Genomic DNA, 56,553 nt, shown 5'->3' on the forward strand with positions numbered 1-56,553 from the left:
AAACAAGACTGCTTGCGTCCACTATGTGGTTCCCAAACAACAAACCCGTTGCTTGAGAACACAACTGAATAACAACACCACAGTTCCCTAACAGGAACAGTTGTAACCAGACTTCCCACCCCCCGGCACACGCCGGGCAGGGCCGGGTAACAGGGTTACGGCGGTCATAGCGTGGGGGAAACGCCCGGTCCCATTCCGAACCCGGAAGCTAAGACCCACAGCGCCGATGGTACTGCACCCGGGAGGGTGTGGGAGAGTAGGTCACCGCCGGACAACCATTAAGGTCGAGAACCCCCCAACACACACGTGTCGGGGGGTTCTCCCATTTAAACCACACCCCACCACCACCCCCCACCACACAGCGACAACATCCGAACCAATCCCGCAACAACTGCGAGAGCCTCCTGGGTGTGAAGATTCCCACGACTGCCTGCCAGCGGAGCTTTCTGTCATGGATGGTTTGGCGACTCGCCTAGAATTGATTGAGATGTACGGACTTCGAAGCGCTTGATTTCGGGTTGCGTAGGAAAACGAAACACGGATAAGAGCGGCTGCGATTGCGCCAGGCCGGCTCGCAACAGGAGGACTCCACATGGCTGAGCACAATGGCGGCAACCGCGGCGGCAAGGACCGCGGTCCCTTCCGCGGACCGAACAACTCAGGCGGAGATCCCCGCGGATTCCGGTCCCGGGAAAACCGGGAAGGTGGCGAAGGCCCCCGACGCACGCCTGGCTCCGGAGAGCGTAAGCCTTATGGTGACCGGGAGAACAAGCCTTATGGTGATCGTCCGCGCCGCGAAGGCGAGGGTGAGCGCCGTAGCTTCGGCGCCGGCGAGCGTAAGCCCTTCGGCGATCGGCCCAGCCGTGAGGGCGATGGCGAACGCCGCGGTTTTGGTGGGGGAGACCGTAAGCCGCCGTTCAGTGGTGGGGTGCGTAAGCCCTTCGGTGACCGGGACCGCAAGCCGTATGGTGACCGGGAGAACAAGCCTTATGGTGACCGTCCGCGCCGTGAAGGTGATGGCGAACGCCGCAGTTTTGGTGGGGGAGACCGTAAGCCGCCGTTCAGTGGTGGGGAGCGTAAGCCCTTCGGTGACCGTGACCGCAAGCCGTATGGTGACCGCGAAAACAAGCCTTTTGGTGACCGTCCGCGTCGTGAAGGTGATGGCGAACGCCGCAGTTTTGGTGGGGGAGACCGTAAGCCGCCGTTCAGTGGTGGGGAGCGTAAGCCCTTCGGTGACCGTGACCGCAAGCCGTATGGTGACCGCGAAAACAAGCCCTATGGTGACCGTCCGCGCCGTGACGGAGACGGCGAACGCCGCAGCTTTGGCGACCGCGACAACCGCAAGCCTTTCGGCGACCGCCAGGACCGGGCACCCCGTAGCTTCGACCGCGGCGACTCCGGCCCGCGGCAGTTCGGCCGGGACCGTGCAGAGGACCGCCCCGTGCGCGTTCCCAATGCCCGCGACCTGCGCAGCGCCAACCGCCCGGACCGTGAGCGGTCGCCTGAAATCGACGAGGATGTCACGGGCAAAGAGCTGGACCGCGCCACCCAGCACCAGATCAAGACCCTCGAACCGAAAAGCGCCGAGTGGGTGGCCCGTCACCTGGTGATGGCCGGACGCCTCATTGACGACGAACCGGAACTTGCCTTCCAGCACGCCCTGGCGGCCAGCCGCCGTGGCGGCCGCCTCGCTGCAGTCCGTGAAGCTGTGGGTCTGACCGCTTACGCCGCGGGCCACTATGGGGAGGCCCTGCGCGAATTCCGCACCTATCGCCGGATCAGCGGCTCCAACGTCCACCTTCCCGTGATGGCTGACTGCGAACGCGGCCTGGGCCGCCCGGACCGAGCCCTCGATGTGGTCCGTTCCGAGGAAGCAAAGGACCTCGACGCTCCGGGCAAGGCCGAGCTCGCCATCGTGGCTGCAGGAGCCCGGACGGACCTCGGCCAGCTCGATGCCGCCGTTGCAGAACTGGAAATTCCCCAGCTGGACATCAACCGGGCCTTCTCCTACAGCCCGCGCCTTTTCCGTGCTTACGCCGACGCTTTGTCTGCCGTGGGCCGCGCGGAGGAGGCAGCCAAGTGGCAGAAACAGGCTGTCGTGGCAGAAAATGCCCTGGGCCTGGGCGTCGACGAGGAGCCGGACATCGTGGACCTCGGCTGGGACGAGGAGGAAGAAGCCCGCGAGGAGGCCGAGCGCCGCCGCCTGATCGAGCGCGCAGCCCGTGGTCCGGAAACGGACACCCCTCGCGTGGCCGCAGCAGCGGAAGCCACTGAAGGCAGCACCGAATCGGCGAGCCATGCCGTGGACACTTCCGTTGACGACGCCGAATCGGACTACTTTGAGTCTGAGGATGCCGAGTCAAATGAGGACTCCATCGAGCAGGACGAACTCATCTCAACCCCCGACGAAACCGGCGAGGAAACGGACGAGGCAGCCGACGACGTAGCCGACATCGAGCCGGAGGGACCGGAAGGGCACGGCGGGGATGACATCGAGGCAGTGCGCGCCGAACGCCGGGAAGACTGATCCGAAGATGACGGCCGTTCCCCTCATTTCACTGTTTGACGCCCTTCTCGCCGATCTTGATGGCGTGGTCTACGCCGGTCCGCACGCCATCCCTGGTGCCGTGGATTCGCTCCAGCAACTCGAAGGCTTGGGCATTGGCCTCGGGTATGTCACCAACAATGCCTCCCGCACGCCGGCGCAGGTAGCCGCGCATCTCCGTGAGCTCGGTGCTCCCGCGGATGATCAGCAAGTGGTCAGTTCCTCGCAGGCTGCTGCCGAACTGCTGGCGTCGCTGTTGGCGCCGGGGGCCAGGGTCCTCATCACGGGCAGCCCGGCGCTTGCGCAGGAGATCGAACTTGTTGGCCTGACTCCGGTCAGCAGCCAGGACGATGACCCGGTGGCTGTGGTTCAGGGGTTCAACCCCGGGATCGGCTGGAAGGACCTGGCTGAAGCCTCCTATGTGGTCTCTGCCGGAGCCCTGTGGGTGGCCACGAACACGGACATGTCGATTCCGCAGGCACGCGGTATTGCGCCGGGGAACGGCACCTTGGTGGCAGCCGTCGCGGCTGCCACTGGCCAGACACCGCGCGTCGCGGGCAAGCCGGAGGCCCCGCTGTTCCACGCTGCTGCCAAAAGGCTTTCCGCTGACCGTCCGCTGGTAGTGGGCGACCGCCTTGACACGGACATCCTCGGCGGCAACAACGCCGGTTTCGCCACGGTAGCCGTGCTGACCGGCGTCGACACCAGGGAAACCATCCTGGCAGCACGCACCGCAGAACGCCCGGACTATGTCATCAACTCCCTCACGGACCTCCACTCGCCGTACCCGGCCGTGGACCACGCTGACGGAACGTACCGCTGTGGAACCTCAACCGCGCGGGTCAGCGGTGGCACCGTCCACGTCCGCGGGAGCGAGGACGACCTCGACTCCTGGCGCGCCGCCTGCCAAGCCTGGTGGGCCGCGGTCCCCGAAGCGGCAAGCCCCACTGCGCCCAAACTCGAGTGGCTCAGTCATTAGACTGGTCAAATGACTGAGCTGAACGAAACGCACAACCCGGTTGCAGCCCAGCCCACCCCCGCGTGGCCGGAGACAGCAGGCACCGAAACAGGCGATCCGTCCGTTGCTGCCGTCCTGGCGGCCCTGGAAGGTGTACCCGCGATGCCGGTGGCAGATCATGAGGCCGTCTACAGCGAACTCCACGACGCGCTGCTCGAAACGCTGAACGAAGAGCCTCCGGCCGGGAACGGGGCCTGAGCATGGCCAGACTCGACCAGGCACTGGTTGCGCGCGGCCTGGCACGGTCACGTACGCACGCTGCCTCCCTGATTTCCGAAGGCAAGGTCACTTCCGCGGGCCAGGTGCTGTCAAAGGCCTCACTCCAGGTGGAGGACAGCAAGGACCTCGCCGTTGAGCACACTGAGCAGGACAGCTACGTCAGCCGGGCCGGCCATAAACTGGCTGGCGCGCTGGACGCCTTCCCGGCCATAACCGTCGAGGGGAAGAGGTGCCTGGACGCCGGTGCGTCCACCGGCGGCTTCACCGATGTGCTGTTGAGGCGTGGCGCCGCGCACGTGGTGGCTGTCGACGTCGGACACGGCCAGCTGGTACCGCAGCTCCGGAGCGATCCCCGGGTAGAGGTGCATGAGGGGCTCAACGTCAGGTATATGGCGGCTGAGGACATCGGTGGGACAGTGGCCTTGACGGTCGCTGACCTGTCGTTCATTTCGCTGACCCTGGTGGTCCTGCCGCTGGCCCTGAGCACGGAGCCTGGCGGCGATCTGGTGCTGATGGTAAAACCACAGTTCGAAATCGGTAAGGACCGCCTGGGCCGCACCGGCGTGGTCAATTCCGAGCGCGAACGCCGGATGGCGGTCGAAAAAGTCGCCAATGCGGCGCTCGACGCCGGCGTGGACCTGTGCGGCCTGGCGGCGAGTCCCTTGCCGGGCCAGGACGGAAACGTTGAATACTTCCTGTGGATAAAGCGCAGGATGACCCAAGACTTGCCTAAGATCGAAGAGCGCGACGCAGCCATAGCTGGGTTGCTTGGACGTCTTTGGCCGAACCACTAGAAAGCGGAACCTGATGAGCAGGCGCGTATTGGTCCTTGCCCACACTGGCCGCGAGGAGTCATTGAAGGCCGCCTGGGAAGCCTGCGCCCAGCTGCATGCCTCGGGCATTATCCCCGTGATGCAGGAGTCCGAACTGGGCGACATGGAGCGCTTCTTCGGGCACCTCACCCAGCCGGTGGAGGTCCTGCATGACCACGTGCAGCTCCCGGACGTTGAACTGGTGATGGTGCTGGGCGGCGACGGGACCATCCTGCGCGCGGCCGAGCTGGTGCGGGAAGTGGATGTGCCCCTGTTGGGCGTCAACCTCGGCCACGTGGGTTTCCTTGCCGAGAGCGAGCGGGCCGACCTCGCCCAGACAGTGGAATGGATCGCCCGCCGGGACTACACGGTGGAAGAGCGCATGACCATCGACGTCCAGGTGTGGGTCCGGGGCCAGAAGATCTGGCATACCTGGGCCCTGAACGAGGCTGCCATAGAAAAAGGCAACAGGGAACGGATGCTCGAGGTGGTCACCGAGGTTGACGAGCGCCCCCTGACGTCCTTCGGCTGCGACGGCGTGGTGCTGGCCACCCCTACCGGGTCCACCGCCTACGCCTTCTCAGCCGGCGGGCCCGTAGTTTGGCCGGAGGTCGAGGCCCTCCTGATTGTCCCCATCAGCGCCCACGCCCTTTTCGCCAAGCCCCTGGTGGTGTCACCGCGGTCGCGGCTGGCAGTGGAGGTCCTCAACCGGACGGATGCCATGGGAGTGCTGTGGTGTGACGGCCGGCGCTCGGTGGACCTGCCGCCGGGAGCCCGGGTGGAAGTGACCAAATCTGCTACGCCCGTCCGTCTGGCCAGGACGCACCAGACGCCGTTCTCCGCCAGGCTGGTCCGGAAGTTCGAGCTCCCCATCCACGGCTGGCGGGGCCCGGTTCCGCAGGCGGAGGCCATTCACACGGGCCCGATTCCGATTGTCCGGACGCCCAGGCCGATGGCCCCGCTGCAGGTCACGCACGCAGACCACCCTGAAGATGAAACCGATCCGTCAACAGCAAAGTGAACCATGCTTGAAGAACTGAGAATCCGCGATCTCGGCGTCATCACTGACGCTACGCTGCCGCTGGGCCCCGGGCTGAGCGTGGTGACCGGCGAGACAGGCGCCGGTAAGACGATGGTGGTCACCGCCGTCGGCCTCCTTTTGGGTGCCAGGTCCGACGCCGGCGCGGTCCGCAGCGGGGCCAAGAGTGCCTCCGCGGAGGCAGTTCTCAAGCTCGACGCCGGACACGCGGCAGTGGTGCGGGCGCTTGAGGCCGGTGCCGAGGTGGAAGAGTTCGACGGCGGCGCTGAGCTGATCCTTGCCCGTCGCCTCGGTGCGGACGGACGCAGCCGGGCCTACCTCGGCGGACGGGCCGCCCCCGTGGGCGTCCTTGCGGAGATCGGCGAAAGCCTGGTGGTGGTCCATGGCCAGTCTGACCAGATCAGGCTGAAGGGGGCACTCGCGCAACGCGGTGCCCTGGACAAGTTCGCCGGCGACGCCTTGGCGGATCCGCTGGGCAAGTATCAGGCCCTCTACAGCCACTGGAAGGCCAGCCAGGCCGAACTGGACACGCTGCGCGGCGCCGCACGGGACCGGCTGCGGGAAGCGGAATCGCTGGAGATTGCCCTGGCCGAGATCGACGACGTCGACCCGCAGCCGGGGGAGGACGAGTCACTCAAGGCCGAGGCCGTGAAACTGGCCAATGTGGAAGAACTCAGGATTGCGGCGAACACCGCCCACCAGGCACTTATCGCGGAGGACTACGGCGACGAGGGTGACGCCACCACCTTGGTGGATGCCGCCAAGCGGACCTTGGAGCATGTGGCCGAGCATGACGCGGAACTCGGCGCGGCGGCCGCACGCCTGGCCGAGGTCGGTTTCCTGCTGAACGATATCGCCACGGAACTGGCAAGCTACCAGGCCGGCCTGGACTCAGAGGGGCCCGAACGGCTCGCGGAGATCGAGGACCGCCGGGCTGCGTTGGCCAAGCTGGTGCGCAAGTACGCCCCCAGCATCGACGAGGTCCTGGTGTGGGCTGAGAACGCACGTGTCCGGTTCGACGAACTGCAGGATGACTCAACCCGGATCGAGGCGCTGGACGCGGAGGTTGCCCGGACCGAGGCTGAGTTGAAGAAGCAAGCAGCGGCCATCACCAAAATCCGCGGCAAGGCCGCAAAGGACCTCTCGGCACGCGTCAGCGCCGAACTGAAGGCCCTTGCCATGGCCGACGCAACGCTGGTGATCACCATCGAGCCGGCAGCACACCTGCAGCCCCACGGTTCCGACGAGATCTCGTTCCTGCTCCAGCCCCATTCCGGTGCGCCTGCCCGTCCGCTGGGCAAAGGCGCCTCAGGCGGCGAACTCTCCCGCGTGATGCTGGCCATCGAGGTAGTGCTCGCCGCCGTGGATCCGGTGCCCACTTTTGTGTTCGACGAAGTGGACGCCGGCGTCGGCGGACGTGCCGCCGTCGAAATCGGCCGTCGGCTGGCCATGCTGGCGCAGCACGTGCAGGTCCTGGTGGTCACGCACCTGCCGCAGGTTGCCGCCTTCGCGGACCAGCACATTACGGTCACCAAGACATCGGTCCGGGGGTCCGACGGCGGCACGGCCACCGGGTTCACTTCCAGTGATGTGCGGCTGCTCGACGGCCCTGAAAGGGTCAAGGAGCTCGCACGGATGCTGGCAGGCCAGGAGGATTCCGAGTCCGCACAGGCCCACGCGCAGGAGCTGCTCGACGACGCGAAGCTGCTGCCCCAGCGGGCCTAGCTGCTTCGGGGCACGGCAGTCAGCCGGCGGATGGTGCGGGCCATCATGGCGTGCACCACCAAGGGATGCAGCAGGCGCACCGGCGCGAAGTACAGCCGTCCCCGCCAGCCTTTCAGGCGCACTGCCGTGGTGACCCGCAACAGCTTGGCGCCGGCGTCGTAGGCCACCCCGCAGCGGAAGTCCAGGTGGGTATCATCGGCGCTGATCAGCGCTTCTTCGCCGCAGACCTGCGCGACGGCAAACACGCCGGCTGGAGCCCTGCTGATTCCCACCAGGCCAACCACCGCCTGCCGCAAACCCATTAAGGCCGTGACCCAGCCCGGCATGGACCGCAGCGAGAACAGCTCTTCGGCCCAGAGGCGCGGTTCCGCGGGACCGCCGTCGGGATTGCCGTCCGGAACTGGGAGGACAATCACATCGGCGTAGTCAGGCTGGGGAATGGACTGCAGAGCCAGCGACCGGAAGACCGGGAAATTCCCCGCGTCCACGCCGCCAGCAGGGTCCGATGACTTGGTTTCAGGGTCCGGATACATGGTCACCCCTTGATCGTAAGGCCGTTCGCACTGCAGACTGGAGCATTTGGGGAACAGTTCCGGATCCGTGGAAGGTTCATTTGATGATAGGCTCGAATTCCGTGGTGCAGCGATCAAATTCCCGTGTAAATTCCCGGTTCCCGGGCTCGTCCAAGACGACCAAACACATCTTCGTAACCGGTGGTGTGGCGTCCTCGCTCGGTAAGGGGCTGACGGCTTCGAGCCTCGGCCACCTCCTGCGGGCACGCGGCCTGTCTGTAACTATGCAGAAGCTCGATCCGTACCTGAACGTTGATCCGGGCACGATGAACCCCTTCCAGCACGGCGAAGTCTTTGTGACCGACGACGGCGCCGAAACGGACCTCGACATCGGACACTACGAGCGCTTCCTGGACGAAAACCTGGAAGGTTCGGCGAACGTAACCACCGGGCAGATTTACTCCACGGTGATCGCGAAGGAACGCCGCGGCGAATACCTCGGCGACACCGTCCAGGTCATCCCGCACATCACCGACGAGATCAAACGCCGGATGCGCCTGCCCGCCGAGGGCAAGAACGCTCCGGACGTCATCATCACCGAGATCGGCGGAACCGTCGGCGACATCGAGTCCCAGCCGTTCCTCGAGTCGGCCCGCCAGGTCCGCCAGGACGTCGGCCGGGGCAACGTCTTTTTCCTGCACGTCTCCCTGGTTCCGTACATCGGCCCGTCCCAGGAGCTGAAAACCAAGCCGACGCAGCACTCCGTGGCCGCGCTGCGTTCCATCGGCATTCAGCCGGAAGCCATCGTGATCCGCTCGGACCGCGAAGTACCCGATGCCATGCGTGAGAAAATCGGCCGCATGTGCGACGTCGACATCGACGCCGTGGTGAACGCTGCCGACGCACCCAGCATCTACGACATCCCCAAGACGCTGCACTCCCAGGGCCTGGACTCCTACATCGTGCGTGCCCTGGACCTGCCGTTCAAGGACGTTGACTGGACCAGCTGGGACAAGCTGCTCGAGGCCGTCCACAACCCCAAGCACGAGGTTGAAATCGCGCTTGTGGGCAAGTACATCGACCTCCCGGATGCCTACCTGTCCGTCACGGAGGCCTTGCGCGCCGGCGGTTTCGCCAACGACACCAAAGTCAAGATCCGCTGGGTTCCGTCGGACGAATGCGAAACCCATGAGGGCGCGGTTGCTGCCTTGGATGGTGTGGACGCCATCTGTGTTCCGGGCGGCTTCGGCATCCGCGGCCTCGAAGGAAAGCTCGGGGCACTCAAGTTCGCCCGCGAAACGAAGCTGCCGGTGCTTGGCCTCTGCCTTGGCCTGCAGTGCATGGTGATCGAATACGCCCGGAACGTAGTTGGCTTGGAAGGCGCATCCTCGTCCGAGTTCGAGCCGGACTCCAAGTACCCGGTCATTGCCACGATGGAAGAGCAGCTGGACATCGTCGAAGGCAAGGGCGACCTCGGCGGCACCATGCGCCTGGGCCTTTACGAGGCAAAGCTCGACGCCGGCTCCGTCATCGCCGAAACCTACGGCAAGACCACAGTCAGCGAACGGCACCGCCACCGCTACGAGGTCAACAACAAGTACCGTGGCCAGATCGCCGAGAAGGGCCTGGTGTTCTCCGGAACATCACCGGACGGCAAGCTCGTGGAATACGTCGAGCTCCCGCGTGAGGTGCACCCGTACTACGTGGCAACGCAGGCCCACCCTGAGCTCAGCTCCCGGCCCACCCGGCCGCACCCGCTGTTCGCCGGGCTGGTCAAGGCTGCCCTGGACCACCAGGCCGGCAGCGAGTTCCTGGATGCAGGCCTGCCCGCAGAAGCTGCCCCGGAAGCCCCGGAGGCAGTAGCTGCCAAAAACGGTGCGCCGGCGGCCAAGCAGGCACGCACGGTAGCTGCTAAGTAAAACCGAATACGTAAAGGACGGCGCGATGCCCGGTACACCTGGAACCCCCCAAGCTGCACGGAAGGTTTCGGACGAACCGAGCCCGCGCCGTCTTTTGTCTACCGAGAAGGTCTACGAAGGCCGGATCTGGGATGTGGTCAGCGACAGCTTCCAGCTGAGCGACTCCGGCGACGCCCTCACCCGCGACTACATTGACCATCCAGGCGCGGTGGCGGTATTGCCCATGAACGAAGCGGGCGAGATCCTGCTCCTGAAGCAGTACCGTCACCCCGTGGGCATGGATCTTTGGGAGATTCCGGCCGGTTTGCTGGACGTCGAAGGCGAAGAATTCGTCGTGGGCGCCGCCCGCGAGCTCGCGGAAGAGGCGGACCTGGCCGCCGGCACCTGGAATGTCCTGGCGGATTTCTTCAATTCGCCGGGGTCCTCCAGCGAGGCAATCAGGATCTACCTTGCCCGCGACCTCACGGGTGTACCGCACCACGAGCGCCACGAGCGGATGGATGAGGAAGCGGAGATTGAATTCCACTGGATAGCCCTCGACGACGCCGTGGCAGCAGTCCTGGAAGGGAAACTGCACAACCCGTCCGCCGTCGTCGGAATCCTGGCTGCGGCCGCGGCGCGCGGTGACGGCTTTGCCCGGCTCCGCCCCGCCGATGCACCCTGGCCTGCCCACCCCAGCCAGCGTTGATGACGGCGAGTACCTCGGCGGAAGCACCGCCACCGCCGGCCGCGGAACAGCCACGGCAGCAAGTCCGGCCCCGAACGGCCATCGACCACGCCATAGCCGAGTACCTGCAGCATATGCGGGTTGAACGGGGCCTCGCGCTCAACACCCTGGCGGCCTACCGCCGCGACCTGACTCGCTACGCCGGCTACCTCGCCGGCGCGCGCTGCGAACTGCCCGGCCAGATCACGCGGCACCACGTCACCGGATTCGTCCAGGCACTGTCGGACGGTTCCGACGGCGGCACGGCCCTGGGCGTGAGGTCGGCGGCCCGAACGGTGGTTGCAGTCCGCGGCCTGCACAAATTCTGGGCCCTCGAAGGGCTCACGACGACGGATCCCGCCAGCGACGTCCACCCACCGATGCCGGGCAAGAGGCTGCCCAAAGCCATCAGCGTGGACGAGGTCACCCGGATCCTTGAGGCTTCGGGGGCCGATACGCCCACGGGACTGAGGGACCGCGCCTTGCTCGAATTCCTCTATTCCACCGGGGCAAGGATCAGCGAAGCCGTCGGCCTGGACGTAGACGACATCTCGCTGGACGACGCGGAGGCCGGCCCCGCGATCGTACGGCTGTTCGGCAAGGGGTCCAAGGAGCGGCTGGTACCGCTGGGCTCCTACGGTGCCCGGGCACTGGATGCCTACCTTGTGCGTGGCCGGCCGCTCCTGGCGGGCAAGGGCAAGGGGACGCCGGCGCTGTTCCTCAACGCCCGTGGCGGACGCATCAGCCGCCAAAGCGCCTGGACCATCCTCAAGGCCGCAGCCGAAAAAGCCAACATCACCAGGGACGTCTCACCGCACACTCTGCGGCATTCCTTCGCCACCCACCTTCTGGAAGGCGGCGCGGACGTCCGGGTGGTCCAGGAACTGCTGGGGCATGCCTCCGTGACAACCACGCAGGTGTACACCCTGGTCACAGCGGATACCCTGCGTGAAATCTACGCCGCGGCACATCCGCGGGCCCTGGGTTAGGACATGAAGCCGGCGGCCGTCGCACTCTGCTTCCTGCTGCGGGACACCCCCCACGGCGCTGAAGTCATGCTGGGCGTCAAAAAGACCGGCTTTGGCTCCGGGAAGGTGGTGGGTCCCGGCGGGCATGTGGAAGCCGGGGAGACCGACGCCATAGCAGCCTGCCGCGAGATCCACGAGGAAGCGGGGATTACCGTCCGGCCTGAAGACCTGCAGGACGCCGGCGTTGTGCAGTTTGTTTTTCCCGCCCGGCCCGAATGGAACATGTCCGCGCGGATGTTCACAGCCCGCCGCTGGGAGGGCGAGCCCCGCGAAAGCGACGAGATCGCCCCGGCGTGGTTCAGTACACGGGCACTGCCTGTGGAGCGGATGTGGCAGGACGCCGACCATTGGCTGCCTGTGGTGCTGGAAGGGCGCAAGGTGAACGTCGTTGTGACCCTGGCTACGGACAACGAAACAGTGGCCTCGTCAGAAAGCCTGTTGCCCTAACCGCTGTAACCATTCCTGCCAAGCCGGAAACTATAGGGTTAGCCTGCAAGCCAGGAAACTACATCACCAGGGGGGATCGTGCTTTCACAGCGCGAGCTGGCGTTCATCGCCTTATACAAGGACAGCTATCCAAGGATCCACAAATACGTCCTTCGGAGAGTCGACGATCCTGAGCTGGCCCAGGAACTCGCAGCGGATGTCTTCCGTATCGCCTGGGAGAAATGGGACGGCGCCGCCAGCACGGAAATCCCTTGGCTCTTTGCCGTCGCCCGGAACCTTATCGGCAATGCCTACCGGGGCCGTGACCGGCAGAAAGCACTGACGGAGAAGATCACCGCCACTGCAGGCGGTGACCCGGGGGACCAGGGCGAGCACACGGCTGTGGAGAATGCCCTGGCCGTCCTTCGGGACAAGGACCGGGACATTCTCCAGCTGGCGTACTGGGACGACCTGACAATCGCCGAAATTGCCCAGGTCCTTGACTGTTCACAATCCGCCGCCAAGGTGCGGCTGCACCGGGCGAGGGAAGCCTTCCGGAGGCTCATGCCGGCCACTTGCGAATCGCTCGAACAGAAAGTCGGTGCGTAGCCATGGATCCGATCAAAAACCTGGTTTCCGGGGCAGACCCCATCCGTCACTACCCCGCAGTTCCCGACGGCGAGGAGGCCCTGCGAGGGATGTTCGCCCGCGCAGAGGGGTTCACGGACCGCGTCTCGCCGGACATCCCCACGCTCGCTGAACGGAGGCAACGGCGTGCCAGGATCGCCGGGCTCCTGGCAATCGCCGCGGCAGCAGTAACGGCAGGCGTCCTGGTCACCGTGAACCTCGGCCCGCTCACGGCCGCCCCGGCGCCGGCGACCACCGTCACCCCCACCGCGAATCCCACGCCAGCCACGCCGAAACCAACACCGACTCCCACTGGATCGGCATCCTCAACAGGAGCGGCCGTAGTACCACCGCCTGCCCGGCCGGCGTGGACTTCCTACACCGATTCAACCGGCCAGGCCACGTTCGACATCCGTCCGGACTGGGCGGTGGTGGAGTCCCCGCACATGATTGCAGGCATGCCGTTCAACACTCTCGAGGTCCGGAACGCAGACAACCAGACCATCAGCCGGCTTGACCTGGTCTATGACCGGACAGCAGGTCCCTGCGGCGCCGCTGCGTCGTTCACCGCGCTCGATTCCGAGCCTGTGCAGATTCCGCAGCAGCCCAAAGACCTCCAGCAGCGTGGCCAGCCACGGTTCTCCTTCACCATCGTTGAGGGGGCGAAAATATACGGCTCCATGGCACTGTCCGGATCCCTGGAAACTGTCCGGACTCCGTGCAGCTACAGCAACGGCATTGGGGGCCCGGAGGGAGTGCCCCCGGTCTATTTCGGAGATACCGAGAGGCTTACTCCGGATGGCGACAGGGCCCTGGAGTTCACTTCCGTAGCAGAAGCCAACGCCTACATGCAGTCCCAGGATTACGCGGATAAAAAGCGCATGCTGACATCCCTCTCCCTCAAAGCCTCCGACGTCGTTACGTCGCAGCGCTTTACCAGCGAGGCCGCAGGGGCATCGTTCGCCCTGCCCACCGGCTGGGCGGCCAAGGACGTGCCCGCCGGGACACCGGATTACCCCGCCTCTGCGATCGAAGTCTCAGACGAGGCCGGCAAGACCGTGGCCACGTTCTACCACGGTGCAGGGGGAGGCCTCGGGGGTGCCTGTGGTCCTGAAAAGTACATAGCCACCGAGCTGGACTCCGCCCAGTACATGCCTTTGTGGGATGCCGGCGGCAACGTCCGCTTCTCCTACCGGGTCCTTGACCAGACGTCCGTTGGCGCCGGCTTCAGCTACCAGGTGGGGCTCGTGGATGAGGCCAGCGGCCAGCTGAAGGATAGCTGCCTGATGTACTCCGTGGTCAACGGTGCTCCCCGAGGCACCCTGTCCTTCGCGGACAGGGCGGCCAAAGCAGCCGGCGAACCGGTGTTCCAGACGCTGGTCGAGGCTAAGGCCTACATGGGCACCGCGGAGTACCGGAAGCTCAAGGAGATGATCCTGAGCCTCACGCTGTCCCAGTAGGGTTCCGCTCACCGATTCAGCAGAGTACGACGGCGGCGCGGTCACCCTCGAAGGTGACCGCGCCGCCGTCGTACTCGCCTGGTTGCACTTACGGCAGGTGCCGTTCCTCGACTCCGTTGTATTCGCTCAACGGACGGATCAGCGAGTTCGAGTCCAGCTGTTCCATGATGTGCGCGGTCCAGCCGGTGATGCGGCTGGCGACGAACAGGGGAGTGAAGGTGGCCGTGTCAAAACCCATGAGGTGATAGGTGGGGCCGGTGGGGTAGTCGAGGTTGGGTTTGATGCCTTTGGCCTCGTCCATCGCGGTTTCCAGCCCGTTGTAGAGGCCCAGGAGTTCAGGGCGGCCGTAGTGGGCGATCATTTTGTCCAGGGCGGCTTTCATGGTGGGTACCCGGGAGTCGCCGTGCTTGTAGACGCGGTGGCCGAAGCCCATGACTTTCTTCTTCTGGGCCAGGGCGTCCTCCATCCAGGTCTTTGCCCGGGCGGCGGCATCCTCCAGGGATTCCTCGGGCCGGATGCCGATCTCGTCGAAGGTGTGCATCACGGCCTCGTTAGCGCCGCCGTGGAGCGCGCCCTTGAGCGCGCCGATGGCGCCGGTGACGGCTGAATGCAGGTCCGAGAGGGTGGACGTGATGACCCGTGCGGTGAAGGTGGAAGCGTTGAAGGAGTGCTCGGCGTACAGGATCATGGAGACGTTGAAGGCGTCGACGACCTCGGGGACCTGCTCTTCCCCGAAGGTCATCCAGAGGAAGTTGGCGGAGTAGTCCAGGTCATCGCGGGGCTCGACGGGTTCCTGGCCGTGGCGGCGGCGTTGGTCGTAGGCGACCACCGCGGGCATCGCGGCGAACAGGTCGATGGCCTTGTCCATGTTGGCCTGGCGCGAGGAATCCTCGGCCAGTTCGTGGCGGGCGCCCATGACCGATGCGGCCGTCCGGCAGACGTCCATCGGGTGGGAGTTGGTGGGCAGTGCGTCGATAACCTGCTTGACCACAGGATCAAGGGGCCGTCCGGCCCGTTCCCGGGCGGTGAAGGCGGCTAGCTCCTCCGGGGTGGGCAACTCGCCGTTCCAGAGGAGATAGGCAACCTCCTCGAAACTGCAGCGGGCGGCGAGTTCCTGGACCGGATAGCCCCGGTACAGCAGTGAGTTGGTGTCGGGGTTGACCTTGGACACCGCGGTGTAGTCCACCACGACGCCGGCGAGGCCCTTTTTGATCTCATTTTCAGCCATGCTGAAACTCCTTCGTTCCTTGTGCCAGTGTGCCGGCCGAAGCCGGAAGCCTTGGATGGTTGCGGGTCAGCGGGTACCTGGAATCTTGAAATTGAAGACTCCGGTGTCAAACCGGTTGTAGGCCTCGTAATCCACGAGGTCGTACAGCCGCGCACGGGTCAGCATGCTCTCTACCTGGGCCTCCTGGGTGCCGTCGGACCTGATCGATTCCAGCGTACGCTCCGCGGCGCCCATGGCACTACGGAGGAGGGTCACGGGATAGATGACCATGTTGACGCCGACGCCCTGGAGCTGGTCCACGGTGAAGAGGTCGCTTTTGCCGAACTCGGTCATGTTGGCCAGGATGGGCACGTCCACGGCGTCGCGGATGGCCTGGAACTCGGTGAGGTCTTTCATGGCTTCGGGGAAGATGGCGTCCGCTCCGGCGTCCACGAGTGCTTTGGCACGGTCCTGGGCTGCCTGGAGCCCGTCCACTGCGCGGATGTCGGTGCGGGCCATGATCAGGAAGTTCGGGTCCCTGCGGGCGTCGGCGGCGGCGCGGATGCGTTTGGTGGCGGTGTCCAGGTCCACCACGTTTTTCCCGTCGAGGTGGCCGCAGCGTTTGGGGTTGAACTGGTCCTCGATGTGCAGTCCGGCGAGGCCGGCGTTTTCGATTTCCTGGACGGTGCGGGCCACGTTCATGGGCTCACCGAACCCTGTGTCCGCGTCGACGATGGCTGGCAGGTCGGTCATCCGGGCGATCTGCCCGGCCCGGGTGGCCACTTCGGTGAGCGTGGTCAGGCCGATATCGGGCAGGCCGAGGTCATTGGCGAGGACCGCGCCGGAAATGTAGACCCCGGCGAAGCCCTTCTCCTCGATCAGCCGGGCCGAGAGCGGGTTGAACGCGCCGGGGAACTGCTGAACCGTGCCGGAGGCGAGGAGTTCGCGGAACCGGATGCGCTTCTGCTCGGGGGTGACGGTGGAGTACAGCATCTAGAACAGTCCTTTAGGCGCGGCGTCGAAGTCGATTACGCCGGGGGCGGCGGTGATGTTCAGCTGGTCCAGTTCCCCGGGGGTGAGTTCGGGGAGGCGTTCGACGGCGGCGAGGAACCTCTCGATCTCCGCCTCCTCCACGAGTCCGGCGGCAAGGGTGCGGAACTTGTTGATGTACTGTGCCCGGGCGAATGGCCGGGCGCCCAACGGATGGGCGTCGGCCACGGCGATCTCGTCCCGGATGACGGTGCCGTCGGTGAGCGTGATCTCCACGGACCCGCCGAAGGCCTTCTCGTTGATGTCCAGGGAGTGGTAGCGGCGGGTCCATTCGGGGTCTTCCTCGGTGGTGACCTTGTGCCAGAGCTCCACGGTGTCCGGCCGGGCGGCACGCTCGGGGGAGTAGGAGTCCACGTGGTGCCAGGACCCATCCTGCAGCGCGACGGTGAAGATGTACGGGATGGAGTGGTCCAGCGTTTCCCGTGATGCGGTGGGGGAGTATTTCTGCGGGTCGTTCGCGCCGGAGCCGATCACGTAGTGCGTGTGGTGGCTGGTCCTGATCAGCACGGATGCCACGTTCGCCGGGTCGGTGGCTTCGGGGTGCTCGCGGTTCAGCTTGCGGGCGAGGTCGATCCACGCCTGGGCCTGGTACTCGGCGGAATGTTCCTTGGTGTAGGTGTCCAGGATCGCGCGCTTGGCCTCCCCGGGTGTGGGGAGCGGCACCATGTACGAGGCGTCCGGACCGTCCAGCATCCACGCGATCACACCGTCTTCACCCTCATAAATGGGCACGGGGGAAGTCTGCCCGCGCATGGACCGGTCCACCGCTTCGACCGCCATCTTTCCCGCAAAGGCCGGGGCGTGGGCCTTCCACGTGGAAATCTCACCCTTGCGGGACTGCCGGGTCGCGGTGGTGGTGTGCAGGGCCTGGCCCACCGACTGGAAAATGGTCTCGACGTCGAGCCCCAGCAGGGTGCCGATGCCAGCGGCCGCGGACGGGCCGAGGTGGGCCACGTGGTCGATCTTGTGCTTGTGCAGGCAGATGGCCTTGACCAGGTTCACCTGGATCTCATACCCGGTGGCGATGGCCCGGACCAGGTCCGCCCCGCTGGAACCCACATGCTGGGCAACAGCCAGGATCGGCGGAATATTGTCGCCCGGGTGGGAGTAATCGGCGGCCAGGAACGTGTCATGGTAATCGAGTTCGCGGACGGCGACGCCGTTGGCCCATGCAGCCCACTCGGGGGACACGCGCTCGCCGATGCCGAAAACCTTCGCGCCCTTCCCGCCGGTGCTTGGGCCGTGCGTCAGGGCCTGGGCACGGGCCGCCACAATCGGGCCACGGTTCAACGAGGCGACGGCAACCGAAGCGTTGTCGATCACGCGGTTGATGATCATCTCAGTGACGTCATCAGTGACGCCGACAGGGTCCGCGGCAACTACGGCAATCTTGTGGGCCAACTGGTCCTCGCGGGCCAGGTTTTCCTCGCTCTTGTAGACGCGGACGTGGTTTTCCTTAACCATGAGGGCTCCTTTTACTGGGGTGTGTGGGTGGCTTTGATATGCGAAAGGCTGCGGTGCAGGTGGACTGTGGTGGCGGCGTGGGCCAGGCGCGGATTGCGATCGGCGATGGCCTCGGCGATGGCGGCGTGCTCGGTAGCCGCGGCAGCGAGACGGACGGCGTCGTCGGCGGCGAGCCTTCGCACGCGGACGAGGTGGACCCGAAGGCCCCGCATGGCCTGGGCAAGGTAGGTGTTTGAGACAGCGGAGTCGATAGCCGCGTCCAGGCGGGCCACCAGTGCGTAGTAGTCGTTGCGGGCGGGATCGTCACCGCTGATCAGGGCCGGCGCGTCCAGCAGTGCCCGGTGGAGCTGCGCAAAAACGTCCGGATTGCCGCGTTCGGCTGCCAGTTCCGCAGCCCTGCCTTCGAGGGTTTCGCGGAGCTCGAACAACTCATCGATGTCCTCCAGCGAGATACCGGTAACCACGACGCCGCGGCCTCCTGCCGCCGTCGTCAGCCCTTCGGCGGTGAGCCGGCCCAGCGCCTCCCGAAGGGGCGTGCGGGAGACGCCCAGGCGCTCGGACTGCTCCACTTCGGCGAGCAGGGTGCCCGGGAGTAGCCGCCACTGAACGATGTCATCGCGGAGTGCCGCATAGGCGCGGTCACTGGCGCGCATGCTCTGACCCTTCACTGGTTGCATGGCACCAGTGTATACATAGACGCCTCTATAAACGGGGAAACGTGCAAAATCTGTCGGTAAATAACCGCTATGTATACATTGTCGAGGTCTTGGCGGTTAGCGGCCGCTCCAACGGTATTCGTTTTCGGGCCGGCCCGGGGTGCCGTAGCGCGGTGCGCGGGAGGCCGTTCCGGCGTCCGCGAGGTATTCCAGGTAGCGCCGCGCGGTAACCCTGGACATGCCCAGTGCCTCCATCACCTCGGTGGCAGAGACGGCTTCGGACCGTCCCTTCATAAACTCTTGTACTGATTCAAGCGTGGAAATGGACAATCCCTTGGGCAGCGGCATCTCGGACGGGGCCCGGAGGCTGGCGAATGCCTGGTCAACGTCACTTTGTGAGGCCCCGGTTTTTTTGGAGCCCGGCTCGGGGCTGGCCAGCTGCTGCCGGAAGAGCCGGTAGCTGGCGAGCTTGTCTGCAAAAGTGGCGTACGTAAACGGTTTGATCAGGTATTGCACTACCCCGATTGCTACGGCGCTCCGGACGATGGCGAGTTCCCGGACAGCCGTAATGGCGATGATGTCTGCCAGGATCCCTGCCGCACGCATCCGCCTGGCGATGTCCAGGCCATGGAGGTCCGGGAGGTTCATGTCCAACAGGACGAGTTCAACAGGGTCTCCCGAGGCGACGAACTCGGAGAGCAGCCGCAAGGCGGATTGGCCGTCGGGGGCGGTGCCGGCCAGGGTGAAGCCCTCCAGCCTGCCCACATAGGCCGCGTGCGCCGCGGAGGCCACCGGCTCGTCCTCAACAACGAGGACGCGGATATCGCTCACTGGAACTGCTCCTCTTTGTCGGTTCCGGCGGCAATGGCCGGAAGGAAGACATGGAACTGTGCCCCATCCGTGCCTGTGATGGTCATGGTACCGTCCAGCCGCTGCACCGCCTGCCGCACCAGGGCCAGGCCCACGCCGCGGCCGAAGGGGCCGGTCGCCTTGGTGCTGAAGCCATGCTTGAAGATATTGTCGACGGCGGCCGGGTCGATTCCCGGACCTGAATCCTTGACAGTGATATCCAGGCCCTCGACATCGGACTCCACTGTTAGCTCCACGCGCTTGGGGGAAGTGCCGTCCGCCGCGGCGTCGATCGCGTTGTCCAGCAGGTTGCCGAGAATGGTGACGAGGTCCTGGACCGCCAGTCCTGCCACCGAAGCGGACCCCATGGTGGTCAGGGTCAGTTTAACGCCGCGTTCGTTTGCTTCCGCGGCCTTTCCCATGATCAGCGCGCTCAGTACGGGCTCGTCCACGGAGCTGACCATCTCGTCGGTCAGCTGCTGGCTGAGCTCCAGGTCCTTGGTGGCGAACTCGAGTGCCTCGCGGGTTCGGCCCAGCTCCAGCAGGGAAACCATGGTGTGCAGCCGGTTGGCGTGTTCGTGGGTCTGTGCGCGGAGGGCGTCGGAGAGCGTCTTCATGGTTTCGAGTTCACTTCCGAGCGACTCGATCTCCGTCCGGTCCCGGATGGTGGCCACGGTCCCGTATACCGCGGGGCGGCGGGTTCCGGGGGAATCCGGTGCCTGGGCGGGGCCCTGATTCACCACCACAATCCGGGGGCCCGTCAGATGGATCTCGTCGTGGGCGGTGCGGCCGGATTCAAAGAGATCTTTCAGGCTCTCCGTGAGAGGGAGGTCCGAGAGGGCAGGAGGTCGGGACGGGTCATCCCCTGAACCATGGGGAACAAGTCCCAGCAGTTCGGCTGCCTGGTCGTTGTACATCACCACGCGGCCCCGGGTGTCGATCAGGATGAGGCCCTCGCGGACAGAATGGAGGACGGACTCGTAATAGGCAAACAGCTGGGCGAGCTGCTCCGGCCCCCATCCACGGGTCACGCGGCGCAGGTAGCGGCCCAGCAGCCAGGAAGCTAGGGACCCGCCCAGCAGCAGCGCCAGGCCCAAGGCCAGCAGTGCGGGCAACCGCCCGGACAGGGCAACGTCCACCGTCCGGACCGTGACCCCCGCGGCAACCAGTGCCTTGACGTTACCCGCCGCGTCCTTGACCGGAGCAATGGTGCGCACCGACGGCCCCAGCGTCCCGGCCGTCACCTCGGTGAACACTTCGCCTCGAAGCGCGGCATCGATCGAGCCGATGTAGGGCCGGCCGAGTTCCTCGTCCCGGGGATGCGTCCAGCGTGTCCGGTCAGTCGCCATGATGGTGACGAAGTCTGCCCCTGATCCGGCCATGACGTCGAGGGCATACGGCTGCAGCAACGCCGAGGGATCCGGGGTGTCCGCAGCCTCCAGGACCAGCGGGTTGGCCGCGATCGCGGCGGCCACTCCGGTCATTCTGCGTCCGGCCTCCTCGTAACTGCGGTCCCGGGCGTCAATATACGTGGCGGTTCCCCCGATACCGATGAACGCCAGCACAATGACCAGGTTCGCCACAAAGAGCCTGCGGGCGATACTCCAGCGGTGGATCATCAAGCACCTCCCATGACCAATATGAACGCAACGGTGAGCTAAGTCACGACCTGCCCAATGATGGATATCACACCGGACCGACGCGATGAGCCCAGAGAATGCGCCGCAGCGTCTACCAGATTATCCATAAGGAGACACATCATGGCTTCTCAACGAGGAGAGTCAGCAGCGCCTGCCAAGGCCGCCCGCAAGGGCCTGGACAAATCCCACTACCTCTACATTGCCGTCATTGCCGCCGTGATCCTGGGCGCCCTCGTCGGTCTGCTGTTCCCCGAAGTCGGCAAATCAGTGAAACCGCTCGGCGACGGCTTCATCAAGCTCATCAAGATGATGATCGCACCCATCATCTTCTGCACGATCGTCCTGGGCATCGGCTCCATCGCCAAGGCTGCCACCGTCGGCAAGGTGGGCGGCTTGGCCCTTGGCTACTTCGTCCTCATGTCCACCTTTGCGTTGGGTATCGGCCTTGTCGTTGGCAACCTGATCCACCCGGGTGAGGGTTTGAAGCTGGCGGCCTACGACCCCAACAAGAAGGCCGAAGTAGACAGCACGGTTGCTTTCCTCCTGGGTATCATTCCGGGCGACATCCCCGTCCTGCCCACACTCTTCGCCGCCATCCTCGTAGGCTTCGCCCTCCAGAAGATGGGCGCGCAGGGCGCTCCTGTCCTCAAAGCCATCGGCCACGGCCAGGTGGTTGTGTTCAGGATCCTGATCATGATCATGTGGCTTGCTCCGGTGGGCGCCTTCGGTGCCATCGCTGCTGTAGTCGGCGCCACTGGCTTCGCGGCAATCGTGAGCATGTTCACCCTCATGGCTGCCTTCTACATCACTTGCGCCCTCTTCATCGTGGTGATCCTCGGCGGCCTGCTCCAGGTAGTGACCGGCGTCAACATCTTCAAGCTGATGAAGTACCTGGCCCGCGAATACCTCCTGATCTTCTCCACCTCTTCCTCCGAAGCAGCCCTGCCGCGCCTGATCGCCAAGATGGAGCACCTGGGTGTCTCCAAGCCGGTGGTGGGTGTCACCGTCCCGACGGGCTACTCCTTCAACCTGGACGGCACCGCCATCTACCTGACAATGGCGTCGCTGTTCGTCGCCAACGCCATGGGAACCCCGCTGGATCTCGGCGCCCAGCTGTCGCTGCTGATCTTCATGATCATCGCCTCCAAGGGTGCAGCCGGTGTCACCGGTGCGGGCCTGGCCACGCTGGCCGCCGGACTGCAGGCCCACAAGCCGGAGCTTCTTGGCGGCGTCGGCATGATCGTCGGAATCGACCGCTTTATGTCCGAAGCCCGTGCCCTGACCAACTTCACGGGCAACGCTGTTGCCACCCTCCTGATCGGCACGTGGGTCAAAGAGATCGACAACGGGCAGGTTGGCCGCGTCCTCTCCGGCGAGGTTCCCTTCGACGAAGAGACCATGATCGCTGGCCATGGCGAGCCGGTGGAGCGCCCGGTTGAAGCCAAGCCGGTACCGGCCACAGTCTAGGTAACCGTCCCGGCGAAGGCCCGCTGGCCAAGCCGGAATACCATCCGCCAAGACGCCCGTACAGCTCCGGCTGTGCGGGCGTTTTGCGCGCGAGGAAGCCTAACCTTCGACCTCTACCAGAAGGTAAAGGCTCAGAATGCACGCAAAGTCAAGTTCCCTCGAATACCGTGTCGGGGCCTGTAGCCTTGGTGAAAAGCAGGAACGGCGCTGGACTTCCAGCGGCAGGTAAATCACCGTCATCGAAAGTGTGGATAGATACGTGAGCAGCGAACAGGGTTCGGCAACTCTGGAAGGCACGGAACTCGATCTGGAAGACGCCGTGATGGGTCCCACCGGGCGCCCCCACCGCGAATTTCCGGAACCCGCCCCGCTGTCCTCCCACGGTCCGGCGCGCGTGATCGCCATGGTCAACCAAAAAGGCGGCGTCGGCAAGACCACCTCCACCATCAACCTGGCAGCAGCCCTTGCTGAATATGGCCGCCGGGTGCTGTTGGTCGACTTTGATCCGCAGGGTGCCCTCTCAGCCGGCCTCGGCGTCAACCCGCACGAACTCGACCTCACTGTCTACAACGTCCTGATGGACCGCAAGGTCGATATCCGCGACGCCATCCACCAGACCGGCGTTGAAAACGTCGACCTGCTGCCCGCCAATATCGACCTCTCTGCCGCGGAAGTGCAGCTGGTCAACGAGGTTGCCCGCGAGCAGGTCCTGGACAGGGCCCTGAAGAAGGTCGAAGACGACTACGACGTCGTCCTCATCGACTGCCAGCCCTCGCTGGGCCTGCTGACGGTCAATGCCCTGACTGCCGCCCACGGCGTGATCATCCCGCTGATCTGCGAGTTCTTTGCCCTTCGCGCCGTTGCCCTCCTGGTGGAGACCATCGACAAAGTCCAGGACAGGCTCAATCCACGCCTCCAGGTGGACGGCGTCCTCGCCACGATGTATGACGCCCGCACGCTCCACAGCCGTGAAGTCATCACCCGCTTGGTGGAGGCCTTCGGAGACAAGGTGTTCGAAACCGTGATCAAGCGCTCCATCAAGTTCGCTGACGCCACCGTGGCCGCTGAGCCGATCACCAGCTACGCCGGCAACCACATCGGCGCGGATGCCTACCGCCGCTTGGCCAAAGAGCTGATTTCGCGCGGCGGCGCACCCTAGCCAGGCGGTGGCTGAGTCCAAGCCCGGCTTTGAGGTGCGGCTGGCCAACTTCACGGGTCCGTTCGACCTCCTGCTGGGCCTCATCGCCAAGCACCAGCTGGACATCACCGAGGTGGCCATTGCCACTGTCACCGATGAGTTCATCAAATACATCCGGAACCTGCAGAAGCTGGGGGAGGACTGGGCTCTGGACGAGGCCAGCGAGTTCCTCGTTATTGCGGCCACATTGTTGGACCTCAAGGCCGCCCGGCTCCTGCCCGCCGGCGAAGTCGAGGACGACGACGACATCGCCCTCCTCGAAGCCAGGGACCTCCTCTTTGCCCGCCTCCTGCAGTACAAGGCTTTCAAGCAGGTCGCGGGCCTGATCGGCGGGACCCTGGAAGAGGAGTCCCGGCGTTTTCCACGCCAGGTTGCCCTGGAGGAGCACTTCGCCGCCATGCTCCCCGAGCTGGTCTGGAAGCACACGCCCCAACAGTTCGCCCGGATGGCCGAAGCCGCGCTGGAACCCAAGGCTCCCAAACCCACTGAAGTTGGGCTGGGCCACCTGCATGGCAGCGCCGTTAGTGTGAAGGAGCAGGCAGAAATACTGGGCCTGCGCCTCCAGTTGGGGAATCCGTTGACCTTCCGTGCGCTGATCGCCGACGCCGAGTCCACGCTGGTGGTAGTGGCGCGTTTCCTGGCACTGCTGGAAATGTTCCGCGACAAGGCGGTGTCCTTCGACCAGCTGAGCCCGCTGGGCGACCTGACGGTGCACTGGACGGCAGACGGCCGGGACTGGTCCACCGAGAACCTGAGTGAAGAATACGAGGAGCAGCCGTGACCGAAGATGACTCTGCGTCCGCAGCAGATGAAGGCCTTGACGTCTGGAACCTCCCGGGCGGAGCGAAAGCCGCGGTCGAAGCTGTGCTGATGGTGCTGGACCAGCCGGCCACGGCCACCGAACTCGCCGCAGGCCTGAACCTGACTGTCGCCGTCGTCGAGCAGTTGCTGGCGGAACTGCAGCGTGAGTATAACGGCTATACTGTTAAAGCCCCGGACATGGACGTTGCCAGCGATGCTGGCTTCAGCGCCAGCCCCCGGGGTTTTGAATTGCGGAACATCGCCGGTGGCTGGCGGATCTACTCACGCACGGACTTCGCCGACATCGTCGGCCGGTTTGTGCTGGAGGGCCAGACTGCCAGGCTCACGCAGGCGGCGCTGGAAACTTTGGCCGTCATCGCCTACCGGCAGCCCGTTTCCCGGGCGAGGGTGTCTGCAATTCGGGGAGTAAACGTTGATTCGGTCGTGCGGACACTTACGCAGCGCGGGCTGGTCGAAGACGCCGGAAACGATCCGGAGTCAGGCGCCGTCCTGTACCGGACCACATCGTACTTCCTGGAGCGGATGGGAATAGGCTCCGTGGCTGAGTTGCCTCAGCTTTCACCCCATCTTCCGGGGCTTGAAGGCATCGAGGAGTTCTACGACGCCGGAAGAATGTAGGCGGGGCATCCTGCCTGCACACAAGAGTATTCATCAGGGCAGATTTATTCTGCACGGCTGGCTAGTGTTGTCCTTGGACAACGTGCCGGTCAAAATATCGAAGGACGGGTCATGACACAGGCGGGACGCCAGGGTTCACCACGTAACAGTTCAGGACGTAACAGTTCAGGACGTAATTCACCACAGGGCGCAGCGGGCGGCGGTTTCCGCGGCGCCGCCGGAAAGCGCAATGCCGGGTTCGGCGGCGGCGACCGCCCCCACAAGGCACCCAAGCCCCGCGAGGAACGCTTTGTCGATCCCGACGAGGCAGCCGCAGGCCAGCCCGCCCGCGGCGCATCCGACTGGAAGCCGGCCGCCCCCTCATCGCGGAAGCCCGCCGCCCGCAAACCGGGCGCCAAGAAGGCTCCCGGCACGCCCGGCGCGCTCAAGCCCAAACCACGCACGGGCAAGCCGGGGGCAGCGGCATCCCGCGCGTTCGGCAGTGAACGGTTCGGACAGAACCTTGGCCCCGTGCGCAAGCCTTCGCGCAAGCGCGGTCCCCGCGGCGACGTCCCGCAGTCTGAACTGCACGACGCCGATGGCATCCGCCTGCAAAAGGTCATGGCACAGGCCGGCGTCGCCTCACGACGGGTCTGCGAAGAGATGATCACTGAGGGCCGCGTCGAGGTCGATGGCCAGGTTGTCACCGAGCTGGGTGTCCGGGTGGACCCCAAGACCGCTGTCATCCACGTCGACGGACTCCGCATCCAGCTGGACGAAAACCTCGTCTACATGGTCTTCAACAAGCCCAAAGGCGTCGTGTCCACTATGGAAGACCCCGACGGCCGCCCCTGCATCAGCGATTTTGTGCGGAAGACCCACCAGGGCGAACGCCTGTTCCACGTCGGCCGGCTGGACGTCGCCACCGAAGGGCTGCTGCTGCTCACGAACGACGGCGAACTTGCCAACCGCCTGACGCACCCGTCCTACGAGGTTCCCAAGACCTACCTGGTGCAGGTCCGTGGACCGTTCCCCCAGGGAATCGGCGCCCAGCTACGGGAAGGCGTGGAACTCGAAGACGGCTTCGCCTCCGTTGACTCCTTCAAGCTGGTGGACTCCACCCCGGGCCACGTGCTGATCGAAGTTGTCCTGCACTCTGGCAAGAACCGGATTGTCCGGCGCTTGTTCGACGCCGTGGGCTTCCCCGTGCTGCGCCTGGTGCGCGTCAAAGTGGGTCCCATCGGCCTGGGCGACCAGCGACAGGGCAGCATCCGGAACCTGGGCAAGCAGGAAGTCGGCCACCTGCTGGCATCCGTAGGGCTCTGACGCATGTCCGCTTTTCGTACGTACGGCCGCGGACACCTGAACGGACCGGTCGTAGTGATCGGCACGGGGCTGCTCGGCGCCAGCATCGGGCTGGGGCTGCGTGGCCGCGCCGTGCCTGTGTACCTGTCTGACCCGTCGCCCACCAACCAGGCAGTCGCCGTCGATATCGGGGCGGGGCTGCCGCTGGCGGAACTTGAAGGCGCCGCACCGGAACTCGTGGTCGTGGCGGCGCCACCGGATGTGACCGCCGACGTCGTCGCGGGCGCATTGGCGCAGTACCCGGAATCCGTGGTGGTGGACATCGCCAGCGTTAAGGCTGACATTCTGGCTGACCTGCGCGCCCGTGGTGCGGACCTTTCCCGCTATGTTGGCAGCCACCCCATGGCCGGCCGGGAAAAGTCCGGGCCTGTTGCGGCCCGGGGAGAACTGTTTACGTCCATGCCCTGGGTGGTTTGTCCGTCGGATGAGTCCTCGGCTGAAGCCACGCGGGTGGCGCGGGCCCTGGCCTCGGACTTGGGCGCCGTGGTTTCCCAGTTCACGGCAGACGAACATGATGAGGCTGTGGCCCTCGTGTCGCACCTGCCGCAGGTGATGTCCTCGTTGCTGGCCAGCCGCCTGCAGGGAACGCCGCTGCACGCACTCTCGCTTGCAGGCAACGGCCTGCGGGACGTCACCCGGATCGCCGCGAGCGATCCCACATTGTGGGTGCAGATCCTGGGCGGCAACGCCCGGAAAGTGGTGGAGATCCTCTACGGTGTCCGCGAGGACCTGAACCGCCTCATTAGCACGCTGGAGGCGCCCGGCGCACCGGGCGCGCGGCTGGATCTCGCCCAGCTGATCAGCGAAGGCAACGCCGGCCAAGCACGCATTCCCGGTAAACACGGCGGCCCGCCGCAGGCCTACTCCTGGCTCACCGTCCTGGTGGACGACAAGCCGGGCCAGATCGCCCTTCTCCTCACCGAGATTGGCGAGATCGGCGTCAACGTGGAAGACCTCCGGCTGGACCATTCGTCAGGCCAGAATGTCGGCATGGTGGAGCTCTCCGTCCTGCCCAACAAACACGACCACCTGATCGAAGCACTCAACGACCGCGGATGGCGGGTACTGCAGTAATGACACAGGAACTCCTCGACACCCTGCCCGCCCTGCGCTTGGGACGGCCCCTCGTCGTGGCAATCGACGGCCCGTCAGGTTCCGGCAAGTCCAGCGTGAGCAAGGAAGTTGCGCGCCGGCTGCGGCTCGCCTATTTGGACACAGGGGCCATGTACCGGGCGCTGACGTGGTTCTGCGTGAACACCGGAGTCGACCTCAACGACGCCGCGGCCGTGGAGCAGGCTGCACGGGACCTCGTGTTGGAGCTAAGCACCAGTCCCCACGAGGACTACGTGCGGGTTGATGGGGTCGACGTTGCCGACGCCATCCGCGAACCTGCCATTTCCTCGGCCGTCAGTTCCGTGGCCACAACGCTGGGTGCGCGGACCGAGCTGATCCGCCGCCAGCGTGAGCTGATTGAAAAGCACCTCCGCCGGATGGTGGTGGAAGGTCGGGACATTACTACCGTCGTCGCGCCCGGGGCAGAAGTCCGGATGTTGCTGACCGCCAGCGAGGAAGCCAGGCTTCGCCGTCGCGGCATCCAGCTCGGTGGTACCCAGAACGCCGAGCAGCTCGCCGCCCAGGTAATCCACCGCGACGCCAAGGATTCCACGGTGGTGAATTTCACCCAGGCCGCCGACGGCGTGGTGACGCTCGATTCCTCGGACTTGGACTTCGAAGAAACCGTGGACGCCGCCCTCGTGATTGTCACCAAGGTCCTCAACCGTGACTGACGGCGGCGCGAAGCTCCCCGCCGGCTGGACCATGGCTTGGAGCCGGCCGGTTGGCTGGATCCTGGACCATGCGGTGTACCGCACGTCGGTGACCGGCCGGGACAATGTCCCTACCGGGGGACCAGTGATCTTTGCCGGCAACCACATCAGTTTCCTGGACGGGCCGGTGATGTTCGGTGCGTCGCCGCGGCCCATGCACATCCTGGTCAAGAAAGAGATGTTCAAAGGTTTCCTCGGCCGGGTCCTGCGGGCATCCGGCCAGCTTCCCGTGGACCGCTCCGGTGACCGTGCGGCGCTGTTGCTCTGCAAGGACGTGCTCGACGCCGGCCGTTGCGTCGGGATTCTGCCCGAAGGTACCCGGGGGAGCGGCCAGGCAACGGACATCAACAATGGCGTGGCATGGCTGGCGCTGAACTCGGGGGCGCCGGTAGTACCGGTGGCCATCCTGGGGACCAGGACCGGCGATGAACACCTGGACACTGTTCCCAGGCCGGGGCGGCGGTTCCATGTCAGCTTCGGCGGTGCCCTGACGCTAAGCCGCAATCCCGGTGAAACCGGGCGTGCTTCAATGGACAGGGCGGGAATGGAAATCCGCGCTGCGCTGGCAGGGCACGTCCAGGATGCAATCAGACTCAGTGGGCAGCCTTTGCCCCACGCGGACCAACCGCTTGAACCAGCAGTAGCCGGGACGCCGGCAGATGACCACTAAGGAAAGTGCAATGAGCGATACGACTCAAACCTCCGGCCACTTCGGCGCCGGCGAAGACGAATACACGCCCACCGGCACAGACCAGGTGGCCGAGCGGCTGGCTGCCCTGGACGACGAAGAAGCAGAGACGCGCGCAGCGTCCCTCCGTGCGGGCCTGGAAGACTACGAACTTGATGAGGACGACGCCGCCCTGCTCAGCGGCGGGTACGACGACGAGGACTTCGACGGTCCGGTCAAGCTGGACCCCGTCCTGGCCATTATCGGGCGCCCGAACGTGGGCAAGTCCACCCTGGTAAACCGCATCCTGGGCCGCCGCGAAGCCGTGGTGGAAGATACTCCGGGCGTTACCCGGGACCGGGTGATGTACTCGGCTCACTGGAACGGGCGCAACTTCACGCTCGTGGACACCGGCGGCTGGGAGCACGATGCCCGCGGCATCCACGCCCGCGTGGCCGAGCAGGCTGAGATGGCCGTCGAACTTGCCGACGCCGTGCTGTTCGTTGTTGACTCCGCCGTGGGCGCAACTGCCACGGATGAGGGTGTCATGAAGATGCTCCGCCGCAGCAAGAAACCCGTCATCATGGTGGCGAACAAGGTGGACGACTTTGCCCAGGAGGCCGACTCGGCCACACTGTGGGGCCTCGGCTTTGGCGAGCCGTACCCGGTCTCCGCCCTGCACGGACGCGGTGTCGCCGACCTCCTGGACCATGTCATGGACACCCTCCCGGAGTTCTCCACGATCGAAGGACTGGAGCGCTCGGGTGGCCCGCGCCGCATCGCGCTGATCGGACGCCCCAACGTGGGCAAGTCTTCCCTGCTGAACAAGCTGGCAGGCTCGGAGCGTGTGGTGGTGGACAACACCGCCGGCACAACGCGCGACCCCGTGGATGAGTTCATCGAACTCGGTGGCCGTACTTGGCGGTTCGTTGACACGGCCGGCATCCGGCGCCGCCAGCACATGGCCCAAGGCGCCGACTACTACGCTTCGCTGCGTACCCAGGCTGCCTTGGAGAAGGCGGAAGTCGCCGTCGTCCTGCTGGCCGTGGACGAAGTCCTCAGCGAACAGGACGTCAGGATCCTGCAGTTGGCCATCGAATCCGGCCGGGCGCTGGTCCTGGCGTTCAACAAGTGGGACCTGCTCGACGACGAACGCCGGACGTACCTGGAGCGCGAAATTGAACAGGACCTGGCCCACGTGGCCTGGGCGCCCCGGGTCAACATTTCCGCGCTGACGGGCTGGCACAAGGACCGCCTGGTCCCTGCTTTGGACCTTGCCTTGGAGAGCTGGGACAAGCGCATCCCCACCGGGCGCCTGAATGCCTTCCTCGGCGAACTCGTGGCGGCACACCCCCACCCCGTCCGTGGCGGAAAGCAGCCCCGCATCCTGTTCGGCACCCAGGCATCCAGCCGCCCGCCGAAGTTCGTCCTGTTCACCACCGGGTTCCTTGACCCCGGATACCGCCGCTTCATCACCCGCCGCCTGCGGGAGACGTTCGGCTTCGAAGGCACACCCATCGAGGTCAACATGCGCGTCCGCGAAAAGCGCGGCAAGAAGCGTTAATTGCGACACACCAGCTGATCCGATGCCGGAAAGTGTCACAGGCACCCTCTGGCATCGTGTAAGCTTTTCAAGGTGGTTCGGCCGGACTGCTGAGTTGAAATCCTGGCTAACATCAGGAGTAAACGCAGCGGAGAACGGCGGAACTAACGGGCTGTAGCGCAGCTTGGTAGCGCACTTGACTGGGGGTCAAGGGGTCGCAGGTTCAAATCCTGTCAGCCCGACCAAAAACGGAAGCACCCCGGAGAATTTCTCCGGGGTGCTTTTGCGTTTGCTGTTATTTCAGGAACTTTGAGGTCCGCCGGTCCGCCAGGACCTTTCCATTGGTCTGGCATGTGGGGCAGTACTGGAGCGAGGTGTCCGCGAACGAAACTTCCCGGACCGTGTCCCCGCATACCGGGCAGGACTCACCCGTCCGGGCGTGGACCCGCATGTGGCTCCGTTTGACGTCCTTCAGTTCGCTGGGCGGCTTGCCGCGGGCTTCGGTTAGTGCCGTGCCAAGGACACTGTGGATGGCGTCGTAGAGAACCCGGACCTGTCCCTGGTCGAGGGACTTGGAGATCGCAAAGGGCGATATTTTTGCGGCGTGCAGGATCTCGTCGCTGTAGGCGTTTCCGATCCCGGCGATGACACTCTGGCTCCGCAGCAGCCCCTTGATCTGTTGGGAACTGGAGCGGAGGATCCCGGCCAGCGTATCGGCGTCGAACTCCGCACTGAAGGGATCCGGGCCAAGCGCGGCGATTCCCGGCACATCCTGTGGCTCGCGCACCACATAGACTGCCAGGCTCTTCTTGGTGCCTGCTTCGGTGAGGTCCATTCCGTGCCGGCCATTGTCACCGGAAAAGGCCATCCGGACAGCGATGTGGCCTTTGCCCTTACGGAGTTCAGAGTTGCTCGGCGAGTCCGTGAACCGGACCCAGCCGGCCCGTGCGAGATGAAAAACCAGCGACAAGCCGCCGGCGTCGATGCAGATGAATTTACCGAAGCGGCGGACCCCCGTCACGGCCCGGCCGTACAACTCGGTATAAGGCGGATCCGCCGTCTTCAACACGGCGAAGGACACAACCTGGACCTGGTCCAGGACCGTACCGCGCAGATGGCCGTCCAGATAGTCAGCCAGGCCTGCAACCTCGGGAAGCTCGGGCATGCCCCCATCATGTCAGAATCCTCCTCGAACGCCCCGGGAGTTGTGCCTATACTTTCAGCGGCGGCTTGTTTTGCAGGCCCCGTTGACATTGGTGTTTGACTCGACGAAAGGCCCCAGATGAGCAACATTCCCGAAGACCTGTCCTACACCGCAGAGCACGAATGGGTGTCCGCGCCCAACGCCGATGGCGTGGTCCGCGTGGGCATCACCGACTTCGCCCAGGACGCCCTCGGAGACGTTGTCTACGCACAGATGCCCGAGGTGGGTACCAAGATCACCGCGAACGAGGTAGTGGGCGAAGTTGAGTCAACCAAGAGCGTGAGCGACATTTACGCCCCGGTCAGCGGTGAAGTCGTAGCCCGCAACGACTCGCTGGACACCGATTCTGCCCTGATCAACTCCGATCCCTACGGTGACGGCTGGCTCATTGAAGTCAAACTGGCTGAAGCTGACGCTGTGGAGTCGCTGCTCAGTGCATCGGAGTACGAACAACAGGTAGGCTGAAAGCTAACCGGTTCATCCGGTCCGGCCACACGACGTCTTCGCACGTCAATGGCCGGATCCGGCGTCCGGAACCGGGCCCGCGAAGCAGGCCCGGAGGGGACATGTTGACTGCAGGTGACGCTGCAGCGGAAGAGGAGGAAGCCATGGTTGGCCACAAGCAAAACCCTGCCGATGGGGATTACGGTACAGGCAAGGCTTCGGAGACCACCTCGATCCATCTCACGCCCGTCACCGAAGAACCCACCATTACCCCCAAGCTCTCAATGGACGAGCGCAGCTCCGTCGAGGCGCTGCCCGCCGGGTCGGCGCTGTTGATTGCCCACAGTGGCCCCAACGCCGGTGCCCGCTTCCTGCTGGACTCTGACGTCACCACCGCCGGGCGCCACCCTGACGCCGACATCTTCCTGGACGACGTCACCGTTTCCCGCCGCCATGTTGAGTTTCGTCGTACGCCGCGCAGCTTCGAAGTGGTGGACAAAGGCAGCCTCAACGGCACGTATGTCAACCACGATCGCGTGGACAGCGTTGAACTGAAGTCCGGAAGCGAAGTCCAGATCGGCAAATTCCGCCTCACCTTCTACCTGAGCCCTGCCCGCGCTGCAGGCCGCGTCTGATCCCGGGGCAGTTGCCTGTGGCAATGGCACAACCGGAACGCCGGGGACCGCAGGTCCTGAACATCGGGGAAGTTCTCGCCCAGCTCAGCGGGGAGTTTCCTGGAATGACTGCGTCGAAAATCAGGTTCCTGGAAGAGAAGGGACTTATCAATCCGCGCCGTACCCCGGCGGGGTACCGGCAGTACTCAGACGGCGACGTCGAACGCCTCCGGTTTGTTCTGGCACTTCAGCGGGACCAATATCTTCCCCTCAAAGTCATCAAGGACTACCTCGACGCGATCGACAGGGGAGAACGGCCGGAGAACCTTCCGCCCGGCGTCGTGGTTTCACCGCGGATCGTCTCAGATGAGCTGGCAGCCGAGCTGCAGAACCGTGGCCGGAAGCTCAGCGAGGAGCAGCTTCGGACCGAGTCCGGAGCCAGTGTCCCGCTGCTGCAGTCGCTGCTTAGCTTCGGGCTGATCAGCCACAGCAACGGCAAATTTGATGAGCACGCCCTGCAGGTGGCGCGCGCCTGCGTACAGCTGGAAAGCCACGGCCTGGAACCGCGGCACCTGCGGCCATTCCAAGCCGCGGCCGAACGTGAATTCGGGCTCGTGGAGCGTGCAGTGGCGCCCCTCGCATCGCGCAAGGACTCGGCGTCCCAGGCCCGTGCGGCCGAAGCGGCCCGCGAAATCAGCGACCTCTGCCTCACCCTGCACCGGGCCCTGGTGCAGGATCACATCTCACGCATGGACATCTGATGATCGAAGTCGAGATCGTAGGGGTTCGGATCGAACTTCCCTCCAACCAGCCGCTGGTGCTGCTTCGCGAGATCCACGGCGAACGCCACGTGCCCATCTGGATCGGCACGCCGGAGGCCAGTGCCATCGCCCTGGCCCAGCAGGGCGTGGTCCCACCCCGCCCCATGACGCACGACCTCCTCGTCGACGTCGTTGAATCCCTGGGCCACTCCGTAGTCAGCGTTAACATCGTGGCCGTCGAGGACAACATCTTCTACGGCCAGCTGCAGTTCGAGAACGGAACCACCGTCAGCTCACGTGCCTCAGATGCGCTGGCCATCGCGCTGCGGGCCAAGTGCCGGATCTGGTGTGCCGACTCCGTGATGGATGAGGCCGGGGTCCGCATCACCGAACACGATGAAGGCGAAGACACCGAGCCCGGGCCAACGGTAGATGAAGAACGTGAATTGCGCCGCTTCCGGGAGTTCCTGGACGACGTTGAACCGGAAGATTTCGACGGCTGACATCACGTTAAGGTTAAAGTTGAGGCTGAAAGTTTCGACACGCCCTGCCAAACAGCCGCACGTCTTTGACCTTGGGTCTTTGCAGGCCTAACGTCGAAGGTATCAAGTTCCCATTGCTTACGGCAGCCGCGCAAGTCACACTGTAAGGTGCGACCCCAGGAAATTACATGCATGGACTTCGTTCCGGTTCAGGCTGCCGCAGTTTTCCCCCGGGAGCTTATGACAAGGAGGATCCAGGTGAGTCCCAAAGGCGAAGCAGGCGAGCTGAAACAGCCCTCGACGGCTGGTGTTGCCGTGCCCGCGAGCGGTGCCCAGGGCCTTCTGTTTACCGAAGATCTGCCAGTTCTCGACGAAGACGCGGGTTACCGCGGACCGACTGCCTGCAAGGCGGCCGGAATCACCTATCGGCAGCTTGATTACTGGGCACGTACCGGCCTCGTGGAACCTGCCGTTCGAGGTGCTGCCGGCTCCGGTTCGCAGCGGTTATACGGTTTCCGGGACATCCTTGTCCTGAAGGTGGTTAAGCGGCTCCTCGATACCGGGGTCTCGTTGCAGCAGATCCGGACCGCGGTGGAACACCTGCGGGAACGGGGCGTGGAAGACCTCGCCCAGATCACGCTGATGAGCGACGGCGCCAGTGTCTATGAGTGCACGTCCGCCGATGAAGTCATCGATCTCGTCCAGGGTGGCCAGGGCGTGTTTGGCATTGCGGTCGGCCGAGTGTGGCGGGAGGTCGAAGGCAGCCTGGCGTCCCTCCCGAGCGAGCATGCGGCCGAACAGTCCTTTCCGGACGACGAACTCAGCAAGCGCCGTGCTGCCCGAAAAACCGGCTAAACCCTAGAACTTCAAAGGCCACCTTCCAAAGGAAGGTGGCCTTTTTCACGTCTTCCGCATTGCGGCGCCTAGCGCTGGCTGCGGCTCCGCAGCCCGTTGCCGACGGCGAGGAGGTTGGCCAGCAGGGTATCGAAGAGCGCGGCAGCCGATTTCGCCGAGTCACCCGGCCAGTGGTGCACGGGATGCGCCGCACCCTGGATCTGCTGCCAGTTCGCCTGTTCGGGGATGCGGGGGCTAAGCAGGAGTTCGCCGAACATCGATTCCATCTCAGCAAGCCGGTAGGTGTGCTCGGAGGAGCCGGTGCGCACCCGGTTGGCTACGATGCCGGCGGGTGAAAGGTTCGGGGCGAACTCCTGCCGGAACAGTTGGATGGCCCGCATGGTACGTTCGGTTCCCGCCACGGAGAACAGCCCCGGCTCGGCCACCAGCGCCACCTTGTCGCTGGCCGACCAGGCCATCCTGGTCAGGCCGTTGAGGGAAGGCGGGCAGTCGATCAGGACAAGCTCGTAGTGATCTGCGCCGGCCAGCACAGTTGAGAGCCGGCGGAGGTCGCGGCGGCCCAGGTCGGGGCGGTCGTAGATGCCGGTATATGCGGAGCCGACGGCGACATCCAGGACGGCAGGCCCGGAACCGTTTGAATGCGTCCGGGCCGTCCAACTGCTTCCCACCACGTTTTCCGCGAGTTTGGCCTTGCGCGGGCTCTTGAGCATTCGCCCGATGTCCAGCTGGTCGCCGGGCTGTACGCCCAGTGCCGTGGTCGCATCCGCGTGGGGATCGAGGTCCACCACCAATGTGGGGATGCCCGCGGCAAGCGCCGCAGACGCCAATCCTGTGGTGACGGAAGTCTTGCCGACTCCGCCCTTGAGGCTGCTGATGCTGACTACTTGCACTTGAGAGACCAAAACCTAACGCCGGCTGCCGTGTTGGGGGTAATGTTTGCTCCGGCAGTGCCGAAGCCGGACGGCTCCTGCCGCCCTACTCATCATATGTGGATGCGCCGGCGATTCCTGCTTTATCGGGCGTCGGCATGGCACCTCGGCATGATGGCAACAGCTGGGCCCGGCGATCCCGGTCAAAGCTCCCGGGACATGACGGTAAGTTCTGTGATGGTGGCCACAATGATTTGTATTTCTAAGCGCGGGTCTTAGACACTGTGACCACTTACCGATACACCCGCAATGATGCAGGAGAAGTATGTTTTCCAAGATTCTGGTGGCCAACCGCGGCGAAATCGCGATCAGGGCATTCCGCGCCGGCTACGAGCTGGGCGCCAAGACCGTTGCTGTTTTTCCGAACGAGGACCGTAACTCGATCCACCGCCAGAAGGCCGATGAGGCTTATCTGATCGGTGAGGAAGGCCATCCGGTCAGGGCTTACCTTGACGTGGCCGAAGTGGTCCGTGTGGCCAAGGAGTCCGGTGCTGACGCCATCTACCCTGGCTACGGATTCCTCTCCGAGAACCCGGACCTTGCCCGTGCCGCGAAGGAAGCGGGCATTACGTTCGTTGGTCCGCCGGCTGAAGTCCTGGAGCTCGCAGGCAACAAGGTTGCCGCCCTGGAAGCTGCCCGGAAGGCAGGCGTCCCGGTCCTGAAGTCCAGCCAGCCGTCGAAGGACCTCGATGAGCTCATCGCCGCGGCCGACGAGATCGGGTTCCCCATTTTCGCCAAGGCAGTAGCCGGCGGCGGCGGGCGCGGCATGCGCCGGGTGGACACGCGCGAAGCCCTTCCGGAAGCCCTGCAGTCCGCCATGCGCGAAGCGGATGCGGCGTTCGGTGATCCCACCATGTTCCTGGAGCAGGCCGTCCTGCGGCCGCGGCACATCGAGGTCCAGATCCTCGCCGATGCCGAAGGCAACGTCATGCACCTCTTTGAGCGTGACTGTTCCATCCAGCGCCGCCACCAGAAGGTTATTGAGATCGCCCCCGCGCCCAACCTTGACGAGGGGATCCGCCAGGCGCTGTACCGGGATGCGGTTAAGTTCGCCAAGGCACTGAACTACGTCAACGCCGGTACGGTCGAGTTCCTGGTCGATACCGTCGGTGAACGGGCCGGCCAGCACGTGTTCATTGAGATGAACCCACGCATCCAGGTGGAGCACACTGTTACCGAAGAAGTCACGGACGTGGACCTGGTGCAGGCACAGCTGCGGATCGCCTCCGGCGAAACGCTCGCGGACCTGGGACTCTCCCAGGAGACGGTCCAGCTCAAGGGCGCAGCCCTGCAGTGCCGCATCACCACCGAGGACCCTGCCAACGGGTTCCGGCCGGACGTCGGGAAGATCACCGGCTACCGCTCTGCCGGCGGCGCCGGTGTAAGGCTCGACGGCGGCACCGTGTACTCAGGTGCCGAAATCAGCCCGCACTTCGACTCCATGCTGGTGAAGCTCAGCTGCCGTGGCCGCGATTACCCTGCCGCCGTGGCCCGCGCCCGCCGTGCCCTTGCCGAGTTCCGAATCCGTGGCGTCTCCACCAACATTTCGTTCCTGCAGGCGGTCCTGGACGATCCCGACTTCATTGCCGGCAACGTGGCGACCAACTTCATCGACGAACGCCCCCAGCTCCTGAAAGCCCGGGTTTCCGCTGACCGCGGCACCAAGCTGCTGACCTGGCTGGCCGAGGTCACGGTGAACAAGCCGAACGGCGAGCTCACCGTCCACTCCAACCCCGCAGCCAAGCTGCCTTCGGTTGCAGGCACGCAACCTCAGCCGGGATCCCGCCAGCGGCTCCTGGAACTGGGCCCGGAGGGCTTCGCCAAGGCTCTTCGTGAGCAGACAGCGGTGGCTGTCACAGACACCACCTTCCGCGACGCCCACCAGTCCCTGCTCGCTACCAGGGTCCGGACCCGCGACCTGGTAGCTGCGGGCCCGGCCGTCACTGCCCTGCTCCCGGAATTGCTCTCCGTTGAGGCCTGGGGCGGCGCCACCTACGACGTCGCGCTGCGCTTCCTCGGCGAGGACCCGTGGGACCGCCTTGCCGCGCTCCGGAAGGCGCTGCCGAACGTCTGCCTGCAGATGCTGCTCCGTGGCCGGAACACCGTGGGCTACACCCCGTACCCCGAAGAGGTCACGGAGGCGTTTGTCAATGAGGCAGCCGCCACCGGCATCGACATCTTCCGGATTTTCGACGCCCTGAACGACGTCAACCAGATGGCCCCCGCAATCCGTGCAGTCCGGGCCACCGGCACCGCGGTCGCCGAGGTAGCCCTCTGCTACACGGGCGACCTCCTGAACCCGGATGAGAAGCTGTACACGCTCGAGTACTACCTCGAGCTGGCCCAGAGGATTGTGGACGCCGGCGCTCACATCCTTGCCATCAAGGACATGGCCGGCCTGCTCCGTCCAGCTGCCGCCGCGAAACTGGTGGCCGCACTCCGTGAGCGGTTCGACCTTCCGGTCCACCTGCACACCCACGACACCGCCGGAGGCCAGCTGGCAACCCTCCTGGCAGCCGTGGACGCGGGTGTGGATGCGGTAGACGTGGCATCCGCCTCGCTGGCCGGAACCACCAGCCAGCCCTCGGCGTCGGCCCTCGTGGCGGCGCTGGCGCACACCCCGCGTGACACCGGGCTGAGCCTGGCAGCCGTGAGCTCCCTGGAGCCCTACTGGGAGGCTGTGCGGCGCGTCTATGCGCCGTTCGAATCGGGCCTGCCGGGCCCCACCGGCCGGGTTTACCAGCACGAAATCCCGGGCGGCCAGCTCTCCAACCTCCGCCAGCAGGCCATGGCGCTGGGCCTGGGGGAGCGCTTCGAAGCCATCGAGGACATGTACACCGCGGCGGACCGCATCCTGGGCCGCCTGGTGAAGGTCACGCCCTCCTCGAAGGTCGTGGGCGACCTCGCGCTCCACCTCGTCGGACTCAACGCCGACCCCGCGGACTTTAACGAGAACCCGCAGAACTACGACATCCCCGACTCCGTCATCGGCTTCCTGTCCGGTGAACTCGGCGACCCGCCCGGAGGCTGGCCGGAACCGTTCCGGACCAAGGCCCTCCAGGGCCGCAGCATCAAGGTCCGCGACGTGGAGCTCAGCCCCGAGGACAGCGCCGCACTGCAGGGCGATTCCAAGACCCGCCAGCACACGTTGAACCGGCTGCTCTTCGACGGTCCCACCAAGGACTATCTCAAGAGCGTGGAAACGTATGGCAACATCTCTGTGCTGGACACCAGGGATTACCTCTATGGCCTGCAGCGCGGGCAGGAGCACGAGATCCAGCTGGAAAAGGGCGTTCGCCTGATCGCCTCGCTGGAAGCAGTGTCCGAGCCGGACGAAAAGGGCATGCGCACGGTCATGTGCACGCTCAACGGGCAGTCCCGTCCTGTCGTCGTCCGTGACCGTTCAGTGGTGAGCAACGTCAAAGCCGCCGAGAAGGCGGACCCGGCCCAGCCGGGCCACGTCGCCGCGCCGTTCGCCGGTGCGGTGACTGTCACCGTCAAGGCCGGCGATACGGTCAATGCCGGTGACACCGTTGCCACGATCGAAGCGATGAAGATGGAAGCCTCGATTACGACGCCGGTGGGCGGCAAGGTTTCACGCCTCGCCATCTCCACTGTTGAGCAGGTCCAGGGCGGGGATCTGCTCCTGGTGGTCGAGTAACTGCCAGGGCTGAAGTTCCGCAGCAACCGCATTAACTGAAAAGGTCCTCCCGGCTCACGCCGGGAGGACCTTTTCAGTTTCGGTCAGTTTCGCATCAGTGCCGGGGCGCGGCGTACATCTCTTCGATGACGGTTTCGAAGTCCTTCATAACCTGGGCCCGCTTGACCTTCATGGACGGGGTCAGGTGGCCCGACGCTTCGGTGAAGTCGGCGGCAACGATCCGGAAGGACTTGATGGCCTCAGCCTGGGAAACAGAGTTGTTCGCGTGGGTGATGAGGTCCTGCACAGCGGCCTTGACTACGGGATTGTCCGCTGCCTCCTCAAGCGTTGTGGTGGCCGGCAGCCCGTGGCGCTGCAGCCATCCCGGCAATGCCTCCTGGTCCAGAGTCACCAGGGCACCGATGAACGGCCGGTTGTCTCCCACCACCAAGACCTGGGAAACCAGGGCATCGGCGCGGATCTGGTCCTCCAACAGGGCGGGGATGACGTTCTTGCCGCCTGCGGTGACGATAATCTCCTTCTTACGGCCGGTGATCCAGACGAAGCCGTCTTCGTCGAGGCGGCCGATGTCGCCGGTGCGGAACCATCCGTCGGCAAAAGTCTCCGCCGTGAGGTCCTCCCGCTTGTAGTAGCCGCGCATCACGCAGACGCCCTTGGCCAGGATCTCGCCGTCCTCGGCAATCTTGACTGCGTTCCCCGGCAGCGGTTTGCCCACAGATCCGATCTTGATCAGCGAAGGTGTGTTGACCGAGATCGGGGCTGTGGTTTCGGTCAGGCCGTAGCCTTCGAGAACCTGCAGGCCGATGCCTTGGAAGAAGTGGCCCAGGCGCTCACCCAGCGGGCCGCCGCCAGATACTGCGTGGGCAACCTGGCCGCCCATGGCAGCCCGCAGTTTGCTGTACACCAGCTTGTCGAAGAGGGCATGCCGTAGCTTCAGGCCGAGGCCTACGCGCCCATTCTGGCGTGCCTTGGAGAAAGCTATGGCGGTGTCAGCGGCCTTGTGGAAGATGGCTCCCTTGCCGCCGTCCTCCGCTTTGGTCAGGGCTGAGTTGTAGACCTTTTCGAAGACACGGGGCACGGCGAGGATGAACGTGGGTTCGTAGCTCTGCAGGTCCGCGAGGAGCTTCTTGATGTCCGGCGTGTGGGCAACCGTGGTACCAGCTGCCATGGCAAGGACGGAGATAAAGCGCGCAAAAACGTGTGCCAAGGGCAGGAACATAATGGTCTTGGCGTTCTCATGGACGATCTCGCCGATGATCTCGAGGGCGTTCTCCGAGAGTTCGACGAAGTTCCCGTGGGTGAGTTCGCAGCCCTTGGGCCGGCCCGTGGTCCCTGACGTGTAGATAATCGTGGCGGTGTCGTCCAGATTGGCGGAACTGCGTCGGGTCTCGAGGTCGGCGTCGCTGACGTCCCGGCCTGCTTCACGGAGGGCGTCCAGGCCGTTGCCTTCGAGCTGCCAAACATGCTGCAGGGCTGTCAGCCCTTCCGAGGTGGCCGCTTGCCGGATGATGTCCTCGTGGTGGGCGGCTTCGCCGAACGCGGCCACCGCGCCGGAGTCGCCGAGGTTCCAGGCAACCTGTGACGGGGACGAGGTCTCGTAAATGGGGACCGACACACCACCGGCGAACCAAATGGCAAAGTCCACCAAAGCCCACTCGTAACGGGTGCGGGACATGATTCCAACCCTGTCCCCGGCGTTGACACCGCTGGCCATTAGGCCTTTGGCCAGCGCCTGGACGTCAGCCAGGAAATCCTTTGCGGACACATCCTGCCAGGCGCCTGCTGAGTCCAGCCGCGAGAAAAGCGATGGGTTGCTCGGCTTGGCTGCCTGTCGCAGCACAAGGTCTGTGATGTTGGTTTCAGGGGGGACAACAACCAGCGGCGGAACGCTGAATTCGCGCACTATAGCTCCTTTGATATCCGTAGGCCCGGACAGGGTATGTCTAACACTAGTACGCCTGTACCCGGCAGTGCAGTAATAAACCTACTGGCCAGTAACTTACGCGTCAACGCGAGGTGTTCCGCGGACCGTGCGGATACCCGGGAGGGCGTGTCCCTCGGCCTAGAATGAGGAACTATGTATGAACCGCCCCCCGGCGCCCAGGCCGGCCCCCTCCGACGCCCGGCACCCTGGAAGCGGCGGCCGCCCACGCTTCCAGCCCGGTCCCGGCCAGGGGCAACGTTCCGCGAGCACCTCCGGCTGGGCCGGAAGGGACTTGCCATCGGAATCGATATCGGCGGGACCAAGGTTGCTGCCGGCGTGGTGGATGCTGACGGCAGGATCCTGAGCGAAGCCCGGCGCTCAACCCCCGGCAGTGATCCCAGGGCTGTGGAGCGCGTCATCGTCGAACTTGTTGAAGAGCTGGGGGCGGGGCACCGTATCTGGTCGGTGGGGATCGGCGCGGCAGGATGGATGGACCTCGACGGCGGCACCGTCCTGTTCAGCCCCCACCTCGCCTGGCGCAACGAGCCGTTAAGGGAAAACCTCCAGCGACTCCTCCGCAGGCCGGTCCTGCTCACTAACGACGCCGATGCGGCGGCCTGGGCGGAATGGCGCTTTGGTGCCGGTCAGGGCGAGAGCAGGCTCGTCTGCATCACGCTGGGGACCGGCATCGGCGGCGCCATGGTGCTTGACGGACGGGTCGAGCGCGGACGTTTTGGCGTGGCAGGGGAGTTTGGCCACCAGATCATCATGCCCGGCGGCCACCGGTGCGAGTGCGGAAACCGCGGTTGCTGGGAACAGTATGCCTCCGGCAACGCCTTGGGGCGGGAAGCCCGGATTCTCGCGCAGGCAAATTCGCCCGTAGCACAGGAGCTGCTCGCGGCCGTTGACGGACACCCCGGGGCTATCACCGGGGCGATCGTCACGGACCTTGCCCTGGCCGGCGACGCCGCGTCCCGGGAACTGCTTGACGAAGTCGGTGAATGGCTGGGGCTGGGACTTGCCAACCTGGCAGCGGCCCTGGATCCCGGCCTGTTTGTTATTGGTGGCGGCCTATGCTCTGCCGGAGACCTCTTGGTGGAGCCAGCGAGGAAGGCGTTCGCCAGGAACCTCACCGGCCGGGGTTTCCGCCCGGCGGCCGGCATTGAGCTTGCCGCGCTGGGACCCAACGCGGGGCTGATTGGGGCGGCAGACCTGTCCCGGGTCAGCAGCCGGATGCGCAGCTGAGGGCCCCTAAACCCTAGACCCGGGCGCCGTCGTCGTTCTCATCCTTTTCCTGGGGGAGTTTCATGATCAGGTAGACCACCGCCAGGACAAACACTGCCACAATCCCCAGGATGGCCAGCAGCGGGGCAGAGCGCCAGAACATGGCGGAAAGGAGCAGCGCGACCGGTCCGCCCACCGCGCCCAGCCACGCGAGCATGGTCAGAGGGTCCGTCCCGGCGAGGCTGGGGGGTTCTTCCGGTACGAAGCTGCCGTCGTCGTCCTCCGCAGTGTAGTCCCGCGGGCCCTGCGCGGAGTCCTCACCGCTCTCCGGACTTCCAGGCGATGCGGCAGACAGCCGCTCTGCTGCCGACAGCTCGGCAGGGGCGGACGGTGCCAGCCCTAACGGGTCAAAATCCCGGAAGCTGGCCGAACCGCCAGGCTTTCCCGCGCCCTCCGTGCCGGAGGCTGGCCTTTCCGTGGAACCTTTTTCAGCCGCTTCATCAGGTGCAGCGGCTTCGACGGGCCGGATTGGCACATCGGGGCCTGCCGGAGAACCTTCCAGGCGTGCCACCAGATCCAGCCATACGGCGTCGTCCTGGTTGGCGCTCGGGTCCGGGGAACCGGAATCGGGCCTAGTCATGGGCGGTGCCCTCCTGGCTGGCAGCCACCTGGTGGTCTGGTGCTGCGTGAGTGGTGCCGGCCGGCGCCGACGCCGGGATGATCGAACGGATGAACTCCACAGAACCTTCGAAGATCTGTTCGGCGTCGTTGTCCAGGGTTGCCACGTGGTAGCTGTTCTCGAGGCGGGTCAGCTGCAACGGCGCGTGCGTGAGGCCACGGCGTAAAGCCGCGATGCTTGAGTCGGACACCACGTGGTCCACGCTGGAACGGAAAACACGCACTGGCGCGGTGACCCGGGGGAGCAGTCGGATGGTGTCCTTGAATAACTTGTTCAGTTCGTGGGCGGCAGCCACCGGGGTTCGGGGGTAGGCGCCCTCATCCATGCCGGGTTTCAGGATGTCGTTGGCGATGGCCGGCGTGCTCTTGAGCACCAGCTTCAGGATGCCGGCCAAGGGCGCACGTGGATCATCGATGACCAGTCCCGGGTTGACCAGGATGACCCCGGCAACGGGCCTCGTGGCCGCGACGCGCAATGCCAAGGCCCCACCCATGCTCAGGCCCGCAGAAAAAACGTGATCGCATTCTGCGTCCAGCTCCAGGTAAGCGTCGTCCAGGGCGCCGTGCCATTGGGGCCAGCGTGTCCGCGCCAGTTCCTGCCAGGTGGTGCCGTGCCCGGGCAGCAGCGGCATCCGCACGGCGAAGCCTGCCTCAGCCAGGGCCGCGGCCCAGGCCCGCAGCCCATGAGGGCTGCCGGTGAAGCCATGCGAGAGCACCACGCCGATGCGTGGTCCGTCACCGCGGAAGGCACTGCGGAACGGGCTGTGGTCCGGAAGCGCTGTCATGAAGTCTCCGACGTAATGGGGCGGGTGGCGTGCTCGAGGAAGAACGCTGTGGATTTGGCAAGAATTTCGGGGGCGTCGGCATCCAGGGTAGCCACATGGCTGCTGTTCGGCAGGTCAACTACTTCCACCAGATGTCCGCCCAGCCGGCGCCTCAGCATGGCCAGCGATGATGGCGGAACGACGGCATCCATTGTTGATTTGAATACCTGTACGGGCGCAGCTACCCGCGGAAGGCCCCGAATGGCGGCGCCGAAGAGTTTTTTCAGCTCGTGAACGGCGGCCAGGGGAGTCCGGGAATAGTCTCCGTCGTCTGTGACGGCGGCTGTGGACTGGTCCTCCTGGATAGGCAGCGTGGTCTGCTGGAAGTACTTCAGCACTCCGATGACCCGCACCCGGCGGTCATAGAAGCTCAGGCCGGGGTTGACCACGGAGACTCCTGCGACGGCGTGCCTGGAAGCAGTCAGGAGGGCGATGGCCCCGCCCATGGAGAGGCCTGCCACGAAGCAGGTGTCAGTGCGGGCGGCGAGGTCCACGTAAGCCGCTTCAAACGAGCGATGCCAGTCATGCCAGTTGCAGCGCGCCAGCTGCCTCCAGTCGGTCCCATGCCCTGGAAGAAGCGGCACGGAAACGGCGAAGCCCTGGGACGCGAGATGTTCAGCCCACGGCAGGACACTGAGGGGGCTCCCCGTGAAACCGTGGCAGATGGCGATTCCGGTCTTCGCATTTGGCCCGTGGCCGGGGTAGCTGAAAGCGGCAGGCCGGGGCGGGATGCTGCTTTCTGTCATGAGTCCATCGTGTCACTGTTCGGGACAAATCTCACTAGAGTAGGGTTGCAGTGGAATGCCGGCCCTGCCCGATTCAGTGCTAGCAGATTGAGTGCTGGCTGCCTTCCGGAGAGGTTAGTCACGTGTTCTATTGGGTTATGAAAAGGATCTTCCTGGGTCCGGTGCTGCGGCTCCTGTTCCGCCCTTGGGTCAAAGGCCTGGACAACGTTCCGGCGGAGGGCGCAGCCATCCTCGCCTCCAACCACCTGTCATTTTCCGATTCAATCTTTATGCCGCTCATGGTGCCCCGCCCGGTGATCTTCCTGGCCAAGTCCGAGTACTTCACCGGCACCGGACTCAAAGGCCGGCTCACGGCCCTGTTCTTCCGGCTGACCAACCAGCTCCCCATGGACAGGTCCGGCGGTGCCGCGTCGGCTGTTTCCCTCAACGCCGGCATGGACGTCCTGACCGGTGGCGGTCTGCTCGGGATCTACCCCGAAGGCACGCGCAGCCCGGACGCCCGCCTCTACAGGGGCAAGGTCGGTGTGGCAAAGCTTGCCCTGCAGGCCGGGGTTCCCGTTATTCCCGTGGCCATGATCGGGACGGACAAGGTTCAGCCCATCGGCAAGCGCCTGCCGCACATCCGCCGGATCGGTATGATCTTCGGCGAACCTCTGGACTTCAGCAGGTACCAGGGTCAAGCGGAAGACCGCGCGGTACAACGCAAAGTGACCGACGAGATCATGTTCGAGCTGATGCGGCTCTCGGGCCAGGAGTACGTGGACGAATACGCCGCGGTGGTGAAGCTGCAGCTCGCGGGCAAGCAGGCCGAGCCTGCGGCCAGCACCGACACCGGCCCCGCCGAAAAGCCTGATGCCGGCACTGGCGGCCCGTCTAATCCCGGTCAGCGGGACGACGACGGGACCCCTGCCGCGGGATGATGTGACGCCGGCCGCCCCCGCGCGTGACGGCCGGGTGTCCGGATGAGCCTCCGGGACACTAGTCTTAGAGGGTGACTGAGCTATCCGCAAAACCCGCCTTCTCGCTGTCCAGTACCGCCCAGAGCGGCGCCGCCAACTATCCGGGATTGGATGACTGGCGCGACCTCCCGATCTCCCAGCAGCCCAGCTGGCAGGACAAGGACGTATTCGACGCTTCGGTCAAGGAGCTGTCCGTGTTGCCGCCGCTGGTTTTCGCCGGCGAGGTGGACATCCTTCGCGAGCGGCTGGCAGCCGCGGCCCAGGGCAAAGCCTTCCTGCTTCAGGGCGGGGACTGCGCAGAGACCTTTGAAGCGGCCACGGCGGACAAGATCAGCGCCCGCGTCAAAACCATCCTCCAGATGGCCGTGGTACTCACCTACGGTGCAGCCATGCCCGTCATCAAGATGGGCCGGATGGCTGGCCAGTTCGCCAAGCCCCGCTCCTCGAATGATGAAACCCGCGACGGCGTGACGCTTCCCGCCTACCGCGGCGACATCGTCAACGGCTACGATTTCACGCCGGAGTCCCGCGGCCACGACGCATCCCGGATGCTGCGGGCCTACCACACCTCGGCATCCACCCTGAATCTCATCAGGGCCTTTACCCAGGGCGGGTTCGCGGACCTGCGTTCAGTGCATCAGTGGAACAAGGGCTTCACCGAAAACCCCGCCCATGCCCGCTACGAGTCCTTGGCCCGCGATATCGACCGTGCCATCAAGTTCATGGCCTCCTGCGGCGCCGACTTCGAAGCGCTCAAGCGCGTGGAGTTCTTCGCCAGCCACGAAGCCTTGCTCCTGGACTACGAGCGCGCGCTGACGCGCATCGACTCCCGCACAGGGTTCCCCTACGACACTTCGGCCCACTTCCTGTGGATCGGGGAGCGCACGCGCGAGCTGGATCACGCGCACATCGACTTCCTGTCCCGGGTGCGGAATCCGATCGGCGTGAAGCTCGGCCCCTCCACCACCGGCGATGATGCCTTGCGCCTTATCGACAAGCTGGACCCGGAGCGTGAGCCCGGACGGCTCACCTTCATCACGCGCATGGGTGCGAAGAACATCCGGGAGAAGCTCCCGGCCGTCGTCGAGAAAGTCACTGCGTCCGGCGCCCAGGTCCTGTGGGTAACCGATCCGATGCACGGCAACACCGTCACGTCGCCTAATGGCTACAAGACGCGCAACTTCGACGACGTCATTGACGAAGTCCGCGGATTCTTTGAAGTCCACCACGCCCTGGGCACGGTTCCGGGCGGCCTGCATGTTGAGATGACGGGTGACGACGTCGCCGAGTGCCTTGGCGGCGCCGATCCCATTGACCAGGAGGCGTTCCTGGACCGCTACGAGTCCGTCTGCGATCCGCGCCTGAACCACATGCAGTCGCTCGAAATGGCGTTCCTGGTCGCAGGGGCACTCGCCAAGCACTAGGCGCTCCACCCGCTTCAGCTGAAAAGGATGCCTCCCGGACTTTGCGTCACGGGAGGCATCCTTTTGCGTTTCCTGGAGCTGGGTGGCCGCGGATTCCAGGCGATGTTGCCACTGGGCGCAGCCGAACTGCGTGACGCTACACCACGGTCAGGGTGATGACGGAGCCCTCTGGAACCTCTTTATTAGCCGGATCCTGGTCCCGGACGGTTCCGAAGAAGCCGCCAAGGATGTTGTTGACTTTCACGTCGAAGCCGAGCTGACGCAGTGCCTGTTCGGCTTCCTTGGCCTGTTTGCCCACGTAACTGGGAACCTTCACCATCTTCGGACCGTCGGAGATGGTGAGCATGACTGTACCGCCGCGGGTGAGGGTGCCGTTGGGTGGCGACTGCGCGGCAACCGAACCTTTGGGCACGTTGCGGTCGTTGACCTTGTCCTTGGCGACGTCTGCCTTGAGGCCTGCCGCTTCGATGGCGTCAACGGCGTCGTCCTCATCCATCCCGACGACGGACGGAACCGGAATGGGCTCCGGTCCCTTGGAAACGGTCAAGGCCACTGGCGTTCCGTGCCGCGCCGGGGTCCCGGAGGCAGGGTCCTGGGCCAGGACCATGCCGGCAGCGATGCCTTCGTCGAATTTCTCGGTAACGGTGCCCAAGGCCATCTCTGCCTTGTTGAGCTCGGATTTGGCTTCGTCCAGTGTCATGCCGGTCAGTTTCGGCAGTTCAAACAGCTGGGGGCCCTTGGAGACAAACAATGCCACCGGCTGAAATTTCCGGGTCTCCGTTCCGGCTACAGGATCCGTTCCCACTACAAGGCCGGACGGAACGTCGTCGTCGAAGACGTCGCGGGTGCTGGACTGGAACCCTGCCTCATTCAGCAGCTGCTGCGCCTGTGCCACCGTTTTGTTGGCGACCGCCGGGATGGTCCCTGGCGACCCCGGACCCATGCCGAAGAACCAGCCGGCTCCGGTGGCTAAGAGCGCGGCGATGATCAGGATGACCACCCACAGGGCACCGCGACGCCTGGGGTTGCCGTCGCGCAGGGACCGGAGCGGGGTTGCCGCGGCCCGCGACCTGGCCTTCTCGGCGTCCCTCTCTGCCTTGCGCCGGGCGCGCTTGGTCAGGGGAGCCGGCGACGTATCCGGATAGGGGACATACGCGGCGGGAGGGAATGGGGCGGCGGGAACGACCGACGTGGCGTTGTCCCCAAACGAGGGGGGCGGAAACCGTGGCGGCCTTTCCGGAGGCGCAAGCGGTGACATCACTGTTGTGGGGTTGTTGGTACGGGCGATGACCTCAGTAGGGTTCTGGAGGCCGGCCTCCAGCGCCGCAGGCGGCTGCAGGTCCAGTTCGCGGTCGGTGAGGTTGGTCCGGATGTGGCGGAGTTCCTGGAGCAGGGCCATACCGTCCACGGGCCGGTTCTCGGGGTCGTTGGCAGTACACCACTGCACGAGCTCATCGACTTCCGCGGCAAGGCCCGGCACCAGCGCCGACGGCGGCCCCACAGTCCCGTTGACATGCTGGTACGCCACCTGGATGGGAACATCGCCGTCGAAAGGCTGCCGGCCGGTAAGCATTTCATACAGCATGATCCCGACAGAGTAGATGTCGCTCCGGGCATCGGCCTGCTTGCCCAGCACCAGTTCGGGGGAGAGATAGGCCACGGTGCCAATGAGTGCACCCGTACTGGTGGACGTGGTGACGGCCCGGGCGAGGCCGAAGTCGCCCACTTTGATCCTGCCGTCGTCGGCGATCAGGACGTTTTCGGGTTTGATGTCGCGGTGGATCATGCCGGCGGAGTGTGCCGCTCCGAGCCCCTCGACGACGGGGTCAATGAGTGCGAGGGCGAGCCTGGGTGGCAACGCGCCCTTGGACGTGATGACGTCCCGCAGCGTGTGGCCTTTGATGTACTCCATCACGAGGTAGGCCGTCTGGCCGTCATTGCCTTGGTCGAGGACACCAACCACATGCGAATGGGAAAGCCTGGCCGCTGCCTTTGCCTCGCGGCCCAACCTGCCGAGGAAGGTGTCGTCGCTGGCAAGGTGCGGGTGCAGTACTTTGAGGGCAACTTCGCGCTCAAGCCTGAGGTCTGTAGCAAGGTAGACGGTGGACATTCCGCCGCGCGCGAGCTTGGACTGGACGGCGTAGCGGTTGTCCACCAGCGTTCCAACAAGTCGGTCAGACACGTATTCCTGCACCCTACGATCCTAATCCCGCAATGAAACGGGCCCGAATCAACATGCGATCCGGACCCGTATCGTTATCCCGCCCGCCCTGGTCCCACCGGGACCGGGCTGGGCGTGGTGGTCTAGCCGAGGTTCTTTTCGTGCGCCTTGATCGCCTCCACGTAGGACTTGGTGTCGTCGTACATGCCGTACTTGCTCACTGAATACTGACCCTGGTAGTAGCCGGCGATTGCAGTGTCGCGGTCCTTGCTCGTGGCGATCAACTGGCGGATGATCGCCACACCAGCGGTGGCGTTGTCGTACGGATCGAGCAGGTTGAGTTTGCGCCCCACGAGGTCCGAGGCCCACTGGCCGGAGGATGGAATCACCTGCATGGTGCCGATGGCGTTCGCCGGTGAAACGGCACGCTGGTCGAAGCCGGATTCCTGGTAGGCAAAAGCCAAGGCCAGTGCCGGTTCCACACCCATACGCCGTGCAGTATCCGCAACGATGGCCCGCATCTGGTCACGGGAGGGCACAGGGGAGGCGTTGAGCAGGGCCTTGTTCTCGTTGGCCGAGCTGACGACCGCCGCGGGGTAGGTGAATCCAAGGAAAGAGCTGGGCACCAGGGGAGTGACGTTTGCGGCGGGTTCGCTTGAGGCGGGCTGTATGGCAGCGCCGGGGATGACCAGTTTGTTGCCGGGGTAAATGATGCTGGACAGGCTCAGCTGGTTGGCGGAAAGGACGTCCGAGAGCTTGACGCCATGCTTGGAGGCAATCGCGCTGAGGGTGTCGCCGGCCTTGACGGTGTAGGAGCCGCCAGGGGCGGCGGCAGGGGCCGGCGCCGCAGGGGCTGGTGCTGCGGGGGCGGAAGTCGGCTGCAGTGCAGTGGCAGGAGCTGCCGCAGGTGCGGTTCCGCCGTCGTTCACTTTGATCTTCTGGCCGGGGTAAATGATGGAACGCATATTCAAACCGTTCCAGCCGAAGATTTCCGACAATCCCACTCCGTGCCGGGAGGCAATGGCGCTGAGCGTGTCGCCCGCTTTGACTGTGTAGGTCGCTCCGGATGTGGTTGCGGCAGCCGGTGGAGTAGCCGCGGGGGCTGCAACGGGAGCATTGCCGGAGCCTGAAAGCTTGATCTTCTGCCCGGGATAGATGATGGTGTTCGGCTGGAGGTTGTTCAGCTTAAGGACTTCGTAGGTGTCCAGGCCGTGCCTGCCGGCGATGCTGCTGATAGTGTCGCCCCGCGCGATGGTGTATTCGGCGGGTACAGACGGCTGCGTCGGCCGGAAGGCGGACGGGATGGTCGTCGAAACCGAGCCGGCCGGAATAACGGTTGCGGTTGCAGCTGCTGCCTGGGCCTTCATGGCCGCTGCGAGCGTGGCAGGGATGGCCCGGACAGGGGCAACAGCTGCAGCCGGTTGGGCGAGGGCCAGTGACGACAGGACAACCGCAGGGAGCGCCGCCGTGGTAGCGGCAATCATGGGCAGGCTCGGCCTGGGTGGCTGCTGTGGCGAGCGGGACGTCGTCATGGAAGGAATCCTCTTCTCAACTGCGAGTGCGGTGGGTGTTGCCTGTGTTAATGCTGCTACTAGTGTTGCTTAAGTTATTGCTGTTACCAATGTGATCTATGTGAATCTCTCATGGATTGTCAATTAGCACAAGAATTCTTGAAAAGCTGCCAAGACTGATTTCGTGGAGTGTCGCCGCAAACCTCCCCTGCGGCAAAAGCGGCGACTAGGCGTCAGGGTGCCGGTCATGGCAACCTTGATCCGTGAGTAACGTAGAAAGCCTTGTTGGCGAGTGGCTGCCCCTGCCTGATGTCGCCCAGTTGTTGGACGTTTCAATTACGAAAGTCCACAGTCTCCTTGATGAGCGTGCTTTGGCCGCGCTGCGGGTTGGAGAACGGCGGATCCGGTGCGTCCCTGCGGAATTTATCCAGGACGGACACGTGGTGGACAGCCTGAAGGGCACCATTGTGGTGCTCTCAGATGCCGGCTATTCCGACGAGGACCTGATTGTCTGGCTTTTCACCGCAGACGAATCATTGCGTGGGCGGCCCATTGATGCGCTCCGCGAAGGCCGCAAAACGGAGATCCGGCGCCGCGCCCAAACCCTGGCCTGGTAACCGGAATTTTCAGGATGCGCGGCTGACGGTGGCCTCGGCCAACCTGCGGAGCGCCGTTTTTGGCAATTCGTCGAGTTCCAGTTGGTCCAGGGCATCAAACGCCGCTGCTCCGAATTCGCCGATGAGGACCTCCGTTGCCTGAAGGGCTCCGGATTCCTCGATGATGCGGCGGATCTCGGTGATGTCTTCGTCGCCGAGATCGGGGCTGCCAAGCTTTGCGTCGATGAATGCCGATTCCTCCGCCGTCGCCTGGTCCAGCGCCAGCGCCACCAGAACGGTCCGCTTTCCTTCCCGGAGGTCGTCGCCGGCGGGCTTTCCCGTGGTGACGGGGTCGCCAAAGACGCCCAGGACGTCGTCGCGCAGCTGGAAGGCTTCACCCAGCGGGAGGGCGAAGGCAGAATAGCCGCGGAGAAGCTCGTTTGACGCTCCCGCCAGCGCGCCGCCGAGGGCCAGCGGATGTTCCGTGGAGTATTTGGCGGACTTGAAACGGATGATGGACTGCGCCCTGGAAACAGCGCCGGCCCTGTCCCTGACTGGCCCGGCGACCTCTTCGAGGATGTCGAGGTACTGGCCGGCCATGACTTCGGCCCGCATGAGGTTGAAGATGAGCCGCGCTCGGCTGCCTGATGCGGCTTTTTCGCCGATGTCCGTAAACGCCTCTTCGCTGAAGGACAGGCACAGGTCGCCGGTCAGGATCGCTGCGGCGTGGCCGAAGCGTTCACTATCGAGAGCCCAGCCCTGGGCTGTGTGCAGTTGGCTGAAGCGGCGGTGGACGCTGGGCCCGCCGCGCCGGGTGTCGGAGCGGTCGATGATGTCGTCATGGATGAGCGCCGCGGCCTGGAAGAGCTCCAGCGCCGAGCCTGCAGCCACGATCTGCCTGGCTCCGGAATCACCGCCAGCGCCGCGCCACCCCCAGTAGCACATCAGGGCACGGAGCCGTTTGCCGCCGGTGACCAGGTTGGAGATGGAACCCATGATGGGATCGATGTCCGGGGAGATAGCCGACATCACCGCCTGGCGCTCGGTCAGGAAGTCCGTCAGCTCGCCCGCGACGGCCGCCACGTATCCGGTCTGTTCAAGCCGCAGCTGCTCCGCGACCGTCACTTGGCTGACTCAGCTGCCACATTGGCGCCGATAGTGAACGTGGAAACACCCGCAGCTTCCACGACCGCAAGGTTGACGGTCTCGTTGTCGCCCCGGACGAAGTCCTTTGATGCGACGGCGCCCACGGACTCTCCCGGCACGGCCTTGAACCCCTGGGCTTCAAGGGCCTTGGTATAGAACTCGACGACGGCGCCGGGCTGGCCTGTGATGCTTGCCACCAAGGCAATTGTTGCCGGCGTCGCCGACTTGTCGAAGCTGCTGGAAACTACTGTGGCTCCCGGCATGAGCGGGAGAAGCTGCTGCGGGAAGCCGGCGACCAGCGCCCCGACGGTAGCCGAGGTGCCCGGTGACGCTGAGGGACTGGCAGACGCGGTAGCTGTGGGCTGGCCCGTGGACTGCGAGGAGGTGGCGGAGGACGGCGTGGTTACTCCTGGCGCCGCTGGGCTGCAGGCGGCGAGTGCCAGCGCTGCGACGGCCACGAGGGCGGCCGATCCTGCTGGCTTAAGATTTCCAATGACCGTCACAGGGACTTTCCTCCTGGTGTTGATGCCGGATTCAGCCTCCAGTTTAGTCAGTACCAGCGGCTAGGATTGTTTCGTGGGGGCCGGACGGGATGTAGACGGGATGAATCAGCACACCGAAGCGGGTCTTCGGGAGTTCCGGCGCACCCCCATCCTGCACGTGGATATGGACGCGTTCTTTGTATCGGTTGAGTTGCGTACTCGACCGGAGCTTCGCGGCAAACCCGTCATTGTGGGCTATCCGGCAGACCGTTCCGTGGTGCTCTCGGCCTCTTATGAGGCCCGGAAATTTGGTGTGAAGTCCGCCATGCCCATGGTGGTTGCAGCACGGATGTGTCCCAGGGCGGTCATCATCGAACCGCGGCACAAGCTGTATTACGAGGTCTCGGCGCAGCTTATGGGAATTTTTGAATCCGTCACCGAACTGGTGGAGCCTTTGAGCGTGGACGAAGCCTTCCTTGATGTCGGCGGTGCCATCCGCCGGCTGGGCCCGCCCCAAGACATCGGCGAACTATTGAGGCGCCGCGTTGCCGCCGAACTGGGCATCACCGCCTCTGTGGGCATCGCCGCGAGCAAGTTTGTGGCCAAGATCGCATCCACGCGGTGCAAGCCCGACGGACTGCTCCTGATTCGGCCGGAAGAAACCGTCCCCTACTTGCACAGCCTGCCGGTTGGAGCTCTCTGGGGTGTGGGTGCCAAGACCACCGAGGTCTTGGCTCGGATGGGGATCAGGACGGTGGCCGACCTCGCCGCCACGCCCTTGCACACGCTGAAACGGACCCTTGGCGCCACGGGCGAGCATGTCTACCGGCTGTCCTGGGGGATCGACCCCCGACCCGTAACGCCGGTGCGGCTGGAGAAGAGCATAGGAGCCGAGGAAACCTTTGCCGTTGATACCGCCGACAACGCCGTCCTTCACAGGGAATTGCTACGTCTGTCGCACCGTACGGCGGAGAGGCTGCGCAGTTCCGGAATGGTGGCCAGGACCGTGGCGTTGAAGCTGCGTTACGCGGACTTCTCCACCATCACCAGGAGCCGGACCGTTCACACGCCGGTGGACAGCACTCAGCTGATCTACGCCGTCGTCCTCCAACTCCTGGAGTCACTCGGCGATCGAAGCATGACCGTAAGGCTGGTAGGAGTCCGTGCCGAACAGCTGGAAGAGGCGGCACAAACGTCCCTCCAGCTGAGCCTGGACCGCAGGGACGACAACTGGCGGGCAGCCGAGTTGGCGTTGGACAAAGTCAGCCGTAAATTTGGCAATAAATCAGTGCTCCCGGCCCGCCTGCTGGATTCCGGAAAAAATTCCGGCTAGGCGCGCAGCTACCCCTGTCTGCCGCAGCCGGAGGGCCTTGCGGAAAGTCATTGCTGTCTTTCAGAACGGCCCGCGACAAACTATCCTTATATATACATAGTTTTCGAACGACTGGACATAACGCTCCCGCCCGCCATCGTCGGTGGGGCGGGAACTTGAGCGGTATGCCGGTCGTTATCGGAGCAGAAGTACTGACTGGGCGCAGCCCGGACGTTGGCCTACTTAAGGAGGTCGTGATGCCGCTCTCGGAGCACGAACAGAAGCTGCTTGAACAGTTGGAAAAGCAGCTGCACGAGGACGATCCAAAATTCGCGAATTCCATGGGCTCGGATCCCGGACGCTCATGGTCCACGCGGCATGTGGTGATCGGGGTGCTGTGCGCCCTCGCCGGGATTTTCCTCCTGCTGGTTGGCGTCACGCTTCAAAACATCTTCGTCGGCGTTCTGGGCTTTGTGGTGATGGGAGCCGGCGTGTACTTCGCAACGATGCGCAGCTCGGCACCTGGCAAGTCCCGCAGCGGCCGTCCAGGTAAGCCAGGCAAGTCCAGGAGTTCCTTCATGAGCAATCTGGAAGAACGTTGGGACGAGAGGCGCCGCGGCGACTCCTGACGCAGCCGGGTAAGAGGCGCCGAAGCCCTCCATTCTGCACCACAGCCTTCCACGGCGCGGGGTTTATTCCGTCCGAAAGTAATTTGTCACCAGGTATCCAAGCATAAAGACCCGCTACGGCGGGTCTTCTGCTTTTAACGGTCACCCTCGAAAAACCGCAACCGCCCTCCCGGCGTCAAAAGCCCTCCACTTTCCACCACCGGCCGATTCGCCGGTTTTACGGGCATCATTCCCTGAAGTGGGGGGAATCCGGCCTCATCCTGCGTTGACTGTGGGGGAAAGTGGAGTAATGTGGAGGACATAAGAGGGTAGTTGCAACACAGGGGATGTGCAGTTCCTGACAGCAGACAGGCGGTGGGCCAGTGTTTCTTGGCACCCACTCGCCGCGTTTGGATGAAAAGGGACGAATTATCCTCCCCGCGAAGTTCCGCGAGGAACTAGCCGGTGGCCTGGTACTCACGAGGGGCCAGGAGCGTTGCATCTACGTCTTCAGTGAGCAGGAATTTGCACGTGTGCACGAGCAAATGCGGGAGGCGCCCATTTCCTCCAAGCAGGCCCGGGACTACATTCGCGTCTTTCTCTCTGGAGCCTCGGATGAGGTACCTGACAAGCAGGGGCGCGTAACCATTCCGGCAACGCTCCGGGAGTATGCAGGCCTCGGCAGGGAACTGGCCGTCATCGGCGCAGGAACCCGGGCCGAGATCTGGGACGCCCAAGCCTGGAACGAGTACCTGGCAGAGAAGGAAACAGCCTTCTCTGAGACCGACGACGCCATTCCGGGGATTCTGTAATCACCGGTATGGAACAGGCGGACAGCTTCTTGGACGAGATCTCCAGCCGCCCATCGGCCGGCCAACCTGGCTCACTTCCCCGGAGCCAGGCGGGCAGGACGACAGGCGCGGATGGGGATCTGGCTCAAGAAGCACAACCACGGCAACCACGGCAGGAAAGGACGACGGCATGAACGATCACCCGAAGCCGACGTCCGAACGCCATGTACCGGTCCTGCGGGACCGGTGCATCAATTTGTTGGCCCCGGGCTTCGAAGCAGCCAGGCTCAGGGGCGAAACTCCCATAGCCATCGACGCCACGCTCGGCATGGGCGGCCATTCCGAAGCGATGCTCCAGCGCTTTCCGGACCTGCACCTGATCGGCATCGACCGCGACGAGGAAGCACTCGCCCTGGCCGGAGAACGGCTGGCGCCGTTCTCCGCACGGACTGACCTGGTCCACGCCGTCTACGACGAAATCCCTGACGTCCTTGAAGACCTCGGCATCAGCGAAGTCCACGGAATCCTGATGGATCTGGGCGTTTCCTCCCTGCAGCTGGACGAACGCGAACGCGGGTTCGCCTATTCCTTCGACGCCCCGCTGGACATGCGGATGGACACCAGCCGAGGGCAGACCGCCGCAGATGTTGTCAACAACTACTCCGAAGTGGACCTGGTTCGGATCATCCGCAAATGGGGCGAAGAGAAGTTTGCCGGACGCATCGCCAACAGAATTGTTGCCGCCCGCGCCCAGAAGCCTTTCGCCACCACCGGGGAACTCGTTGAACAGATCCGCGCAGTAGTTCCGGCCGCCGCCGCCAAGTCCGGCG

The 56,553-nt window shown here is 64.7% G+C and carries 52 protein-coding genes, 1 tRNA gene and 1 rRNA gene (1 of these 54 only partly in view); 37 read left to right on the forward strand and 17 right to left on the reverse strand.

Annotation, left to right across the window (positions count from 1 at the left end):
• Positions 1–156 precede the first annotated feature (156 nt).
• The 7 genes from rrf to recN all read left to right on the forward strand — a co-directional run bounded on the left by rrf (position 157) and on the right by recN (position 7,358).
• A 5S ribosomal RNA gene (gene rrf / locus ACLKOZ_RS14055) occupies positions 157–273 on the forward strand.
• A gap of 319 nt (positions 274–592) precedes the next feature.
• Complete coding sequence (locus ACLKOZ_RS14060) at positions 593–2,527, forward strand: hypothetical protein (protein ID WP_436475849.1); 1,935 nt, start codon at positions 593–595, stop codon at positions 2,525–2,527.
• 7 nt (positions 2,528–2,534) lie between these two features.
• Complete coding sequence (locus ACLKOZ_RS14065) at positions 2,535–3,524, forward strand: HAD-IIA family hydrolase (protein ID WP_436475851.1); 990 nt, start codon at positions 2,535–2,537, stop codon at positions 3,522–3,524.
• 9 nt (positions 3,525–3,533) lie between these two features.
• The gene (locus tag ACLKOZ_RS14070) at positions 3,534–3,761 is read left to right on the forward strand and encodes a hypothetical protein (RefSeq protein ID WP_337351514.1); all 228 of its coding nucleotides are present in this window, start codon (positions 3,534–3,536) and stop codon (positions 3,759–3,761) included.
• Between the two features lie 2 nt (positions 3,762–3,763).
• The gene (locus ACLKOZ_RS14075; RefSeq protein WP_436475853.1) at positions 3,764–4,576 is read left to right on the forward strand and encodes a TlyA family RNA methyltransferase; all 813 of its coding nucleotides are present in this window, start codon (positions 3,764–3,766) and stop codon (positions 4,574–4,576) included.
• Positions 4,577–4,589: 13 nt separating this feature from the next.
• Positions 4,590–5,615: an NAD kinase gene (locus tag ACLKOZ_RS14080; protein ID WP_337347703.1), complete on the forward strand. Its 1,026-nt coding sequence runs from the start codon at positions 4,590–4,592 to the stop codon at positions 5,613–5,615.
• A 3-nt stretch (positions 5,616–5,618) separates the two neighbouring features.
• A complete protein-coding gene (gene recN, locus ACLKOZ_RS14085; protein ID WP_436475855.1) occupies positions 5,619–7,358 on the forward strand; it encodes a DNA repair protein RecN in 1,740 nt (579 codons plus the stop codon).
• Here recN and ACLKOZ_RS14090 read toward each other — a convergent pair.
• Positions 7,355–7,891: a DUF2867 domain-containing protein gene (locus ACLKOZ_RS14090; protein ID WP_436476104.1), complete on the reverse strand. Its 537-nt coding sequence runs from the start codon at positions 7,889–7,891 to the stop codon at positions 7,355–7,357. The two genes, recN and ACLKOZ_RS14090, sit on opposite strands and share 4 nt — an antisense overlap.
• 83 nt (positions 7,892–7,974) lie before the next feature.
• Between ACLKOZ_RS14090 and ACLKOZ_RS14095 the strand changes: the two genes are divergently transcribed.
• From ACLKOZ_RS14095 to ACLKOZ_RS14120, 6 genes are all read left to right on the forward strand, one after another.
• Positions 7,975–9,789 (forward strand): CTP synthase, encoded by a 1,815-nt coding sequence (locus tag ACLKOZ_RS14095; protein ID WP_436475856.1) that lies wholly within the window; start codon positions 7,975–7,977, stop codon positions 9,787–9,789.
• A gap of 25 nt (positions 9,790–9,814) precedes the next feature.
• The gene (locus ACLKOZ_RS14100; protein ID WP_436475858.1) at positions 9,815–10,477 is read left to right on the forward strand and encodes an NUDIX domain-containing protein; all 663 of its coding nucleotides are present in this window, start codon (positions 9,815–9,817) and stop codon (positions 10,475–10,477) included.
• The gene (gene xerD, locus ACLKOZ_RS14105) at positions 10,477–11,484 is read left to right on the forward strand and encodes a site-specific tyrosine recombinase XerD (protein ID WP_436475860.1); all 1,008 of its coding nucleotides are present in this window, start codon (positions 10,477–10,479) and stop codon (positions 11,482–11,484) included. The genes ACLKOZ_RS14100 and xerD overlap by 1 nt, the downstream gene beginning before the upstream one ends.
• A 3-nt stretch (positions 11,485–11,487) precedes the next feature.
• Positions 11,488–11,970: an 8-oxo-dGTP diphosphatase gene (locus tag ACLKOZ_RS14110; protein ID WP_436475862.1), complete on the forward strand. Its 483-nt coding sequence runs from the start codon at positions 11,488–11,490 to the stop codon at positions 11,968–11,970.
• A gap of 78 nt (positions 11,971–12,048) precedes the next feature.
• Positions 12,049–12,558, forward strand: coding sequence for an RNA polymerase sigma factor (locus tag ACLKOZ_RS14115; protein WP_436475864.1), 510 nt, complete (start codon positions 12,049–12,051; stop codon positions 12,556–12,558).
• A 2-nt stretch (positions 12,559–12,560) separates the two neighbouring features.
• Positions 12,561–14,036, forward strand: a complete 1,476-nt coding sequence (locus ACLKOZ_RS14120; protein ID WP_436475866.1) for a hypothetical protein — start codon at positions 12,561–12,563, stop codon at positions 14,034–14,036.
• A gap of 88 nt (positions 14,037–14,124) precedes the next feature.
• Here the strand turns inward: ACLKOZ_RS14120 and ACLKOZ_RS14125 are convergent, their stop codons facing one another.
• The 6 genes from ACLKOZ_RS14125 to ACLKOZ_RS14150 form a co-directional block, all read right to left on the reverse strand.
• Positions 14,125–15,264, reverse strand: a complete 1,140-nt coding sequence (locus tag ACLKOZ_RS14125) for a bifunctional 2-methylcitrate synthase/citrate synthase (protein ID WP_337347711.1) — start codon at positions 15,262–15,264, stop codon at positions 14,125–14,127.
• Between the two features lie 66 nt (positions 15,265–15,330).
• Complete coding sequence (prpB, locus tag ACLKOZ_RS14130) at positions 15,331–16,236, reverse strand: methylisocitrate lyase (RefSeq protein ID WP_436475868.1); 906 nt, start codon at positions 16,234–16,236, stop codon at positions 15,331–15,333.
• On the reverse strand, positions 16,237–17,757 hold the full coding sequence (locus tag ACLKOZ_RS14135) for an MmgE/PrpD family protein (protein WP_436475870.1): 1,521 nt from the start codon (positions 17,755–17,757) through the stop codon (positions 16,237–16,239).
• An 11-nt stretch (positions 17,758–17,768) separates the two neighbouring features.
• Positions 17,769–18,410 carry a GntR family transcriptional regulator gene (locus ACLKOZ_RS14140; protein ID WP_436475872.1) on the reverse strand — a complete coding sequence of 214 codons (642 nt, stop codon included), beginning with the start codon at positions 18,408–18,410 and terminating at the stop codon, positions 17,769–17,771.
• A 120-nt stretch (positions 18,411–18,530) separates the two neighbouring features.
• A complete protein-coding gene (locus tag ACLKOZ_RS14145) occupies positions 18,531–19,244 on the reverse strand; it encodes a response regulator (RefSeq protein WP_436475874.1) in 714 nt (237 codons plus the stop codon).
• Positions 19,241–20,881 carry a sensor histidine kinase gene (locus ACLKOZ_RS14150; protein WP_436475876.1) on the reverse strand — a complete coding sequence of 547 codons (1,641 nt, stop codon included), beginning with the start codon at positions 20,879–20,881 and terminating at the stop codon, positions 19,241–19,243. Before ACLKOZ_RS14150 ends, ACLKOZ_RS14145 begins: the two co-directional genes overlap by 4 nt.
• Positions 20,882–21,022: 141 nt before the next feature.
• Here ACLKOZ_RS14150 and ACLKOZ_RS14155 point away from each other — a divergent pair, with 141 nt between their 5' ends.
• From ACLKOZ_RS14155 to ACLKOZ_RS14200, 10 genes are all read left to right on the forward strand, one after another.
• A complete protein-coding gene (locus tag ACLKOZ_RS14155; RefSeq protein WP_436475878.1) occupies positions 21,023–22,369 on the forward strand; it encodes a cation:dicarboxylate symporter family transporter in 1,347 nt (448 codons plus the stop codon).
• Positions 22,370–22,628: 259 nt separating this feature from the next.
• Positions 22,629–23,528, forward strand: a complete 900-nt coding sequence (locus tag ACLKOZ_RS14160; RefSeq protein ID WP_104140710.1) for a ParA family protein — start codon at positions 22,629–22,631, stop codon at positions 23,526–23,528.
• A 7-nt stretch (positions 23,529–23,535) separates the two neighbouring features.
• A complete protein-coding gene (locus ACLKOZ_RS14165; RefSeq protein WP_436475881.1) occupies positions 23,536–24,348 on the forward strand; it encodes a segregation and condensation protein A in 813 nt (270 codons plus the stop codon).
• Positions 24,345–25,007 carry an SMC-Scp complex subunit ScpB gene (gene scpB / locus ACLKOZ_RS14170; RefSeq protein WP_337347718.1) on the forward strand — a complete coding sequence of 221 codons (663 nt, stop codon included), beginning with the start codon at positions 24,345–24,347 and terminating at the stop codon, positions 25,005–25,007. The genes ACLKOZ_RS14165 and scpB overlap by 4 nt, the downstream gene beginning before the upstream one ends.
• Positions 25,008–25,118: 111 nt before the next feature.
• Positions 25,119–26,312, forward strand: coding sequence for a pseudouridine synthase (locus ACLKOZ_RS14175; RefSeq protein WP_337351500.1), 1,194 nt, complete (start codon positions 25,119–25,121; stop codon positions 26,310–26,312).
• A gap of 3 nt (positions 26,313–26,315) precedes the next feature.
• Positions 26,316–27,425, forward strand: coding sequence for a prephenate dehydrogenase (locus tag ACLKOZ_RS14180; RefSeq protein WP_436475884.1), 1,110 nt, complete (start codon positions 26,316–26,318; stop codon positions 27,423–27,425).
• Positions 27,425–28,138, forward strand: coding sequence for a (d)CMP kinase (gene cmk, locus ACLKOZ_RS14185; protein ID WP_436475886.1), 714 nt, complete (start codon positions 27,425–27,427; stop codon positions 28,136–28,138). Before ACLKOZ_RS14180 ends, cmk begins: the two co-directional genes overlap by 1 nt.
• Before the next feature lie 31 nt (positions 28,139–28,169).
• Positions 28,170–28,847, forward strand: coding sequence for a lysophospholipid acyltransferase family protein (locus ACLKOZ_RS14190; RefSeq protein WP_436476106.1), 678 nt, complete (start codon positions 28,170–28,172; stop codon positions 28,845–28,847).
• A gap of 10 nt (positions 28,848–28,857) precedes the next feature.
• On the forward strand, positions 28,858–30,408 hold the full coding sequence (der, locus tag ACLKOZ_RS14195) for a ribosome biogenesis GTPase Der (RefSeq protein ID WP_337347722.1): 1,551 nt from the start codon (positions 28,858–28,860) through the stop codon (positions 30,406–30,408).
• Between the two features lie 147 nt (positions 30,409–30,555).
• Positions 30,556–30,632: transfer RNA gene (locus ACLKOZ_RS14200), tRNA-Pro, on the forward strand.
• A gap of 50 nt (positions 30,633–30,682) precedes the next feature.
• Here the strand turns inward: ACLKOZ_RS14200 and ACLKOZ_RS14205 are convergent.
• Positions 30,683–31,552 carry an Fpg/Nei family DNA glycosylase gene (locus tag ACLKOZ_RS14205; protein WP_436475888.1) on the reverse strand — a complete coding sequence of 290 codons (870 nt, stop codon included), beginning with the start codon at positions 31,550–31,552 and terminating at the stop codon, positions 30,683–30,685.
• Between the two features lie 117 nt (positions 31,553–31,669).
• Between ACLKOZ_RS14205 and gcvH the strand changes: the two genes are divergently transcribed.
• From gcvH to ACLKOZ_RS14230, 5 genes are all read left to right on the forward strand, one after another.
• Positions 31,670–32,056: a glycine cleavage system protein GcvH gene (gcvH, locus tag ACLKOZ_RS14210; RefSeq protein ID WP_337347724.1), complete on the forward strand. Its 387-nt coding sequence runs from the start codon at positions 31,670–31,672 to the stop codon at positions 32,054–32,056.
• Between the two features lie 143 nt (positions 32,057–32,199).
• Positions 32,200–32,670, forward strand: a complete 471-nt coding sequence (locus ACLKOZ_RS14215) for an FHA domain-containing protein (RefSeq protein WP_337347854.1) — start codon at positions 32,200–32,202, stop codon at positions 32,668–32,670.
• Between the two features lie 23 nt (positions 32,671–32,693).
• On the forward strand, positions 32,694–33,410 hold the full coding sequence (ftsR, locus tag ACLKOZ_RS14220) for a transcriptional regulator FtsR (protein ID WP_337347725.1): 717 nt from the start codon (positions 32,694–32,696) through the stop codon (positions 33,408–33,410).
• Positions 33,410–33,913 (forward strand): bifunctional nuclease family protein, encoded by a 504-nt coding sequence (locus ACLKOZ_RS14225; RefSeq protein ID WP_066285823.1) that lies wholly within the window; start codon positions 33,410–33,412, stop codon positions 33,911–33,913. The genes ftsR and ACLKOZ_RS14225 overlap by 1 nt, the downstream gene beginning before the upstream one ends.
• A gap of 237 nt (positions 33,914–34,150) precedes the next feature.
• A complete protein-coding gene (locus ACLKOZ_RS14230; protein ID WP_066290467.1) occupies positions 34,151–34,747 on the forward strand; it encodes a MerR family transcriptional regulator in 597 nt (198 codons plus the stop codon).
• Positions 34,748–34,815: 68 nt separating this feature from the next.
• Here ACLKOZ_RS14230 and ACLKOZ_RS14235 read toward each other — a convergent pair whose 3' ends face one another.
• On the reverse strand, positions 34,816–35,637 hold the full coding sequence (locus ACLKOZ_RS14235) for a ParA family protein (RefSeq protein ID WP_337351497.1): 822 nt from the start codon (positions 35,635–35,637) through the stop codon (positions 34,816–34,818).
• 304 nt (positions 35,638–35,941) lie between these two features.
• Between ACLKOZ_RS14235 and ACLKOZ_RS14240 the strand changes: the two genes are divergently transcribed.
• A complete protein-coding gene (locus ACLKOZ_RS14240; RefSeq protein WP_337351496.1) occupies positions 35,942–39,337 on the forward strand; it encodes a pyruvate carboxylase in 3,396 nt (1,131 codons plus the stop codon).
• Between the two features lie 94 nt (positions 39,338–39,431).
• Here ACLKOZ_RS14240 and ACLKOZ_RS14245 read toward each other — a convergent pair whose 3' ends face one another.
• On the reverse strand, positions 39,432–41,240 hold the full coding sequence (locus ACLKOZ_RS14245) for an AMP-dependent synthetase/ligase (protein WP_337347728.1): 1,809 nt from the start codon (positions 41,238–41,240) through the stop codon (positions 39,432–39,434).
• A gap of 174 nt (positions 41,241–41,414) precedes the next feature.
• Here ACLKOZ_RS14245 and ACLKOZ_RS14250 point away from each other — a divergent pair, with 174 nt between their 5' ends.
• Positions 41,415–42,506: an ROK family glucokinase gene (locus ACLKOZ_RS14250; protein WP_436475893.1), complete on the forward strand. Its 1,092-nt coding sequence runs from the start codon at positions 41,415–41,417 to the stop codon at positions 42,504–42,506.
• A gap of 13 nt (positions 42,507–42,519) precedes the next feature.
• On the opposite strand, the gene ACLKOZ_RS14255 is transcribed toward ACLKOZ_RS14250, so the two are convergent.
• From ACLKOZ_RS14255 to ACLKOZ_RS14265, 3 genes are read right to left on the reverse strand one after another with little or no spacing between them, the layout of a single operon-like run.
• Complete coding sequence (locus ACLKOZ_RS14255; RefSeq protein ID WP_337351494.1) at positions 42,520–43,125, reverse strand: hypothetical protein; 606 nt, start codon at positions 43,123–43,125, stop codon at positions 42,520–42,522.
• Positions 43,118–43,948: an alpha/beta hydrolase gene (locus ACLKOZ_RS14260; protein ID WP_337351493.1), complete on the reverse strand. Its 831-nt coding sequence runs from the start codon at positions 43,946–43,948 to the stop codon at positions 43,118–43,120. The genes ACLKOZ_RS14255 and ACLKOZ_RS14260 overlap by 8 nt, the downstream gene beginning before the upstream one ends.
• Positions 43,945–44,733 carry an alpha/beta hydrolase gene (locus ACLKOZ_RS14265; RefSeq protein ID WP_436475898.1) on the reverse strand — a complete coding sequence of 263 codons (789 nt, stop codon included), beginning with the start codon at positions 44,731–44,733 and terminating at the stop codon, positions 43,945–43,947. Before ACLKOZ_RS14265 ends, ACLKOZ_RS14260 begins: the two co-directional genes overlap by 4 nt.
• Positions 44,734–44,855: 122 nt before the next feature.
• On the opposite strand from ACLKOZ_RS14265, the gene ACLKOZ_RS14270 reads away from it, so the two are divergent.
• On the forward strand, positions 44,856–45,653 hold the full coding sequence (locus tag ACLKOZ_RS14270) for a lysophospholipid acyltransferase family protein (protein WP_337351491.1): 798 nt from the start codon (positions 44,856–44,858) through the stop codon (positions 45,651–45,653).
• Positions 45,654–45,724: 71 nt separating this feature from the next.
• The gene (locus tag ACLKOZ_RS14275; RefSeq protein WP_337347734.1) at positions 45,725–47,116 is read left to right on the forward strand and encodes a class II 3-deoxy-7-phosphoheptulonate synthase; all 1,392 of its coding nucleotides are present in this window, start codon (positions 45,725–45,727) and stop codon (positions 47,114–47,116) included.
• Between the two features lie 136 nt (positions 47,117–47,252).
• On the opposite strand, the gene pknB is transcribed toward ACLKOZ_RS14275, so the two are convergent.
• Together pknB and ACLKOZ_RS14285 are read right to left on the reverse strand one after the other, a co-directional pair.
• Entirely contained in the window at positions 47,253–49,310 is a 2,058-nt protein-coding gene (pknB, locus tag ACLKOZ_RS14280; RefSeq protein ID WP_436475901.1) for a Stk1 family PASTA domain-containing Ser/Thr kinase, read from the reverse strand.
• Between the two features lie 110 nt (positions 49,311–49,420).
• The gene (locus ACLKOZ_RS14285) at positions 49,421–50,809 is read right to left on the reverse strand and encodes a LysM peptidoglycan-binding domain-containing protein (protein ID WP_436475903.1); all 1,389 of its coding nucleotides are present in this window, start codon (positions 50,807–50,809) and stop codon (positions 49,421–49,423) included.
• A 242-nt stretch (positions 50,810–51,051) separates the two neighbouring features.
• On the opposite strand from ACLKOZ_RS14285, the gene ACLKOZ_RS14290 reads away from it, so the two are divergent.
• Entirely contained in the window at positions 51,052–51,405 is a 354-nt protein-coding gene (locus ACLKOZ_RS14290; protein WP_131134989.1) for an Rv2175c family DNA-binding protein, read from the forward strand.
• A gap of 9 nt (positions 51,406–51,414) precedes the next feature.
• On the opposite strand, the gene ACLKOZ_RS14295 is transcribed toward ACLKOZ_RS14290, so the two are convergent.
• A complete protein-coding gene (locus tag ACLKOZ_RS14295) occupies positions 51,415–52,509 on the reverse strand; it encodes a polyprenyl synthetase family protein (RefSeq protein ID WP_337347737.1) in 1,095 nt (364 codons plus the stop codon).
• Complete coding sequence (locus tag ACLKOZ_RS14300) at positions 52,506–53,033, reverse strand: hypothetical protein (RefSeq protein WP_436475906.1); 528 nt, start codon at positions 53,031–53,033, stop codon at positions 52,506–52,508. The genes ACLKOZ_RS14295 and ACLKOZ_RS14300 overlap by 4 nt, the downstream gene beginning before the upstream one ends.
• 100 nt (positions 53,034–53,133) lie before the next feature.
• Between ACLKOZ_RS14300 and dinB the strand changes: the two genes are divergently transcribed.
• The 4 genes from dinB to rsmH form a co-directional block, all read left to right on the forward strand.
• Positions 53,134–54,345, forward strand: coding sequence for a DNA polymerase IV (gene dinB / locus ACLKOZ_RS14305; protein WP_337351486.1), 1,212 nt, complete (start codon positions 53,134–53,136; stop codon positions 54,343–54,345).
• Between the two features lie 236 nt (positions 54,346–54,581).
• Positions 54,582–54,953 (forward strand): DUF3040 domain-containing protein, encoded by a 372-nt coding sequence (locus ACLKOZ_RS14310; protein WP_337351485.1) that lies wholly within the window; start codon positions 54,582–54,584, stop codon positions 54,951–54,953.
• A gap of 362 nt (positions 54,954–55,315) precedes the next feature.
• The gene (mraZ, locus tag ACLKOZ_RS14315) at positions 55,316–55,744 is read left to right on the forward strand and encodes a division/cell wall cluster transcriptional repressor MraZ (RefSeq protein ID WP_436475909.1); all 429 of its coding nucleotides are present in this window, start codon (positions 55,316–55,318) and stop codon (positions 55,742–55,744) included.
• A 169-nt stretch (positions 55,745–55,913) separates the two neighbouring features.
• Positions 55,914–56,553, forward strand: partial view of a 16S rRNA (cytosine(1402)-N(4))-methyltransferase RsmH gene (rsmH, locus tag ACLKOZ_RS14320; RefSeq protein ID WP_436475911.1) — the 5' portion only. 353 nt of this gene lie beyond the right edge of the window; only the first 640 of its 993 coding nucleotides appear in the window; the start codon lies at positions 55,914–55,916; the stop codon falls past the right edge of the window.

The organism is Arthrobacter sp. R4, assembly GCF_051365025.1.
In the GTDB taxonomy this organism is placed as follows: domain Bacteria; phylum Actinomycetota; class Actinomycetes; order Actinomycetales; family Micrococcaceae; genus Arthrobacter.

Excerpts from the sequence above, each read along its gene's own strand:
- ACLKOZ_RS14060 (WP_436475849.1), top strand. The coding sequence starts at position 593 with ATGGCTGAGCACAATGGCGGCAACCGCGGCGGCAAGGACCGCGGTCCC.
- ACLKOZ_RS14065 (WP_436475851.1), top strand. The coding sequence starts at position 2,535 with ATGACGGCCGTTCCCCTCATTTCACTGTTTGACGCCCTTCTCGCCGAT.
- ACLKOZ_RS14070 (WP_337351514.1), top strand. The coding sequence starts at position 3,534 with ATGACTGAGCTGAACGAAACGCACAACCCGGTTGCAGCCCAGCCCACC.
- ACLKOZ_RS14075 (WP_436475853.1), top strand. The coding sequence starts at position 3,764 with ATGGCCAGACTCGACCAGGCACTGGTTGCGCGCGGCCTGGCACGGTCA.
- ACLKOZ_RS14080 (WP_337347703.1), top strand. The coding sequence starts at position 4,590 with ATGAGCAGGCGCGTATTGGTCCTTGCCCACACTGGCCGCGAGGAGTCA.
- recN (WP_436475855.1), top strand. The coding sequence starts at position 5,619 with ATGCTTGAAGAACTGAGAATCCGCGATCTCGGCGTCATCACTGACGCT.
- ACLKOZ_RS14090 (WP_436476104.1), bottom strand. The coding sequence starts at position 7,891 with ATGTATCCGGACCCTGAAACCAAGTCATCGGACCCTGCTGGCGGCGTG.
- ACLKOZ_RS14095 (WP_436475856.1), top strand. The coding sequence starts at position 7,975 with ATGATAGGCTCGAATTCCGTGGTGCAGCGATCAAATTCCCGTGTAAAT.
- ACLKOZ_RS14100 (WP_436475858.1), top strand. The coding sequence starts at position 9,815 with ATGCCCGGTACACCTGGAACCCCCCAAGCTGCACGGAAGGTTTCGGAC.
- xerD (WP_436475860.1), top strand. The coding sequence starts at position 10,477 with ATGACGGCGAGTACCTCGGCGGAAGCACCGCCACCGCCGGCCGCGGAA.
- ACLKOZ_RS14110 (WP_436475862.1), top strand. The coding sequence starts at position 11,488 with ATGAAGCCGGCGGCCGTCGCACTCTGCTTCCTGCTGCGGGACACCCCC.
- ACLKOZ_RS14120 (WP_436475866.1), top strand. The coding sequence starts at position 12,561 with ATGGATCCGATCAAAAACCTGGTTTCCGGGGCAGACCCCATCCGTCAC.
- ACLKOZ_RS14125 (WP_337347711.1), bottom strand. The coding sequence starts at position 15,264 with ATGGCTGAAAATGAGATCAAAAAGGGCCTCGCCGGCGTCGTGGTGGAC.
- prpB (WP_436475868.1), bottom strand. The coding sequence starts at position 16,236 with ATGCTGTACTCCACCGTCACCCCCGAGCAGAAGCGCATCCGGTTCCGC.
- ACLKOZ_RS14135 (WP_436475870.1), bottom strand. The coding sequence starts at position 17,757 with ATGGTTAAGGAAAACCACGTCCGCGTCTACAAGAGCGAGGAAAACCTG.
- ACLKOZ_RS14140 (WP_436475872.1), bottom strand. The coding sequence starts at position 18,410 with ATGCGCGCCAGTGACCGCGCCTATGCGGCACTCCGCGATGACATCGTT.
- ACLKOZ_RS14150 (WP_436475876.1), bottom strand. The coding sequence starts at position 20,881 with ATGATCCACCGCTGGAGTATCGCCCGCAGGCTCTTTGTGGCGAACCTG.
- ACLKOZ_RS14155 (WP_436475878.1), top strand. The coding sequence starts at position 21,023 with ATGGCTTCTCAACGAGGAGAGTCAGCAGCGCCTGCCAAGGCCGCCCGC.
- ACLKOZ_RS14175 (WP_337351500.1), top strand. The coding sequence starts at position 25,119 with ATGACACAGGCGGGACGCCAGGGTTCACCACGTAACAGTTCAGGACGT.
- ACLKOZ_RS14180 (WP_436475884.1), top strand. The coding sequence starts at position 26,316 with ATGTCCGCTTTTCGTACGTACGGCCGCGGACACCTGAACGGACCGGTC.
- cmk (WP_436475886.1), top strand. The coding sequence starts at position 27,425 with ATGACACAGGAACTCCTCGACACCCTGCCCGCCCTGCGCTTGGGACGG.
- ACLKOZ_RS14190 (WP_436476106.1), top strand. The coding sequence starts at position 28,170 with ATGGCTTGGAGCCGGCCGGTTGGCTGGATCCTGGACCATGCGGTGTAC.
- der (WP_337347722.1), top strand. The coding sequence starts at position 28,858 with ATGAGCGATACGACTCAAACCTCCGGCCACTTCGGCGCCGGCGAAGAC.
- ACLKOZ_RS14205 (WP_436475888.1), bottom strand. The coding sequence starts at position 31,552 with ATGCCCGAGCTTCCCGAGGTTGCAGGCCTGGCTGACTATCTGGACGGC.
- gcvH (WP_337347724.1), top strand. The coding sequence starts at position 31,670 with ATGAGCAACATTCCCGAAGACCTGTCCTACACCGCAGAGCACGAATGG.
- ACLKOZ_RS14215 (WP_337347854.1), top strand. The coding sequence starts at position 32,200 with ATGGTTGGCCACAAGCAAAACCCTGCCGATGGGGATTACGGTACAGGC.
- ftsR (WP_337347725.1), top strand. The coding sequence starts at position 32,694 with ATGGCACAACCGGAACGCCGGGGACCGCAGGTCCTGAACATCGGGGAA.
- ACLKOZ_RS14225 (WP_066285823.1), top strand. The coding sequence starts at position 33,410 with ATGATCGAAGTCGAGATCGTAGGGGTTCGGATCGAACTTCCCTCCAAC.
- ACLKOZ_RS14240 (WP_337351496.1), top strand. The coding sequence starts at position 35,942 with ATGTTTTCCAAGATTCTGGTGGCCAACCGCGGCGAAATCGCGATCAGG.
- ACLKOZ_RS14250 (WP_436475893.1), top strand. The coding sequence starts at position 41,415 with ATGTATGAACCGCCCCCCGGCGCCCAGGCCGGCCCCCTCCGACGCCCG.
- ACLKOZ_RS14255 (WP_337351494.1), bottom strand. The coding sequence starts at position 43,125 with ATGACTAGGCCCGATTCCGGTTCCCCGGACCCGAGCGCCAACCAGGAC.
- ACLKOZ_RS14260 (WP_337351493.1), bottom strand. The coding sequence starts at position 43,948 with ATGACAGCGCTTCCGGACCACAGCCCGTTCCGCAGTGCCTTCCGCGGT.
- ACLKOZ_RS14265 (WP_436475898.1), bottom strand. The coding sequence starts at position 44,733 with ATGACAGAAAGCAGCATCCCGCCCCGGCCTGCCGCTTTCAGCTACCCC.
- ACLKOZ_RS14285 (WP_436475903.1), bottom strand. The coding sequence starts at position 50,809 with ATGACGACGTCCCGCTCGCCACAGCAGCCACCCAGGCCGAGCCTGCCC.
- dinB (WP_337351486.1), top strand. The coding sequence starts at position 53,134 with ATGAATCAGCACACCGAAGCGGGTCTTCGGGAGTTCCGGCGCACCCCC.
- ACLKOZ_RS14310 (WP_337351485.1), top strand. The coding sequence starts at position 54,582 with ATGCCGCTCTCGGAGCACGAACAGAAGCTGCTTGAACAGTTGGAAAAG.